The sequence below is a fragment of the Melghirimyces profundicolus genome (assembly GCF_003054245.1).
Taxonomy (GTDB): Bacteria; Bacillota; Bacilli; order Thermoactinomycetales; family DSM-45169; genus Melghirimyces; species Melghirimyces profundicolus.
The window spans coordinates 1-57,671 of sequence record NZ_QBKR01000018.1 but is presented as its reverse complement, the minus strand read 5'-3'; the positions used below and the strand labels follow the sequence as shown (position 1 = coordinate 57,671).

At 55.5% G+C, this 57,671-nt stretch carries 59 protein-coding genes, 1 tRNA gene and 1 other annotated feature (1 of these 61 running past the window's edge); of the genes, 4 read left to right on the top strand and 56 right to left on the bottom strand.

Annotated elements, in window-relative coordinates; all coding sequences use genetic code 11:
• The 10 genes from rplP to C8P63_RS12835 all read right to left on the bottom strand — a co-directional run.
• Nucleotides 1–418, bottom strand: partial view of a 50S ribosomal protein L16 gene (gene rplP, locus C8P63_RS12880; protein ID WP_108024838.1) — the 5' portion only. It extends 14 nt beyond the left edge of the window; 418 of the gene's 432 nt are visible here — the first part of the coding sequence; it begins with the start codon at nucleotides 416–418; its stop codon lies beyond the left edge, outside the window.
• Nucleotides 419–420: 2 nt separating this feature from the next.
• Complete coding sequence (rpsC, locus tag C8P63_RS12875; RefSeq protein WP_108024836.1) at nucleotides 421–1,080, bottom strand: 30S ribosomal protein S3; 660 nt, start codon at nucleotides 1,078–1,080, stop codon at nucleotides 421–423.
• 13 nt (nucleotides 1,081–1,093) lie between these two features.
• Complete coding sequence (rplV, locus tag C8P63_RS12870) at nucleotides 1,094–1,441, bottom strand: 50S ribosomal protein L22 (protein ID WP_108024834.1); 348 nt, start codon at nucleotides 1,439–1,441, stop codon at nucleotides 1,094–1,096.
• A gap of 43 nt (nucleotides 1,442–1,484) precedes the next feature.
• On the bottom strand, nucleotides 1,485–1,766 hold the full coding sequence (gene rpsS / locus C8P63_RS12865) for a 30S ribosomal protein S19 (RefSeq protein ID WP_108024832.1): 282 nt from the start codon (nucleotides 1,764–1,766) through the stop codon (nucleotides 1,485–1,487).
• Between the two features lie 42 nt (nucleotides 1,767–1,808).
• The gene (rplB, locus tag C8P63_RS12860; protein WP_108024830.1) at nucleotides 1,809–2,645 is read right to left on the bottom strand and encodes a 50S ribosomal protein L2; all 837 of its coding nucleotides are present in this window, start codon (nucleotides 2,643–2,645) and stop codon (nucleotides 1,809–1,811) included.
• A 30-nt stretch (nucleotides 2,646–2,675) separates the two neighbouring features.
• Nucleotides 2,676–2,963 (bottom strand): 50S ribosomal protein L23, encoded by a 288-nt coding sequence (gene rplW, locus C8P63_RS12855; RefSeq protein WP_108024828.1) that lies wholly within the window; start codon nucleotides 2,961–2,963, stop codon nucleotides 2,676–2,678.
• Nucleotides 2,960–3,586, bottom strand: coding sequence for a 50S ribosomal protein L4 (rplD, locus tag C8P63_RS12850; RefSeq protein WP_108024825.1), 627 nt, complete (start codon nucleotides 3,584–3,586; stop codon nucleotides 2,960–2,962). The genes rplW and rplD overlap by 4 nt, the downstream gene beginning before the upstream one ends.
• Nucleotides 3,587–3,611: 25 nt before the next feature.
• Complete coding sequence (rplC, locus tag C8P63_RS12845) at nucleotides 3,612–4,241, bottom strand: 50S ribosomal protein L3 (RefSeq protein WP_108024823.1); 630 nt, start codon at nucleotides 4,239–4,241, stop codon at nucleotides 3,612–3,614.
• 35 nt (nucleotides 4,242–4,276) lie between these two features.
• Nucleotides 4,277–4,585, bottom strand: a complete 309-nt coding sequence (rpsJ, locus tag C8P63_RS12840) for a 30S ribosomal protein S10 (protein ID WP_108024820.1) — start codon at nucleotides 4,583–4,585, stop codon at nucleotides 4,277–4,279.
• A 357-nt stretch (nucleotides 4,586–4,942) separates the two neighbouring features.
• Nucleotides 4,943–5,314, bottom strand: a complete 372-nt coding sequence (locus tag C8P63_RS12835; protein ID WP_108024818.1) for a cupin domain-containing protein — start codon at nucleotides 5,312–5,314, stop codon at nucleotides 4,943–4,945.
• 235 nt (nucleotides 5,315–5,549) lie between these two features.
• Between C8P63_RS12835 and C8P63_RS12830 the strand changes: the two genes are divergently transcribed.
• On the top strand, nucleotides 5,550–5,963 hold the full coding sequence (locus tag C8P63_RS12830; RefSeq protein ID WP_108024815.1) for a PepSY domain-containing protein: 414 nt from the start codon (nucleotides 5,550–5,552) through the stop codon (nucleotides 5,961–5,963).
• A 58-nt stretch (nucleotides 5,964–6,021) separates the two neighbouring features.
• Here C8P63_RS12830 and C8P63_RS12825 read toward each other — a convergent pair whose 3' ends face one another.
• The 29 genes from C8P63_RS12825 to C8P63_RS12685 form a co-directional block, all read right to left on the bottom strand.
• A complete protein-coding gene (locus C8P63_RS12825) occupies nucleotides 6,022–6,444 on the bottom strand; it encodes a hypothetical protein (RefSeq protein WP_108024813.1) in 423 nt (140 codons plus the stop codon).
• 57 nt (nucleotides 6,445–6,501) lie between these two features.
• On the bottom strand, nucleotides 6,502–8,193 hold the full coding sequence (locus C8P63_RS12820) for a carbon starvation CstA family protein (protein WP_108024811.1): 1,692 nt from the start codon (nucleotides 8,191–8,193) through the stop codon (nucleotides 6,502–6,504).
• 167 nt (nucleotides 8,194–8,360) lie between these two features.
• On the bottom strand, nucleotides 8,361–8,597 hold the full coding sequence (locus C8P63_RS12815) for an LVIVD repeat-containing protein (RefSeq protein WP_245920879.1): 237 nt from the start codon (nucleotides 8,595–8,597) through the stop codon (nucleotides 8,361–8,363).
• 229 nt (nucleotides 8,598–8,826) lie between these two features.
• The gene (gene tuf / locus C8P63_RS12810) at nucleotides 8,827–10,017 is read right to left on the bottom strand and encodes an elongation factor Tu (protein ID WP_108024807.1); all 1,191 of its coding nucleotides are present in this window, start codon (nucleotides 10,015–10,017) and stop codon (nucleotides 8,827–8,829) included.
• 112 nt (nucleotides 10,018–10,129) lie between these two features.
• The gene (gene fusA / locus C8P63_RS12805) at nucleotides 10,130–12,205 is read right to left on the bottom strand and encodes an elongation factor G (protein WP_108024805.1); all 2,076 of its coding nucleotides are present in this window, start codon (nucleotides 12,203–12,205) and stop codon (nucleotides 10,130–10,132) included.
• 51 nt (nucleotides 12,206–12,256) lie between these two features.
• Nucleotides 12,257–12,727, bottom strand: coding sequence for a 30S ribosomal protein S7 (gene rpsG, locus C8P63_RS12800; protein WP_108024803.1), 471 nt, complete (start codon nucleotides 12,725–12,727; stop codon nucleotides 12,257–12,259).
• A 44-nt stretch (nucleotides 12,728–12,771) separates the two neighbouring features.
• Entirely contained in the window at nucleotides 12,772–13,185 is a 414-nt protein-coding gene (rpsL, locus tag C8P63_RS12795; RefSeq protein WP_108024801.1) for a 30S ribosomal protein S12, read from the bottom strand.
• 141 nt (nucleotides 13,186–13,326) lie between these two features.
• The gene (locus tag C8P63_RS12790) at nucleotides 13,327–13,575 is read right to left on the bottom strand and encodes a 50S ribosomal protein L7ae-like protein (RefSeq protein WP_108024798.1); all 249 of its coding nucleotides are present in this window, start codon (nucleotides 13,573–13,575) and stop codon (nucleotides 13,327–13,329) included.
• 126 nt (nucleotides 13,576–13,701) lie between these two features.
• Nucleotides 13,702–17,322, bottom strand: coding sequence for a DNA-directed RNA polymerase subunit beta' (rpoC, locus tag C8P63_RS12785; protein WP_108024796.1), 3,621 nt, complete (start codon nucleotides 17,320–17,322; stop codon nucleotides 13,702–13,704).
• A 98-nt stretch (nucleotides 17,323–17,420) separates the two neighbouring features.
• Nucleotides 17,421–20,957 (bottom strand): DNA-directed RNA polymerase subunit beta, encoded by a 3,537-nt coding sequence (gene rpoB, locus C8P63_RS12780; RefSeq protein WP_108024794.1) that lies wholly within the window; start codon nucleotides 20,955–20,957, stop codon nucleotides 17,421–17,423.
• Between the two features lie 330 nt (nucleotides 20,958–21,287).
• Nucleotides 21,288–21,899 (bottom strand): class I SAM-dependent methyltransferase, encoded by a 612-nt coding sequence (locus C8P63_RS12775; protein ID WP_108024792.1) that lies wholly within the window; start codon nucleotides 21,897–21,899, stop codon nucleotides 21,288–21,290.
• Between the two features lie 69 nt (nucleotides 21,900–21,968).
• A complete protein-coding gene (rplL, locus tag C8P63_RS12770; RefSeq protein ID WP_108024790.1) occupies nucleotides 21,969–22,334 on the bottom strand; it encodes a 50S ribosomal protein L7/L12 in 366 nt (121 codons plus the stop codon).
• Nucleotides 22,335–22,412: 78 nt separating this feature from the next.
• The gene (rplJ, locus tag C8P63_RS12765; RefSeq protein WP_108024788.1) at nucleotides 22,413–22,922 is read right to left on the bottom strand and encodes a 50S ribosomal protein L10; all 510 of its coding nucleotides are present in this window, start codon (nucleotides 22,920–22,922) and stop codon (nucleotides 22,413–22,415) included.
• 26 nt (nucleotides 22,923–22,948) lie between these two features.
• Nucleotides 22,949–23,099, bottom strand: a sequence feature (ribosomal protein L10 leader region).
• Between the two features lie 43 nt (nucleotides 23,100–23,142).
• Nucleotides 23,143–23,841: a 50S ribosomal protein L1 gene (gene rplA, locus C8P63_RS12760; RefSeq protein ID WP_108024786.1), complete on the bottom strand. Its 699-nt coding sequence runs from the start codon at nucleotides 23,839–23,841 to the stop codon at nucleotides 23,143–23,145.
• 87 nt (nucleotides 23,842–23,928) lie between these two features.
• Nucleotides 23,929–24,354, bottom strand: a complete 426-nt coding sequence (gene rplK / locus C8P63_RS12755; RefSeq protein ID WP_108024914.1) for a 50S ribosomal protein L11 — start codon at nucleotides 24,352–24,354, stop codon at nucleotides 23,929–23,931.
• A 163-nt stretch (nucleotides 24,355–24,517) separates the two neighbouring features.
• The gene (nusG, locus tag C8P63_RS12750) at nucleotides 24,518–25,051 is read right to left on the bottom strand and encodes a transcription termination/antitermination protein NusG (protein WP_108024784.1); all 534 of its coding nucleotides are present in this window, start codon (nucleotides 25,049–25,051) and stop codon (nucleotides 24,518–24,520) included.
• A 52-nt stretch (nucleotides 25,052–25,103) separates the two neighbouring features.
• Nucleotides 25,104–25,325, bottom strand: coding sequence for a preprotein translocase subunit SecE (gene secE, locus C8P63_RS12745; RefSeq protein ID WP_108024782.1), 222 nt, complete (start codon nucleotides 25,323–25,325; stop codon nucleotides 25,104–25,106).
• A 30-nt stretch (nucleotides 25,326–25,355) separates the two neighbouring features.
• Nucleotides 25,356–25,505, bottom strand: a complete 150-nt coding sequence (gene rpmG, locus C8P63_RS12740; protein WP_108024780.1) for a 50S ribosomal protein L33 — start codon at nucleotides 25,503–25,505, stop codon at nucleotides 25,356–25,358.
• A gap of 280 nt (nucleotides 25,506–25,785) precedes the next feature.
• Entirely contained in the window at nucleotides 25,786–26,439 is a 654-nt protein-coding gene (sigH, locus tag C8P63_RS12735; RefSeq protein ID WP_211308285.1) for an RNA polymerase sporulation sigma factor SigH, read from the bottom strand.
• A gap of 74 nt (nucleotides 26,440–26,513) precedes the next feature.
• A complete protein-coding gene (locus C8P63_RS12730) occupies nucleotides 26,514–27,023 on the bottom strand; it encodes an NYN domain-containing protein (protein ID WP_108024778.1) in 510 nt (169 codons plus the stop codon).
• Between the two features lie 3 nt (nucleotides 27,024–27,026).
• Nucleotides 27,027–27,770 (bottom strand): 23S rRNA (guanosine(2251)-2'-O)-methyltransferase RlmB, encoded by a 744-nt coding sequence (gene rlmB / locus C8P63_RS12725; RefSeq protein ID WP_108024776.1) that lies wholly within the window; start codon nucleotides 27,768–27,770, stop codon nucleotides 27,027–27,029.
• Nucleotides 27,760–28,197 (bottom strand): Mini-ribonuclease 3, encoded by a 438-nt coding sequence (locus C8P63_RS12720; RefSeq protein WP_108024774.1) that lies wholly within the window; start codon nucleotides 28,195–28,197, stop codon nucleotides 27,760–27,762. The genes rlmB and C8P63_RS12720 overlap by 11 nt, the downstream gene beginning before the upstream one ends.
• A 1-nt stretch (nucleotide 28,198) precedes the next feature.
• Nucleotides 28,199–29,599, bottom strand: coding sequence for a cysteine--tRNA ligase (cysS, locus tag C8P63_RS12715; protein WP_108024772.1), 1,401 nt, complete (start codon nucleotides 29,597–29,599; stop codon nucleotides 28,199–28,201).
• A complete protein-coding gene (cysE, locus tag C8P63_RS12710; RefSeq protein WP_170109647.1) occupies nucleotides 29,559–30,266 on the bottom strand; it encodes a serine O-acetyltransferase in 708 nt (235 codons plus the stop codon). Before cysE ends, cysS begins: the two co-directional genes overlap by 41 nt.
• 429 nt (nucleotides 30,267–30,695) lie before the next feature.
• Nucleotides 30,696–32,183: a glutamate--tRNA ligase gene (gene gltX, locus C8P63_RS12705; protein ID WP_108024770.1), complete on the bottom strand. Its 1,488-nt coding sequence runs from the start codon at nucleotides 32,181–32,183 to the stop codon at nucleotides 30,696–30,698.
• A gap of 26 nt (nucleotides 32,184–32,209) precedes the next feature.
• A complete protein-coding gene (ispF, locus tag C8P63_RS12700; RefSeq protein ID WP_108024768.1) occupies nucleotides 32,210–32,692 on the bottom strand; it encodes a 2-C-methyl-D-erythritol 2,4-cyclodiphosphate synthase in 483 nt (160 codons plus the stop codon).
• A complete protein-coding gene (gene ispD / locus C8P63_RS12695) occupies nucleotides 32,667–33,380 on the bottom strand; it encodes a 2-C-methyl-D-erythritol 4-phosphate cytidylyltransferase (RefSeq protein WP_108024766.1) in 714 nt (237 codons plus the stop codon). Before ispD ends, ispF begins: the two co-directional genes overlap by 26 nt.
• A gap of 79 nt (nucleotides 33,381–33,459) precedes the next feature.
• Entirely contained in the window at nucleotides 33,460–34,557 is a 1,098-nt protein-coding gene (locus C8P63_RS12690; protein ID WP_108024765.1) for a PIN/TRAM domain-containing protein, read from the bottom strand.
• Nucleotides 34,558–34,660: 103 nt separating this feature from the next.
• Nucleotides 34,661–35,158 (bottom strand): CarD family transcriptional regulator, encoded by a 498-nt coding sequence (locus C8P63_RS12685; protein WP_108024908.1) that lies wholly within the window; start codon nucleotides 35,156–35,158, stop codon nucleotides 34,661–34,663.
• Nucleotides 35,159–35,436: 278 nt separating this feature from the next.
• On the opposite strand from C8P63_RS12685, the gene C8P63_RS12680 reads away from it, so the two are divergent.
• Nucleotides 35,437–35,832: a nucleoside triphosphate pyrophosphohydrolase family protein gene (locus C8P63_RS12680; RefSeq protein ID WP_108024763.1), complete on the top strand. Its 396-nt coding sequence runs from the start codon at nucleotides 35,437–35,439 to the stop codon at nucleotides 35,830–35,832.
• Between the two features lie 195 nt (nucleotides 35,833–36,027).
• On the opposite strand, the gene pssA is transcribed toward C8P63_RS12680, so the two are convergent.
• The 9 genes from pssA to C8P63_RS12635 all read right to left on the bottom strand — a co-directional run bounded on the left by pssA (nucleotide 36,028) and on the right by C8P63_RS12635 (nucleotide 45,623).
• A complete protein-coding gene (gene pssA, locus C8P63_RS12675; protein ID WP_108024760.1) occupies nucleotides 36,028–36,741 on the bottom strand; it encodes a CDP-diacylglycerol--serine O-phosphatidyltransferase in 714 nt (237 codons plus the stop codon).
• Nucleotides 36,742–36,838: 97 nt separating this feature from the next.
• A complete protein-coding gene (gene disA / locus C8P63_RS12670; protein WP_108024758.1) occupies nucleotides 36,839–37,915 on the bottom strand; it encodes a DNA integrity scanning diadenylate cyclase DisA in 1,077 nt (358 codons plus the stop codon).
• A 5-nt stretch (nucleotides 37,916–37,920) separates the two neighbouring features.
• A complete protein-coding gene (gene radA / locus C8P63_RS12665; RefSeq protein WP_108024756.1) occupies nucleotides 37,921–39,294 on the bottom strand; it encodes a DNA repair protein RadA in 1,374 nt (457 codons plus the stop codon).
• A gap of 100 nt (nucleotides 39,295–39,394) precedes the next feature.
• Nucleotides 39,395–41,839, bottom strand: a complete 2,445-nt coding sequence (gene clpC, locus C8P63_RS12660) for an ATP-dependent protease ATP-binding subunit ClpC (protein WP_108024754.1) — start codon at nucleotides 41,837–41,839, stop codon at nucleotides 39,395–39,397.
• Between the two features lie 55 nt (nucleotides 41,840–41,894).
• Nucleotides 41,895–42,971, bottom strand: coding sequence for a protein-arginine kinase McsB (gene mcsB / locus C8P63_RS12655; RefSeq protein WP_108024753.1), 1,077 nt, complete (start codon nucleotides 42,969–42,971; stop codon nucleotides 41,895–41,897).
• Nucleotides 42,972–42,984: 13 nt separating this feature from the next.
• Nucleotides 42,985–43,512, bottom strand: coding sequence for a protein-arginine kinase activator protein McsA (mcsA, locus tag C8P63_RS12650; protein WP_108024752.1), 528 nt, complete (start codon nucleotides 43,510–43,512; stop codon nucleotides 42,985–42,987).
• 7 nt (nucleotides 43,513–43,519) lie between these two features.
• Complete coding sequence (locus C8P63_RS12645) at nucleotides 43,520–43,990, bottom strand: CtsR family transcriptional regulator (RefSeq protein WP_108024751.1); 471 nt, start codon at nucleotides 43,988–43,990, stop codon at nucleotides 43,520–43,522.
• Nucleotides 43,991–44,141: 151 nt separating this feature from the next.
• Nucleotides 44,142–44,837, bottom strand: coding sequence for an MgtC/SapB family protein (locus tag C8P63_RS12640; protein ID WP_108024750.1), 696 nt, complete (start codon nucleotides 44,835–44,837; stop codon nucleotides 44,142–44,144).
• 81 nt (nucleotides 44,838–44,918) lie between these two features.
• Nucleotides 44,919–45,623, bottom strand: coding sequence for an HAD family hydrolase (locus tag C8P63_RS12635; RefSeq protein ID WP_108024749.1), 705 nt, complete (start codon nucleotides 45,621–45,623; stop codon nucleotides 44,919–44,921).
• A gap of 718 nt (nucleotides 45,624–46,341) precedes the next feature.
• On the opposite strand from C8P63_RS12635, the gene C8P63_RS12625 reads away from it, so the two are divergent.
• Nucleotides 46,342–46,623, top strand: a complete 282-nt coding sequence (locus C8P63_RS12625; protein ID WP_108024746.1) for a hypothetical protein — start codon at nucleotides 46,342–46,344, stop codon at nucleotides 46,621–46,623.
• A 144-nt stretch (nucleotides 46,624–46,767) separates the two neighbouring features.
• Here the strand turns inward: C8P63_RS12625 and C8P63_RS12620 are convergent, their stop codons facing one another.
• From C8P63_RS12620 to C8P63_RS12600, 4 genes are all read right to left on the bottom strand, one after another.
• The gene (locus C8P63_RS12620) at nucleotides 46,768–47,868 is read right to left on the bottom strand and encodes a site-2 protease family protein (RefSeq protein WP_108024744.1); all 1,101 of its coding nucleotides are present in this window, start codon (nucleotides 47,866–47,868) and stop codon (nucleotides 46,768–46,770) included.
• 306 nt (nucleotides 47,869–48,174) lie between these two features.
• Nucleotides 48,175–48,250: transfer RNA gene (locus C8P63_RS12615), tRNA-Ala, on the bottom strand.
• Nucleotides 48,251–48,977: 727 nt separating this feature from the next.
• Nucleotides 48,978–50,261 (bottom strand): glycosyltransferase, encoded by a 1,284-nt coding sequence (locus tag C8P63_RS12605; RefSeq protein ID WP_108024740.1) that lies wholly within the window; start codon nucleotides 50,259–50,261, stop codon nucleotides 48,978–48,980.
• Nucleotides 50,262–50,524: 263 nt separating this feature from the next.
• On the bottom strand, nucleotides 50,525–51,424 hold the full coding sequence (locus C8P63_RS12600) for a serine/threonine-protein kinase (protein WP_108024738.1): 900 nt from the start codon (nucleotides 51,422–51,424) through the stop codon (nucleotides 50,525–50,527).
• A gap of 291 nt (nucleotides 51,425–51,715) precedes the next feature.
• Here C8P63_RS12600 and C8P63_RS12595 point away from each other — a divergent pair, with 291 nt between their 5' ends.
• Nucleotides 51,716–53,047, top strand: a complete 1,332-nt coding sequence (locus C8P63_RS12595) for an MFS transporter (protein ID WP_108024735.1) — start codon at nucleotides 51,716–51,718, stop codon at nucleotides 53,045–53,047.
• A 402-nt stretch (nucleotides 53,048–53,449) separates the two neighbouring features.
• Here C8P63_RS12595 and C8P63_RS12590 read toward each other — a convergent pair whose 3' ends face one another.
• The 4 genes from C8P63_RS12590 to C8P63_RS12575 form a co-directional block, all read right to left on the bottom strand.
• Entirely contained in the window at nucleotides 53,450–53,917 is a 468-nt protein-coding gene (locus C8P63_RS12590) for a hypothetical protein (protein ID WP_108024733.1), read from the bottom strand.
• Between the two features lie 29 nt (nucleotides 53,918–53,946).
• Nucleotides 53,947–55,296, bottom strand: a complete 1,350-nt coding sequence (locus tag C8P63_RS12585) for a vWA domain-containing protein (RefSeq protein WP_108024731.1) — start codon at nucleotides 55,294–55,296, stop codon at nucleotides 53,947–53,949.
• 203 nt (nucleotides 55,297–55,499) lie between these two features.
• Nucleotides 55,500–56,405 (bottom strand): DUF6612 family protein, encoded by a 906-nt coding sequence (locus C8P63_RS12580; protein ID WP_108024729.1) that lies wholly within the window; start codon nucleotides 56,403–56,405, stop codon nucleotides 55,500–55,502.
• A gap of 191 nt (nucleotides 56,406–56,596) precedes the next feature.
• Nucleotides 56,597–57,412: a sporulation protein gene (locus tag C8P63_RS12575; protein WP_245920880.1), complete on the bottom strand. Its 816-nt coding sequence runs from the start codon at nucleotides 57,410–57,412 to the stop codon at nucleotides 56,597–56,599.
• Nucleotides 57,413–57,671: the final 259 nt, after the last annotated feature.

The window sequence follows — 57,671 nt, the reverse complement described above, 5'->3', positions numbered from 1 at the left end:
TACCACCCGCTTCATCTCGAATTACGAATTTGGTCTTGATCGGAAGTTTCATGGCAGCCAGGCGCATGGCTTCGCGGGCCACGTGTTCCGGGACACCCGCCAGTTCAAACATGATCTTTCCGGGCTTCACGACGGCCACCCACTTTTCGGGAGACCCTTTCCCACTACCCATCCGCACCTCCAAAGGCTTCTGGGTGATCGGTTTGTCCGGAAAAATCTTGATCCATACTTTACCGCCACGCTTGATATAACGGGTCATCGCGATCCGGGCCGCTTCGATCTGCCGGTTGGTGATCCAGGAAGGTTCCAACGCCTGCAGACCGTATTCGCCGAAGGTCACTTCCGTTCCGCCCTTGGCCCGGCCTTTCATCCGACCGCGATGTTCTTTACGAAACTTCGTGCGTTTCGGCATTAACATCGTCACTTACCTCCTTCCGCGTCTCCCTTTTTCTTGGAGGGGAGCACCTCACCGCGGTAAATCCACACTTTCACTCCAATCCGTCCGTAGGTCGTGTGGGCTTCCGCGACACCGTAATCAATGTCTGCACGCAGGGTGTGCAGCGGGACCGTGCCTTCGTTGTAGCCTTCGGTCCGGGCGATGTCGGCACCGCCCAAACGGCCGCTCACCTGCGTCCGAACCCCTTTGGCGCCGGCGCGCAGCGTCCGCTGAATGGTCTGTTTCATCGCGCGGCGGAAAGAAACCCGACGCTCCAGTTGTTGCGCGATGTTCTCCGCCACCAGACGGGCATCCAGTTCAGGAGTTTTGATTTCGTTGATATTGATGTGCACTTTCTTTCCGGTCAGTTTGGTCAATTCCTTGCGCAGGGCTTCCACTTCGGATCCGCCTTTGCCGATCACCATCCCCGGCTTGGCGGTGTTGATGGTCAAGTTGACGCGGTTGGCCGCCCGCTCGATTTCCACGCTGGAGACGGCCGCGTCTTTCAGGCGCTTGGCCAGAAATTCACGGATCTCGATGTCTTCGTGCAGCATGTCGGCATAATCCTTGCCGCCGTACCATTTGGACTCCCAGTCACGGATGACGCCGACCCTGAGCCCTACCGGGTTCACTTTTTGACCCAAACTCTATCCCTCCTTATTTTTCAGATACAACCACCGTAATATGGCTGGTGCGCTTGTTGATGCGGCTGGCGCGCCCCATGGCGCGGGGGCGGAACCGTTTCATCGTCGGCCCTTCGTCCACCGTCGCCTTTTCCACCACCAGGTTTTGCGGATCCATATCATAATTGTGTTCCGCATTGGCCACCGCCGAACGGAGCACTTTCTCGATAATCGGCGACGCGGCCCGGGGGGTGAACCGCAGGATGGCCAGCGCTTCCTCCACGGATTTGCCGCGGATCAGATCGATGACCAGACGCGCCTTGCGGGGCGCGATTCGGACATAGCGCGCTACAGCTTTGGCTTTGGGTTTCGTCGCTTCCATCACCTGACCTCCTCTCTGGCTGACCTGTCAGAAATCCGTCCGTTTACCGTTTCCGGGTCTTCTTGTCGTCACCGGCATGCCCTCTGAAGGTCCGGGTGGTCACGAATTCGCCCAGTTTGTGGCCCACCATGTCTTCGGTGATATAGACCGGGACATGCTTGCGGCCGTCGTGAACCGCAATGGTATGACCCACGAATTCGGGGAAAATCGTAGAACGGCGAGACCACGTTTTAATGACCTTCTTGCTGTTCTTCTCGTTCAGTTCCCGTACCTTTTTCATCAGATGGTCGTCTGCGAAAGGTCCTTTTTTCAGGCTGCGACCCATGCATCAAACCCCCTTTCGGTCAATGGCCTTGTATCGGGTCCGTCACTTCTTGTTGCGACGACGGCGCACAATGTACTTATCCGACGGTTTGTTTTTCTTCCGGGTCTTGTATCCGATGGTCGGTTTGCCCCAAGGCGTAACCGGGGAAACGCGTCCGATCGGGGCACGGCCTTCACCGCCGCCGTGGGGGTGGTCAGCCGGGTTCATGACGGAACCGCGGACCGTCGGCCGCTTCCCTTTCCAACGGGACCGACCGGCTTTCCCGATGTTGATCAGCTCATGGTCCAGATTGCCAACCTGACCGATGGTGGCGCGGCACTCACGATGCACCATGCGGGTTTCCCCGGAGGCAAGACGGATGATCGCATACTTCCCTTCTTTACCCAGGAGTTGTGCCTGAGTGCCCGCGGAACGGACCATTTGCCCGCCGGCACCCGGTTTCAATTCGATATTGTGAATCACGGTGCCCACGGGGATCTGAGCCAGCGGCAGTGCGTTCCCCACCTTGATGTCGGCATCGGGTCCGGACTGGATCGTGTCGCCCACCTTCAGGCCTTTGGGGTGCAGGATATAGCGCTTCTCCCCGTCCGCATAATGGATCAGGGCGATATTGGCGGAGCGGTTCGGATCGTATTCCACCGTGGCAACTTTGCCGGGAACGCCGTCTTTGTTCCGCTTGAAATCAATGATCCGGTATTTACGCTTATGACCCCCGCCCTGATGCCGGGTGGTGATCCGGCCCTGGTTGTTCCTTCCCGCTTTTTTGACCAAGTTGGTGGTCAGGGATTTCTCCGGCTTGTCGGTGGTGATTTCGTCGAAAGTGGAGACCGTCATTTGCCGGCGGCCGGGGGAGGTCGGTTTAAAGTGTTTGATACCCATGGTTTGATTCCCTCCTTTTCCGTTGGGTTATCAGGCTTCAAAGAGTTCGATGCTCTTGCTGTCGTCCGTCAGTTTGACAATGGCCTTTTTGCGATCCGAAGTACGGCCCGCGTAACGGCCGAAACGCTTCGGTTTCCCTTTGACCCGCATGGTGTTGACCTGGGCCACTTTGACGCCGAAGATTTTTTCAACGGCATTTTTGATCTCCGTCTTGTTGGCCTTCAAGTCCACTTCAAAGACGTACTTGTTCTCTTCCATGAGGTCGGTGGATTTCTCCGTCACCACCGGGCGCCGGATGATATCGCGGGGGTCTTTCATTTCCCGAGCACCTCCTCTACGCGAGACACCGCATCCCGGGTGATGATCAATTTATCATGGTTCAGCACGTCCAGGACATTCAGACCCTGGGCATCGATAAATTTCACACCGGGGATGTTCCGCGCGGAAAGAGCCACATTTTCGTCGAACTCGCCACCAACGACCAGCGCTTTCCGATCGGCGTTCAGGTTGGAAAGAACCCTCACCATTTCTTTGGTTTTCGGCTGGTCCAGAGTCAGTTTGTCGAGCACGATCAGTTCGTTGGCTTTCACTTTGGCACTGAGCGCGGAGCGCATCGCCAGGCGGCGCACTTTTTTCGGCAATTTGTAGGCATAGCTGCGGGGCGTGGGACCGAACGCCACACCGCCACCAACCCAGATCGGGGAACGGATGCTTCCGTGGCGGGCACGACCCGTCCCTTTTTGTTTCCAGGGCTTCCGTCCACCGCCCCGGACGGCAGCACGGTTCTTCACGGCATGGGTCCCGCGGCGAAGCGATGCCTGTTGCATCACGACCGCGTCATGCAGAACCGTTTCGTTGGGTTCAATTCCGAATACGGAATCGGATAATTCCAACTCGCCCACCGGGCTGCCGTTTTGGTCCAGTACGTTCACTTTCGGCATGTCGTCTCCTCCTTCCCGTCAACAGTTATTGCGCGGCTTTCACCGCGGATTTGATGACAACATAGCTGTTTTTCGGACCCGGGATGGAACCTTTGATCAAGATCAGGTTCTTCTCAGGATCCACTTTGACGATTTCCAGGTTCTGAACCGTCACTTTTTCGCCGCCCATGCGTCCCGGGAGGGTCTGGCCCTTGAACACGCGCATCGGGTCGATGGCACCCAAGGAACCGGGTCCGCGATGGTAGCGGGAACCGTGGCTCATCGGACCGCGGGCTTGGTTATGCCGTTTGATCGCGCCGGCAAAACCTTTCCCTTTCGACGTGGCGGTGACATCCACCTTTTCCCCTTCACTGAACAGGTCCGCTTTCAAAACTTGCCCCAGTTCATACTCGGCCGGGTTCATGCCGCGGACCTCACGGATGAACTTCTTGGGAGTGGTTCCCGCTTTTTTGGCGTGGCCCGTCTCCGGACGGTTGGCCCGGTGCTCTTTCTTGTCACCGTATCCGAGCTGCACGGATTCATAGCCGTCGGTTTCCACTTCTTTTTTCTGAAGCACAGAGCACGGACCGGCCTCGATGACCGTTACGGGGATGGAGGTACCATCTTCAGTGAATACCTGGGTCATCCCCAGCTTTTTACCGAGAATCCCTTTCACGTCGCACACCTCCTGACGGCTGGTTTGCTTTTGATTCAAAGTTTGATTTCAATGTCAACGCCGGACGGCAAGTCGAGTCGCATCAGCGCATCCACGGTTTGCGGCGTGGGATTGACGATGTCGATCAGCCGCTTGTGGGTCCGCATCTCGAACTGCTCCCGCGAATCCTTGTATTTGTGAACCGCACGAAGAATCGTGTACACAGACCGCTCCGTCGGCAGCGGGATCGGTCCGGATACATCCGCGCCCGTACGGTTCGCCGTATCGACGATTTTTTCCGCAGATTGATCCAATACACGGTGATCGTACGCCTTCAAGCGAATGCGAATCTTTTGCTTTGCCATGCATGCCCCTCCTTTTCGCTCATTTTTTAAATGAACTTGCTCCGCGGAAATTTCCCCACACACCCCATGGCAAAGGGGCCGGGTGTGTCGGCAACCTTCCACATCATCGCCGTTCAAAACCAACATTCCCTATTATACGGAAATGACCGGGCCAATGCAAGGAAAAGCGGGACCTGCCCCTTGTTTTTTCAAGGTCCGGTCCCTTCTCCCTTCCCATCTATACCGGCCTGACTGCCATTCTAACCAAGGATTTCTCCAGGAACAACATATTTTTATAGATTCATCCAGGCTTCATGGTCCGGGTAAACGCTTCCCCTTTTCTCGCAGCGAACTTAAATCACAACGCTTTTAGCTTTATCATGTTGATTTCCGTCCCACCTCCTCCATCCATTCCCCGGGCCGCATCTTTCCCCCTTCCACAATGATGACGGTCATGCCGGCATCGGTGCCGGATTCATGGTCTTCTCCTTCCTCCCAGAAGGCGGCTTGGCCGGCCCGGATGGGCACCTTGCCGTCGGCTTCGGTCCGGACCCACCCCTCTCCTCCGACGACGAGGAACAGCTGGGGTCCCGCCGCCGGGTGACAGCCCAGCACCGATCCCGGATCCAGGTGCAGGCAACCGATCTGGGTGAATCCGTCCCTGCGGAGGACCGGTGTGATCCGGACCCCGTGACTCTGGAACTTGCGGATGATTTTCCCCTTTTCCCGGTCAAAACGGAACAGCCGCACCCTCTCTCCTCCCCAACGGCCTGGTTGGCCGGGTTTATCCTATCAGAAGGTCTCTCTTCAAAACAGTCTGCCTTTTTTGAGCAGCGAATGATAAAATGGAAATAAAAGAGATCATTTCCTGCAATGCAAACCGCCGGGGCGAATTCCGGCGCTTTTTTAAACCTTCGGAGGAGTCCAAAAGAGATTGATTCCGATCAGGAGAAATCGTATCCTGAGGAAGAAAAGGAGGACCCCTATGAACGCGACAAAATTTTTTTTGATCATCGCCCTCACCGCTGTCACGGTCGGTGCCTCCGCAGGGGTGGCGTTGGGAGTGTACCAGTACATGCAGGAAAAGGACGGGGGAAAGGAGGCAACAGCCTCTCCCAACCCCGATGAGGGAAATAAAACGAAGGAGACCGGTGAAGACACGGGCCCCTCTGACACACAAGCTCCGCCTCTGCGGGGAGAAGACGGGCAAATCACCGCGGAAGCGGCCGCCCGCATCGCCCGGGAACAAGCCGGTGGCACCATCCAAAAAATCGAACTGGAGGAACAGGGAAAAAAATCGGTATTCAAGGTGGAGATACGGCTGGAGAACGATAAGAAAGCCAAACTGGAAATCAACGCCCGCACCGGCGAGATCGTGTTTGCCGAACTGGACGATTGAACCCCGGCACAAAACCCCCGGCCTCCATCAGGCCGGGGGTTTCTCACCACTCGAGGGGTCAGGCGACCGGTTCTTCCGACAGCCGGGCCTGAATCGCCCGAATCACTTTTTCTGTTTCGGGGACGCTTCCTGCGGCCACCGGGCTTCCATCGACCAGGACGGCAGTCGATGTGAATCCCTTCATCCAGTTCCGTCCCAGACGCACCGGGGAGAGTCCCGCCCGGCGACCGGCCTGCCACATCAGAGCGGTGTAGGAAAAGAGGTTGCGGGGATCCACCGCATCCACCCGGACCCGGTCTCCGAATCGGTCCCGGATGGCCCGGTAAAGGGTGCCCATCTCCTCCATAATCCGCCTCCGCTGGGGAAAGACACAGCCCTGATCCGACCACCGGCTGGCATCCCCTTCGATCCGGCCGCAACATCCCGAAGAAGACATCTGCATGTCGGCCTCCCGGACCAACAGAACATGGACCGGTTTCATTCTGTCCCCTCCTCCCTCATTCCTCCATTTGCTCCATTTTACCACGCATGCGAAGGGTTACGCTTCCGACTCCAATCCCCGAACGCTCTCCTTCCCCCGACTGAAAATCACGAACGCCTCCAGGATCAGCCAGATTTCAAAAATGAAGAGAATGGAACCGAGAATCAACAGCAAATACTGCCCGCTGGAAAAATAAGATACGAGGTTCAGGAACATGGCCCAGGAAGTCATGGTCAACAGGAAAATCATCGGGAACAGGGTGTAGACCATGTTCCGGGAGAGGCGCCAGAGCCAAATGGAGAGGACCAGCAAGGTCAACCCGCCCACCAGCTGATTGGTGGTTCCAAAAAGGGGCCAGATCAGGTAGCCGCCTTTTCCGTTTTCCTGGGAAAAGATCAAGAAGAAGCTGACCGCCATTCCCGACAGGGCGGCCACGTGTTTGTTGGTGAACGCCTTCACTCCGTAAGATTCGCCCAGCTCACTGATGATGTAACGCATCAGGCGGATCGACGTGTCCAAGGAGGTGGCGGCGAAACTGATCACGATCACGGCGACGAAAATCTCTGCGATCCCTTTGGGAATCCCCAGACCGGATGCAAACAGGGCGGCCCCGCTGACAAAAGCACTCAGCGCCCCGTCTCCCGCCTGGGCAAAGGTGGCGTAGTGGGCTTTCCACTCTCCGAGGTTGGAAAAAGCCGCCACACAGGCAATGATGGACAACAGCGCCAGCGTTCCTTCCCCGATGGCACCGAAGTAACCGATGTACCGGGCATCGGTCTCCTTATCCAGCTGTTTCGATGTCGTGCCCGAGCCGATCAACCCGTGGAATCCGGATATCGCTCCGCAGGCGATGGTGATAAACAGCACCGGAAACCAGGGAGGCGATCCCTCGGGAATGTCCGGATTGACCGCCGGTGCCACCACTTCCGGATTCATGATAAACATCCCGATATACAGGATGAACAACCCGAGGAAGAGCTGGTGAGAGTTAATGTAATCCCGGGGTTGCAACAGAGTCCAGACCGGGAGGATGGAGGCGATGTAGCCGTACACCATCAGGATGATGATCCAGAAGATGAAGGGATTGATCGCCATTCCCCCGATGGACCATCCGGTCACATCGACCGGAACATAATACCCCACCACCACAAAGGCGTACATCACGATGAGAGCGGCGATCGATGGAAACAGGATCCCCTTTTTCCATCGGTACACCATGTAACCGACGGCGACGGCCAGAGGAATTTCGATAAAGATCGGCAGCACACTACCCGGAAAATGGATGAAGAGGTTTGCGATCGCCCAGGCAAACACCGCATTCACCATAATGATCAGAAACAGGATGATCAGGAGGAACAGTGTCTTGGCCCGGGGACCGATGATCTGGTGGGTCAACGTCCCGATTGATTTTCCCTTGTGGCGGTTGGCCACGACAATCGATCCGAAATCATGCACCCCCGCGATGAAAACAGTCCCCAGAATCACCCACAAAAGAGCTGGCAGCCACCCCCAGAATACGGCGATGGCCGGCCCCAGGATGGGAGCCGCTCCCGCGACGGAGGAAAAATGGTGTCCCCACAACACATGTTTGTTGGCAGGCACATAATCCACCCCGTCGTTGTACCGGTGTGCCGGTGTCACATAATCCGGATCCAGACGATACACTTTCTCCGCGATGAACTTGGAATAAAAACGATAGCCGAGGAAGAAGGCCACAAACCCCAACAATGCCAACAAAACAGCGTTCACCCAAACTCCCCCTCGAAAAAGATACAGGAATGATTTGATTTTTCAATTTCTATTCGGGAAACAAAGGTGAAACTCCTCTTCCTCTTCTCTTGCGGCAGCGAAACCTTCTCCCTTTAATCAAATGATAAAAGCCGGCCCGAAGACCGGCTTTTCCTTTTTTACCATGTTTATCGGACCGGTTCCTTGTAGCCGCTCCGGCTCAACCGGACCACCTTCAGACCGGATCGCATGTCCGAGGCCAGAATTTCGTTCCGGTGCAAAAAGACCCCCCAGACCATCGCCCGGTCCGGCACATAGGAAGCGACTTCCACGGGGTTTTTCCGGTCGGAAATGTCGACAACCCGGACACCGTCGGAATAGTGGGAGAGGTAGAGGAGGTTTCCCTGCACTTTGGGGTCGTGCACGGTGTAAGTGCCCGGGGCCCGTTCTCCTTCTTTGATCTGACGGACGGAGTTTTCCGAACGGTAATCGCTGATCAGACGGGGGGTCTTTTTGTCGGAAATGTCGTAGATCCGGACATAGCCCCATCCCCGTTCAAATTTGGGATCGGCCGGATCCGGCTCAAAGACTTCCCGGGAATGGCCATTAAAAAAAGGACCCCCTCACAGGGAGTCCTTTCTTTGCGATCGGGAATTATTCGTTGATCGCGGTGACGGCACCGGCGCCGACGGTACGGCCGCCTTCCCGGATGGCAAAGCGGGTGCCGTCTTCAATGGCGATCGGGGCGATCAGTTCCACTTCCATTTCGACGTTGTCTCCGGGCATCACCATTTCGGTGCCTTCCGGCAATTGAATGACGCCGGTCACGTCGGTGGTGCGGAAGTAGAATTGGGGACGGTATCCGTTGAAGAAGGGGGTGTGACGACCGCCTTCTTCTTTGCTCAGGATGTAGACCTGGGCTTTAAATTTGGTGTGCGGTTTCACCGTGCCGGGCTTGGCCAACACTTGACCGCGCTGGATGTCTTCGCGGTTGACACCGCGCAAGAGAGCCCCGATGTTGTCACCGGCTTCCGCTTCGTCCATCATCTTGCGGAACATTTCCACCCCGGTAACAACGGTTTTGCGGGTTTCTTCTTTGATCCCGATGATTTCCACTTCATCGGAGACCTTGATGACACCGCGTTCCACACGACCGGTGGCCACGGTACCCCGACCGGTGATGGTGAAAACGTCCTCGATCGGCATCAGGAAAGGCTTATCTTTATCCCGTTCCGGGGTGGGGACGTATTCGTCCACGCTCCGCATCAGTTCGAGGATTTTTTCACCCCACTCGCTGCTCGGGTCCTCCAGGGCTTTCAGAGCGGAACCGGCCACCACCGGAATGTCGTCCCCGGGGAAATCGTACTCGGAAAGCAGCTCGCGGACTTCCATTTCCACCAGTTCCAAGAGCTCTTCGTCGTCCACCATATCCACTTTGTTCAGGAATACGACGATGCTCGGCACGCCGACCTGACGGGAGAGCAAGATGTGCTCACGGGTTTGCGGCATCGGACCGTCAGCGGCGGACACGACCAGGATGGCACCGTCCATTTGAGCCGCACCGGTGATCATGTTCTTCACGTAGTCGGCGTGGCCCGGGCAGTCCACGTGGGCATAGTGGCGGTTTTCGGTTTCATATTCCACGTGGGCGGTGGAGATGGTGATCCCCCGCTCTTTTTCTTCCGGGGCTTTGTCGATTTGGTCATAAGCCATCGCGGTAGACCCGCCGGTTTTCGCCAGGATCGTGGTGATCGCGGCGGTCAGAGTGGTTTTGCCGTGGTCCACGTGACCGATGGTACCAATGTTCACGTGCGGTTTGGTACGTTCGAACTTTTCTTTGGCCATGACTCGAAATCCTCCTTTGGATCTTTCGATTTAAGGTTGATGTATAAGGGAGAAAGCTGCGGAGCGGGCCAACCGCCCGCGCAACCTTCTTCACCGGGATAGGGTCCAGGGATCACTCGCCGGAGTTTTTGGCGATGATCTCATCAGCGATGGACTTGGGCACTTCTTCGTAGTGGTCGAAGTGCATGGTGTACTGCCCGCGGCCTTGAGTCCGGGAACGCAGGTTGGTGGCGTAACCGAACATCTCGGCCAAGGGGACCATCGCACGGATCACCTGGGCACCGCCTCGGCTCTCCATCCCTTCCACGCGTCCGCGGCGGGAGTTGACATCACCCATAATGTCCCCCATGTATTCTTCGGGAACGGTGACCTCGACCTTCATGATGGGCTCGAGAAGCACCGGGGAACACTTGGCTTTGGCGGCTTTGACCGCCATGGACCCCGCGATCTTGAAGGCCATCTCCGAAGAGTCCACATCGTGGTAGGATCCATCGTACAGAGTGGCCCGGACGTCCACCATCGGATAACCGGCCAGCACCCCGTTTTGAAGGGCTTCCTCCACGCCGGCCTGAACCGCCGGGATGTACTCTTTCGGGACGACCCCGCCGACAATCTTGTTGACGAACTCGAAACCGCTGCCTTCTTCCATGGGTTCGAATTCAATCCAGACGTGACCGTATTGACCGCGTCCGCCGGATTGCCGGATAAACTTCCCTTCGACCTTCGCCGAACTGCGGATCGTTTCGCGGTAAGCCACCTGCGGGTTCCCCACGTTGGCCTCCACTTTGAATTCCCGCTTCAGTCGGTCAACGATGACATCCAGGTGCAGCTCGCCCATGCCGGAAATGATGGTCTGCCCGGTCTCTTCGTTGGTTTCCGTCCGGAAGGTCGGATCTTCCTCGGCCAGTTTGGCGAGGGCGACCGCCATTTTGTCCTGATCGCTCTTGCTCTTCGGCTCGATGGCGACCGAGATCACCGGCTCAGGGAAGATCATGGATTCCAGGATGATGGGGTGTTTCGGATCGCACAGGGTATCCCCGGTGCCGGTGTCCTTCAGGCCGACGGCGGCGGCGATGTCCCCGGCGTAAACCGTCTTGATCTCTTCACGGGAATTGGCGTGCATCTGCAGGATCCGTCCCACCCGCTCACGTTTGTCCTTGGTGGAGTTCAGCACGTAGGAACCGGAATCCAGCGTACCCGAGTAGACCCGGAAGAAGGTCAATTTCCCCACATAGGGATCGGTCATGATCTTGAAGGCCAGAGCGGAGAAGGGTTCGTTGTCGTCGGACTTCCGCTCGGCTTCGCTGCCGTCGGGCAGTTCCCCCTGGATCGGAGGAACGTCCAGCGGGGAAGGCATGTAGTCGACGACGGCGTCCAACATCAGCTGAACTCCTTTGTTCTTGTAGGAAGAGCCGCACAGCACGGGAATGATCTCCACGTTGCAGACGCCTTTGCGAAGCGCCTTCTTCAACTCGTCTTCGGAGATTTCTTCCCCTTCCAAGTACTTCATCATCAGCTCTTCATCCAACTCGGAGATCGCTTCGATCATCTTGGTACGGTATTCTTCCGCCTGTTCCTTGTATTCATCCGGAATCTCCCGGGCTTCCGTGCGGGTGCCCAGGTCGTCGGTGTAATAGAAAGCCACGTTTTTGATCAGATCGATGATCCCTTCAAACTCGTCTTCCTTGCCGATCGGCAGCTGGATCGGAACCGCGTTGGCCCCGAGTCGTTCGCGCATCTGCTCGACGGCTCCGAAGAAGTCCGCACCGACGATATCCATTTTATTGATATAGGCGATACGGGGTACTTGGTATTTGTCCGCCTGGTGCCAGACGGTTTCGGACTGGGGTTCCACGCCACCTTTGGCGCAGAAGACCCCCACCGCCCCATCCAGAACGCGCAGGGAACGCTCCACCTCGACGGTGAAATCCACGTGTCCGGGGGTATCGATAATGTTGATCCGGTGATCTTTCCACTGACAGGTGGTGGCAGCGGATGTGATCGTGATCCCCCGTTCCTGTTCCTGTTCCATCCAGTCCATGGTGGCGGCGCCTTCATGCACTTCACCGATCTTGTGCACGCGGCCGCTGTAGAACAGAATCCGTTCGGTCGTTGTGGTCTTACCAGCGTCGATGTGAGCCATAATCCCGATGTTGCGCGTGTCTTTCAAGGAGAATTCACGTGCCATCGGAAATGTCTCCTTTCATGTTGGCAAAAGATAATGGAGCCTGTGAACGGATTACCAACGATAGTGGGCGAATGCGCGGTTGGCTTCCGCCATACGGTGCATGTCTTCTTTCTTTTTGACAGCGGCACCCGTATTGTTGGCTGCATCCATCAGCTCATTGGCCAAGCGCTCCTGCATGGATTTTTCATTCCGCAGGCGGGCGTAGTTGACCAACCAGCGAAGCGCGAGGCTGGTGCGACGCTCCGGCTTCACTTCCACCGGAACCTGATAGTTGGCACCACCGACGCGGCGTGCTTTCACTTCCAGGACCGGCATCACATTTTTCATCGCCTGCTCAAACACTTCCATCGGATCTTTACCCGAGCGTTCACGAACGATATCGAATGCGTCATAGAGGATACGCTGGGCCTTTCCCTTTTTCCCGTCCAACATCAGCCGGTTGATCAGACGGGTCACCAGCTTGCTGTTGTAAATCGGGTCGGGCAATACTTCCCGGCGCGGTATGGGTCCTTTACGCGGCACAAGTCTTCCCTCCTTTGTCTCTTGGCTGTCTTAGTGCAGTGATGTTATTTTTTCGGCCGTTTGGCACCGTATTTGGAGCGGCCCTGCATCCGGTTTTGCACACCGGCGGTGTCAAGGGCGCCCCGGACGATGTGGTAACGGACACCAGGAAGGTCTTTGACCCGTCCGCCACGGACCAGTACCACGGAGTGCTCCTGCAGGTTGTGACCGATCCCCGGGATGTAAGCCGTCACTTCAATGCCGTTGGAAAGACGGACACGGGCGTACTTCCGGAGCGCGGAGTTCGGCTTCTTCGGCGTCATGGTCCCGACACGGGTGCACACGCCCCGTTTTTGCGGGGAGCTTTGCCGGGTGGTTTCTTTGCGATGGCTGTTGTAGCCGTATTGCAACGCCGGTGCGGTGGATTTCTCCACTTTGCGTTTCCGGCCTTTGCGGATTAATTGGTTAATTGTGGGCATAGGTGTCACCTCCTCGCAATTGTAAGTCCACAGAGCCAGGCGGTTCATTTTTTCGCGCAAAATTGGAAGCCATACCCAAACACCGACCGCGCCCATATTACTCGGCACGCGGTCAGGTCTGGGTCGGCCGTTCCAATTTATTTACTCCAATATCGCGGCCGTTGCGGCTCCGACGTCAATCCCGCAAGCTTTTCCAAGCTCTTTCATCGAATCGACGTAAAGAACGGCCACTCCATGGTTCCGGCACAGCTGGACCAAAGATTGCGTGATGTGTTCATCTGCATCTGCCGCAATCAGGACCTCACGTGCCTTCCCCTGTTGAATCGCCTTTTTGGTCTGCTTGGCTCCGATCCATAAGCTCTTAGCGCTCTTCACTTTTTCATAAGACATAAAACACGCCCTCCAAAGTGAAATGACCCAAGCACACGACGATATCTTACCACCTGCACAGGGTGTTGTCAACAAGTGGATAGAGGCCCGGTCCGGGGATTCCCGGGACCGGATCCCCCCCACCACTTACTCGACCAGGACTTTTTCTTCCGGGGTGTCGGCTTCCGATGCCGCCGTGGATTTTTCCATGTCCACGGCCAAATTGCGGTAACGGGACATCCCCGTTCCTGCGGGGACCAGTTTCCCGATGATGACGTTCTCCTTGAGCCCGAGCAATCGGTCCACTTTCCCTTTGATGGCCGCATCGGTCAGCACGCGGGTGGTTTCTTGGAAAGAGGCAGCGGAGAGGAAGGACTCGGTCTCCAGGGAAGCCTTCGTGATCCCGAGCAGGATGGGACGGGCCACGGCCGGTTCGCCTCCTTCGAGGAGAACCTTCCGGTTGGCTTCTTCGTAATCATGCAGGTCGACAAAGGAACCGGGCAACAAATCGGTCTCCCCGGCATCGGTGATGCGGACTTTGCGCATCATCTGACGGATCATCACTTCGACGTGTTTGTCGTTGATCTCCACCCCTTGCAGCCGGTACACTTTCTGCACTTCCTGCAGGATGTACTCCTGTGCGCCGCGAACCCCTTTGACCCGAAGCAGTTCCTTCGGATCGATGGAGCCTTCGGTCAGGTCGTCTCCAGCTTCCACCTGATCCCCTTCGGCCACCTTCAGACGGGATCCGTAAGGGAACTGGTAGGTCTTGGTCTCGACCTCCCCTTCGATTTCGATTTCGCGGCGATCTTTCACCTCGCGGATCTCTTTGACGACCCCCGCAATTTCGGTGATGGTGGCCTGCCCTTTCGGGTTGCGGGCTTCAAAGAGCTCCTGAATCCGGGGCAGACCCTGGGTGATGTCGTCGCCGGCGACGCCGCCGGTGTGGAAGGTCCGCATGGTCAGCTGGGTACCCGGTTCACCGATGGACTGTGCGGCGATGATCCCCACGGCTTCGCCGATCTCCACCGGTGTCCCGAGCGCCAGATTGCGGCCGTAGCACTTGCGGCACACCCCGTGATGGGTACGGCAATTGAGGACCGAACGGATAACCACTTCTTCGATCCCCGCTTCGACAATCCGCGAGGCTTTTTCCTCGTCGATCAATTCGTTCGGATGGGCCAGCACTTCTCCCGTTTCCGGGTGACGGACGGTCTGGAAAGCGACACGACCCACGATCCGGTCGAACAACTCTTCGATGACCTCTCCGCCGTCGGCAATCTTGCTCACCGGAAGCCCTTTGTCCGTACCGCAATCGTCTTCGCGGACAATCACGTCCTGGGCCACGTCGACCAGACGGCGGGTCAGATAACCGGAGTCAGCCGTGCGGAGCGCGGTGTCGGCCAGACCTTTCCGGGCCCCGTGGGTGGAGATGAAGTACTCCAACACCGTCAGTCCTTCCCGGAAGTTCGATTTAATGGGCAACTCGATGATCCGGCCGGAGGGATTGGCCATCAGACCGCGCATCCCGGCCAGCTGAGTGATCTGGGAGACGTTCCCCCGGGCGCCGGAGTTGGCCATCATGTAAATGGGGTTGAATTTGCCCAATTTCTTCATCAGGACGTCGGTGATGTCGTCCTTGGCCTGGCTCCAGATCGAGATCACCCGTTCATAGCGTTCCTCCTCGGTAATCAGGCCGCGGCGGTACTGTTTGAGCACAGCCTGGACTTTCTTTTCGGCCTCGTCGAGAATGTTCTGTTTCTCCTCCGGCACCACCACGTCGGAGACGGACATCGTAATCCCGGCTTTGGTGGAGTAGGAATAGCCGAGGGCTTTCATGTTGTCCATGAGCACCGAGGTCTCTTTGGTTCCGAAACGGCGGAAACACTCAGCGATCAGGGTGCCGAGATACCCTTTCTTAAGGGCCTCCTGTTCCGGCATTTCCTTGATCTTGGCGGGAATGTCGACCCCTTTGTCATAGACGAGGTATTTCTCCGGTATCCCGTCCACCAGGTTGGCCTTGCTGGGCTCATTGATGTAAGGAAATTCCGGCGGGAAGATTTCGTTGAAAATCAACTTTCCAACGGTGGTCAGAAGCAACGCATCCTGTTGCTTTTCGGTAAATGACGGTTTGTTGAGACTCTTCACCGGAACAGCGATCCGGGTGTGCAGGGTCACATAGTTCTGAGTATAGGCATTGATGGCCTCTCCCGGGCTGGTGAACACCTTGCCCTCCCCCCGAGCACCCGCTTTCTCCAGCGTCAGGTAGTAGCTCCCCAAAACCATGTCCTGGGAGGGGGTGACCACGGGTTTTCCGTCTTTCGGGTTGAGGATATTTTGAGCGGCCAGCATCAACAGGCGGGCTTCCGCCTGAGCCTCCGCCGACAACGGAACGTGGACGGCCATCTGGTCCCCGTCGAAGTCCGCGTTGTAAGCAGTGCAGACAAGGGGGTGCAGCCGGATGGCCCGACCTTCCACCAAGATCGGCTCAAAAGCCTGAATTCCCAGGCGGTGAAGCGTCGGAGCCCGGTTCAAAAGCACCGGATGCTCTTTAATCACTTCCTCGAGGACATCCCATACTTCGGGATGAACCCGTTCCACCTTCCGCTTGGCGCTTTTAATGTTGTGAGCCAGGCCCTTGGCCACCAGTTCTTTCATCACGAAGGGTTTGAAGAGCTCCAGCGCCATTTCCTTGGGAAGGCCGCACTGGTAAATCTTCAGGTGAGGGCCGACCACGATCACGGAACGACCGGAGTAATCCACCCGTTTCCCCAGGAGATTCTGACGGAACCGTCCCTGCTTCCCTTTCAACATATGGGAAAGGGACTTAAGGGGGCGGTTGCCCGGGCCGGTGACCGGACGCCCGCGGCGCCCGTTGTCAATCAGGGCGTCCACGGCTTCCTGGAGCATCCGCTTCTCGTTCTGAACGATAATGTCGGGAGCTCCCAGGTCCAAAAGCCGCTTCAACCGATTGTTTCGATTGATGACCCGGCGGTATAGATCGTTCAGGTCGGAGGTGGCAAAGCGGCCGCCGTCCAGTTGAACCATGGGCCGAAGTTCCGGCGGGATAACCGGCAACACATCCAGCACCATCCATTCCGGATGGTTGCCGGAAGCCCGGAAGGCCTCAATAACCTCCAGCCGTTTGATCGCCCGGTTGCGGCGCTGTCCCTGGGCGGTCTGCATCTCTTCCTTCAGCATCTGGACTTCTTTATCCAAGTCGATTTCGGAAAGCAGACGCTTGATGGCCTCCGCCCCCATCATGGCCGTGAAGGCTTGCCCGTATTTCTCCCGGTAGTTGCGGTACTCTTTTTCGGACAGGAGCTGCTTTTTCTCCAGCGGAGTCTCTCCCGGGTCGACAACCACGTAGGAGGCGAAGTAGATCACTTCCTCCAGAGACCGGGGAGACATATCGAGCACCAGCCCCATGCGGCTGGGGATCCCTTTGAAGTACCAGATGTGGGAGACGGGAGCCGCCAGTTCGATGTGACCCATGCGCTCCCGCCGGACCTTGGATCGGGTCACTTCCACGCCGCAACGGTCACAGACGACACCCTTGTAACGGACCCGTTTGTATTTCCCGCAATGGCATTCCCAGTCCTTGGTGGGGCCGAAGATTTTTTCACAGAAAAGACCTTCTTTTTCCGGCTTCAGGGTCCGGTAATTGATCGTCTCCGGCTTTTTGACTTCACCCCGTGACCAAGAGCGGATTTTATTGGGTGAGGCTAGGCCGATTTTCATGAACTCAAAGTTGTTGACGTCCAGCACAGGGCATTCCTCCCTCAGGATCCTCCCGATTGACTCGTCAGTTCCGGGCGATGACCCTTTGTTGGCAAACGCCTCCTTGATCGAGGCCCGGCAAACCGTTATTTCGCTTGTTCCCTGTCCATGTCCAAGCCTGATCTCTCGGCGGCCGGTTCATCATCTTCGTCCAGTTCCCGAATCTCGATCTCCTCTTCATCCTCGGCAAGGATCTTGACGTCCATACCCAGGCTCTGGAGCTCTTTGATCAGCACCTTGAAGGATTCGGGAACGCCGGGCTCAGGGACGTTCTCTCCTTTGACGATGGATTCGTAGGTTTTCACGCGTCCCACGACATCGTCGGACTTGACGGTGAGAATCTCCTGAAGGGTGTAGGCGGCGCCATAGGCTTCCAGGGCCCACACCTCCATCTCGCCGAACCGCTGGCCTCCGAACTGGGCCTTCCCGCCAAGGGGCTGCTGTGTCACCAGGGAGTACGGTCCGGTGGACCGGGCGTGGATCTTGTCGTCCACCATGTGGGCCAGTTTGATCATATACATCACACCCACCGTCACCCGATTTTCGAAGGCTTCCCCGGTCCGTCCATCGTAGAGTTTGGTTTTGCCGTCGGGGTCCAGCCCCGCTTCCTCCAGGGCTTCGAAAACATCCTTCTCCGATGCCCCGTCGAAAACCGGGGTGGCCATATGAAGACCCATCGTCCGGGCGGCCATCCCGAGGTGGACTTCCAGCACCTGTCCGATGTTCATGCGGGAGGGCACGCCGAGGGGGTTGAGAACGACCTCCACCGGAGTCCCGTCGGGAAGGAAAGGCATATCCTCCTCGGGGAGAACCCGGGCAATCACCCCTTTGTTCCCGTGTCTTCCGGCCATTTTATCGCCTTCGGAAATCTTCCGCTTCTGGGCGATATAGACGCGAACCAACTGGTTGACCCCCGGCGGGAGTTCGTCTCCGTTTTCCCGTTCGAAAACCTTCACGTCGACGACGATTCCGTCGGTCCCGTGAGGCACGCGCAGGGAGGTGTCCCGCACTTCCCGGGCTTTCTCACCGAAAATGGCGTGCAACAGGCGTTCTTCCGCCGTCAGTTCGGTGACTCCTTTCGGAGTGACTTTCCCCACCAGGATGTCCCCGGCTTTGATCTCCGCACCGATCCGGATGATTCCGCGTTCATCCAGGTTTTTCAGGGCTTCTTCCCCTACGTTGGGGATGTCCCGGGTAATTTCTTCCGGTCCCAATTTGGTGTCCCGGGCCTCGGATTCGTATTCTTCGATATGAACGGAAGTGTAGACATCCTCTTTCACCAGCTTTTCGGAAAGGAGGATGGCGTCTTCGTAGTTGTACCCTTCCCAAGTCATAAACGCGACCAGGACGTTCCTTCCCAAGGCCAGTTCACCGGTGTCGGTGGAGGGACCGTCAGCGAGAATATCTCCTTTCTCCACCCGTTCCCCCGCCTGGACGATCGGTCGTTGGTTGATGCTGGTTCCCTGGTTGGAACGGATGTACTTATGCAACTTGTATTTATCCAAGTCACCCCGGACCAGTTGGCCGTCCACCTCTTCCTCGTGGCGCACCCAGACCTCGTCGGCCGTCACCCGTTCCACGACACCGGGCCGTTTGGCCAAGACCATGACACCGGAATCCCGGGCGGCTTTATATTCCATGCCGGTCCCGATGTACGGCGCTTCCGGTTTCAGAAGCGGTACCGCTTGCCGTTGCATGTTGGAACCCATGAGCGCCCGGTTGGAGTCGTCGTTCTCCAAAAAGGGGATACAGGCCGTCGCCACGGAAACCACCTGTTTCGGGGAGACGTCCATATAGTCGATCCGCTCCCTCGGGACAGGAATGATCTCTTCCTTGTAGCGGGCCACCACCTGTTCGTTGGCGAACTGTCCGTCCTCCTGCAGCGGGGCGTTCGCTTGCGCCACGTAGTAGTTATCCTCTTCATCCGCCGTCAGGTAGACGATCTCATCCATCACCCGATTGGTCTCCGGATCCACCTTCCGGTACGGTGTTTCAATGAAACCGTACTCGTTGATCCGGGCATAGGTGGAAAGCGAGTTGATCAGCCCGATGTTCGGACCTTCCGGCGTCTCGATCGGGCACATCCGTCCATAGTGGGAGTGGTGGACGTCCCGAACCTCGAAGCCGGCCCGCTCCCGGGTCAGACCGCCGGGTCCCAAGGCCGAAAGACGGCGCTTGTGGGTCAGTTCCGCCAAGGGATTGGTCTGGTCCATGAACTGGGATAACTGACTGGAGCCGAAAAACTCCTTGATCGACGCAATCACCGGACGGATATTGATCAGTGCCTGCGGTGTGATCGCGTTGGCATCCTGAATCGACATCCGTTCCCGAACCACCCGCTCCATACGGGAAAGACCGATGCGGAACTGGTTTTGCAGAAGTTCCCCGACGGAGCGGAGCCGCCGGTTCCCCAAGTGATCGATGTCGTCCGTGCTGCCCACGCCGTGGAGAAGGTTGATGAAATAGTTGATGGAAGCGACGATGTCCTCCGGCGTGATATGTTTGACACTCTTGTCGATCTGGCCATTGGAGATGACCCGGATCACCTTTCCGTCCTCGACAGGAGAGAAGATCTTGATCGATTGCAGACGGAGCAGACCGTCTTCCGGCACGCCCCCGCGGACGGAGTGTTCGGTCCAGCCGATTCCGCCTTCCTGTTCGAGGAACGGCAGCAGGCGGTTCATTATGCGGCGGTCCACCACCTGGCCGGCCTCCGCGATGATCTCCCCGGTCTCGGGGTCAACGACGGTTTCGGCCAGCTTCTGGTTCAAGAGGCGGTTTTTGATGTGAAGCTTTTTGTTCATCTTGTAACGGCCCACGTTAGCCAGGTCATACCGCTTCGGATCGAAAAAGCGGGAGTACAAGAGGCTCCGTGCGTTATCCGCCGTCGGCGGTTCTCCCGGACGCAGGCGCTCGTAGATTTCAATCAGCGCTTTTTCGGTATTGCCGGTATTGTCTTTGTCCAGCGTGTTCCTTACGTATTCGTCATCCCCGAGCAGATCCAGGATTTCGGCATCGCTGGAAAATCCGAGCGCACGCAAAAGGACCGTCACCGGAATCTTCCTTGTACGATCGATGCGTACAAAAAGAATATCCTTGGCGTCGGTTTCAAACTCCAGCCATGCCCCGCGGTTGGGGATCACGGTAGCTGTATATGTGGGTTTCCCGTTCTTGTCGACTTTGCTATTATAGTAGACACTGGGCGAGCGGACCAACTGGCTGACGATGACCCGTTCAGCCCCGTTGATAATGAAGGTCCCCGTGTCCGTCATCAACGGGAAGTCCCCCATAAAGACTTCCTGTTCTTTTACTTCGCCGGTTTCCTTGTTGATCAGCCGGACCTTGACACGGAGAGGTGCGGCATAGGTTACGTCCCGTTCCTTCGATTCATCGACGGAATACTTCGGTTCTTCCAGTGTATAATCGATGAACTCCAGAACCAAGTTACCGGTAAAGTCTTCAATCGGTGAGATATCCTGGAACATCTCTTTCAAGCCCTGTTCCAGGAACCACTGGTAAGATCGCTGCTGGATTTCGATCAGGTTGGGCAGTTCGAGCACCTCGGTGATTCTCGCGTAACTGCGCCGCTTACGCCGACCGTATTGGACAAGTTTACCTGCCAAACGAGCTCCCCCCTCGAACCCAGTCGATTGGTGCGTCACCCCCGCAAGGGCTCCTTCCATGCTTTCCTGACTCTGCAGTAAGCCAAACTGGATGTTCGCTGATGTTTCGGCCTTGACCGGCCGATGAAGCCTCTTAAACAAGTAATTATATAAATAACCCTAGGGTTCCTGTTTTTTCCAACCATGACGGTCTATTTACATAGCGTAACCAAAAAACGGGTTACTTATTCACAACAAAAAACACCCTTATGCTGTCGGATCCCAGATTCCCAGCAGTGGGTTTAGCATTCTAAAACGATACCACACCGCGGAACCAGTGTCAATGCCTGATCAATCTCCGCTCTCCTTCCGGGAGCGGAGAATCCAGAAGCCTTTTTTCTTTTCCACGATACCCACTTCGGGAAACAAGGTTTCCAGCTCTTTTTTTGCAGAAGCGCCCCCCTGCTGTTTTCGAATGACCACCCACAACGATCCCCCTGGCTCCAGTTGGTCACGGCATTCCCGGAACAACCGGTAAACGGTCTTCTTTCCGGTGCGGATCGGGGGATTCGTCAAAATCCCCGCAAAACGCCGTTGCCGGACAGCCTGAAGACCATCGCTCTCCAGCACTTCCACCCGGTCCTTTACCCCGTTGATACCGGCATTCCGCTCCGCCAGTTCCAGAGCCCTCCGGTTCACGTCCACCATGGTCACCCGGCACGCAGGCGCAAAGAAAGCACAGGCGATCCCGACGGGACCGTAGCCGCAGCCGAGATCCAGGATCTCCCCCGTTTCCGGAAGCTCCGCTGTTTCGATCAGGAGCCTCGTTCCAAAATCGATGCCCTTTTTGGAGAAAACACCGGCATCGGCTCGAAAGCGAAAAGCTTTTCCCCTCAAAATCGCTTGGATTTCCCGTTCATCCCTGGCGACGTCGGGATCGCCGGAATAATAGTGGTCCGCCATGCAATCACCTCAGCATGAAAAAAGACCTGCCGGCTGCATCGGCCGGCAGGTCCGGCTATCCGGCGGATGTTACTTCAATTCCACCGAGGCACCGGCTTCTTCCAGTTTGGATTTGATTTCTTCGGCTTCTTCTTTGGATGCCCCTTCTTTGACCGGGCTCGGAGCCCCGTCCACCAGGGCTTTGGCTTCCTTCAGACCCAAGCCGGTGATACCGCGAACCGCTTTGATGACGTTGATCTTGGAAGACCCGGCATCGGTCAGAACGACGTCGAATTCGGTTTGTTCCTCGGCAGCTGCCTCGCCAGCGCCTCCGCCGGCAACGGCCACCGGTGCGGCGGCGGTTACGCCGAACTCCTCTTCGATGGCTTTGACCAGATCGTTCAGTTCGAGCACACTCATGCCTTTAATGGCTTCGATGATTTGTTCTTTGCTCATGATAATACCTCCCATAAGCTTTTTCAAAACGGCGTTCCCGTCAGGAGCGACCGTCGGTTCAGTAAGCGTAATGAAGCTTTAAGCGCCTTCCCCTTCGCCTTCGCCCTCTTTGTCGGCCACTGCTTGAACGGCCAAGGCAAAATTGCGTATCGGGGCCTGCAGAACGGAGAGCAGCATGGACACGAGACCCTCATAGGAGGGAAGGTTAGCCAGCTCCTTGATTTCGTCGATGCTGATAACGCGACCTTCGAGGACCCCGCCTTTGATCTCCAGATCCTGATTCTCCTTGGCGAACTGGTTCAGCACTTTGGCCGGTGCGACTACATCTTCCTCGGAGAAGGCGACGGCCGTGGGACCCACCAAATGTTCGTCCAGTTCGCTCAGGTTGGTTTCGGCGGTGGCGCGCCGGATCATAGTGTTTTTCAGCACTTGGAAATCCACTCCGGCTTCACGGAGCTGCTTCCGCAGTTCCGTCATCTGTGCCACGTTGAGCCCGCGGTAATCCGTCAGAATCGTCGCCTTGCTGTTGGAGAGCTTTTCAACGATTTCAGCCACGATTTGCTTCTTCTTTTCGATTGCCGTGGACATGGACACACCTCCTTAAGATCGGAATCCGAGCAAATGAAAAAGCCTTCGCAGACAGACGAAGGCCGGGAACAATCTCCCATCCAAACAACAAATGGGGATGATCTCCGATACCTCGGCTGGGATGCTTTAAGCACCGACAGGTGCCCCGGCTGTCTGCGGTATCACTTTGATTCATTTGTCGGTGAGAAACGGGTTGGATTTATTCAACCAACCGCCGGATTCAGCGGCCGGTGAAACGCGATGTGTTGACCGGCACACCCGGTCCCATGGTGGAAGAGACCGTTGCGCTCTTCATGTATTGCCCTTTGGCGGCAGCCGGCTTGGCTTTGATCAGGGTTTCAGCCAAAACCCGGAAGTTTTCGGCCAGTTTCTCCTTGTCGAAGGAGACTTTTCCGATGGGGGCATGCACATTCCCGTTCCGGTCGGCACGGTACTCGATTTTACCCGCTTTCGCTTCCTCGACGGCTTTGGCCACATCAAAAGTCACGGTGCCGGTTTTCGGGTTCGGCATCAGGCCACGGGGACCGAGGATCCGGCCCAGTTTGCCGACCTGTCCCATCATGTCGGGAGTGGCGATGACCACGTCAAAGTCCAGCCAACCCTGGCTCACTTTGGAGACGAGGTCCTCTTCGCCGACATAATCAGCGCCAGCCTGTTCCGCTTCCTTCGCCTTTTCTCCCTTGGCGAAGACCAGAACCCGCTTGGTTTTCCCGGTCCCATGGGGCAGCACCACCGCGCCGCGGACCTGTTGATCGGCCCGTTTGGTATCGACGCCCAAACGGAAAGCCGCTTCAACGGTTTCGTCGAACTTGGCGGGAGCCACCTCTTTCACCAACTGGAGCGCCTCTTCGATCTCGTAGGATTGTTCCCGGTCGATCTTCTTCAGTGCTTCCTGATATTTCTTGCCATGTTTAGCCACGGTATTTCCTCCCTTCGTGGTAATAACGGATGATCCTCCCACTCACGCGGTCAGCCCGTGGCGGCTGACGACGCGTTGGAACGCCTGTCAGTCTTCGACGGCGATCCCCATGCTACGGGCGGTTCCTTCCACCATCCGCATGGCGGCCTCGACATTGGCGGCGTTCAGGTCAGGCATTTTCAGTTCCGCGATTTCGCGGATTTTATCCCGTTTAATGGTCGCCACTTTATTGCGGTTGGGCTCCCCCGAGGCTTTGTCGATGCCGGCTGCTTTTTTCAGGAGAACGGCAGCCGGAGGGGTTTTCGTTACAAAGGTGAACGAGCGATCTTCATAAACGGTGATTTCCACCGGAATGATCATACCCGCCTGATCGGCAGTGCGGGCGTTAAATTCCTTGCAGAAGCCCATGATGTTGACACCGGCTTGCCCCAGCGCGGGACCGACCGGCGGCGCCGGGTTGGCTTTACCGGCTGGAATCTGCAGCTTGACAACTTTGATCACTTTTTTGGCCACATCATCCAACTCCCTTCAAAAATGTGGTTCCCTCGGGTCAAGCCCTCCCACGGTCAAACAAACAGCGGGTGCGTCCGGGATGTGGCGCCGGTCCCGAATTCGCTGAACCCAAACATGGTAATTTTATCACGAATTAAGTCAAAACGGAAGGAAAACCATCCAATCAAATTTTTTCCACTTGGTTGAAGTCGAGCTCCACCGGGGTTTCCCGGCCGAACATGTTGACAAGCACCTTCAGCTTCCGGCGATGAGGATCCACTTCTTCGATGTTTCCGACGAAGTTGGCGAAGGGACCTTCCTTCACCTTCACGCTCTCGGACACGTTGAAATCGACCTTTGGCCGGGCTTCTTCCATCCCCATCTGGTTCAGGATGCGTTGGACTTCATCGGGCATAAGGGGGGTGGGTTTGGCTCCTCCCCCGGGAGATCCGACGAAACCCGTCACCCCCGGAGTATTGCGCACCACATACCACGAATCATCGGTCATCACCATCTCGACCAGAACATACCCCGGGAAAACCTTCCGCTGGACCGTCTTCCGTTTTCCGTCCTTGTGCTCGATCTCATCTTCCGTCGGCACCAGAACGCGAAAGATCTTGTCCTGCATATCCATTGAATGGACGCGTTTTTCCAGGTTGGTTTTCACCTTGTTCTCGTAGCCCGAGTAGGTGTGTACAACATACCAATTCTTCTCCATGAAAATCAGGGCGCGGGCCCTGTCCCCCCTTAAGACATATTTCCCCGTCCGATCATGTGATCCGCTCGACCAGGTTGGCAATCCCCAAATCAATGATGACGGTGAAGAGCGTCACAAAGATGACGGTAATGAGCACGACCAGGGTGTATTTAAAAAGCTCCTGTCGCGAGGGCCACCGGACCTTTTTCAGCTCTGCCACACCCGTACTGATAAAATTGGCAGTTCCGGTGACGCTCCTTTTGATACCGCTCCCGATTCGGCCGAGAAAACCCATGCGTGTTCCCCCCTGAGACATCTCAATTGATTATTTGGTTTCCCGGTGCAGTGTGTGCCCGTTGCAACGGGGGCAGTATTTACGGAATTCCATCCGGTCGGGATGCTTACGTTTATTTTTAGTGGACGAATAGTTACGCTCTTTGCATTCCGTACATGCCATCGTGATCAATACGCGCACGTTCAACACCTCCTCGATCCGCGCCCACAGTTTTTGACAGGCGTCTTACAAATACCCAAACAACATTATCATATGGAAATAAGCATGTCAACGAAATACAATACCCTTTCCATTATATCCGGGTAAAGTCGGGCTTTAAACTGCAAATAAAATCTTTCAACTTTTTTGGTTAAAGGGAGGATTTTGTAACTTGTTGTCGAACCATACTTTAAGAGAAGAAAAAACCGGGGGAACCCCGGTCATCGCCTTCAACTTTTAACAGAAATACTTCATTTGATGCTCAGAACGAGACTTCACGCACTTCCAGGTAGCGCTCCAGCTTTCGCTTCACACGTTGCAGGGCATTGTCAATCGATTTGACATGCCGGTTCAGGTCGACGGCAATCTCCTGATAGGAACGTCCATCCAGATACAACATCAGCACCTTCCGCTCCAAATCGCTCAAAATTTGCGACATTTTATCTTCGATGTCATCAAATTCTTCCTGATTGATGTAAAGTTCCTCCGGGTCCGAAACCCTCCCCCCCGTCAGGATATCCATCAAGGTTCGGTCGGAATCTTCATCGTAAATGGGCTTGTCCAAGGAAACGTAGGAATTGAGCGGAATGTGTTTCTGCCTCGTGGCCGTCTTGATCGCCGTGATAATCTGACGTGTAATGCACAACTCGGCAAAGGCTTTGAACGATGCCAACTTGTCCCCGCGGAAATCGCGGATCGCCTTGTAGAGGCCGATCATCCCCTCCTGAACGATATCTTCATGATCGGCCCCGATCAGGAAGTAAGACCGGGCTTTGGCGCGGACGAAATTTTTGTACTTATTGATCAACTGTTCCAAGGCGGCTCCGTCACCCATGCGGACATACTCCACCAGCTCTTCGTCGGCCCTCACATCGAAGTCCGTCGTCGTGCATTGGAGATTGACGCTCACCTTCATCCCTCCGACCCGTTGGCTGGAAACCATGATAGGTTCATTATAGCCGAGTTGCAACAAAAACGTCAAATTTTCACCTATTTTTTCCGCCTCCAATTTTCGAATGTTCTGAGTATATCTCCCTTCAACCCTTGACCCAAGGTTCGTCTGCCGCTCTTTGATTCCTCGATTTTGCGGGAGATGGCGGCTTTCATGAACCGGAGCTCCTCCAGAAGCTCGCGGGAGGACAGGCGATAAGCCCCCTGGCCGAAGACCATGCGCTGTTCCAGATAGTCGGAAGTGGCGACATAAATCCTTCGTCCGGGAGCTTTGTTTTGTTTGACCAGCCGTTCAATCGCCTGATCCGCCGTTTCCTGTTCTTTGGTGTAAATCACATGGATCCGCTGTTCGTTCAGACGGGTCGCGCCGCCCGGCACACGGTGAGCGTCAAAAACCAGGAACACCCGGCGCCCCGTGGTGGACTGATATTCCGATAGAAGGGTCGTCAGGCGGTGGCGCGCCTCTTCCAGCGAAAGAGCGGACCAGTCCTCGCGGGCCCCGATCACGTTGTATCCGTCGACGATGAGCCACTCTTCCGTATGCTTCACCGGTCATCTCCCCCGGTCTCGGACCACTTCGTACATCAGAAGAGCTCCCGCGACGGAAGCATTGAGGGAGGATACGCTCCCTTTCATGGGAAGCCGCACCAAAAAGTCGCATTTCTGCTTCAGAAGCCGGCTGATCCCTTTCCCTTCGTTGCCGATCACCAGGGCGGTCGGTCCGGAATAATCGACTGTATCATACATCCCGGAAGCGTCGGCATCGCTTCCCACCAACCACACACCCCGCTCCTTCATTTCATCGGCCACCCGGTTCAGGTTGGTGACACGGGCCACGAGGACATGTTCAACGGCGCCGGCGGACGTTTTGGCCACCGTCCGGGTGAGTCCAGCCGCCCGCCTCTTGGGGATCACCACACCGTGAACCCCCGCGGCGTCCGCGGTCCGGAGAATGGATCCGAGGTTATGGGGATCTTCCATTCCGTCCAACAAAAGAAAGAACGGGGGCTCCCCTCGGCTTTCCGCCCTCCGGAAAAGATCTTCCAACTCCGCGTATCGATAGGCTTCCACCCGGGCGATCACTCCCTGATGATTGCCGCCCTCAGCCAGCCCGTCCAGCTTTTTTCTGGGCACGTGTTGCACGGGGATTCCCATCTTGCGAGCCTCTTCCAAAAGGGGAGCCAATCCCCCTCTCCCTCTGCCGGCCCCTTCGGCCACCAGGAGTTTTTCCATGTTTCGTCCCGCCCTGATCGCTTCCCGGATTGCTTGTCGGCCGATCAGCCATTCATTCTCCATGGTCGACGTCTCCTTCCAGTGTCTCAATGACCCTCGTCATCGCCTCCGTCAATCGCTCGGTCTGTCCGGTCAGATACCAGTAACCGACCAGAGTCTCCAGGCCCGTGCTATAACGGTAGTCCACCATTTTGACGTTCTTCGGCACGCTTCCCGATTTGGTGTTCCGTCCGCGCCGCAACACGTCCTTTTCCTCCTCTGTCAGCCAGAGCTCGACCCTGCGGACCACTTCCGCCTGCGCCCGTGCGGAGACGAAACGGACCGCCTCTTGGTGGATCGCGTTGGGACGGCTTTCCCCCCTGGCCAGGAGGTGATAGCGGACAAACAGTTCATATACGGCATCCCCCAGGTAGGCGAGAAGGAGGGGGTTGATCTCCGCAGGCTTCTTCTGTAACGTGACCCGTCCGGTTTGGCCCAAGATGTTTTCCATTTCATTTCCTCCGCCAACGTACACCCTGAGGGGTGTCTTCCAGGATGATTCCCCGTTCGGCCAGCCGATCACGGATGGCATCCGCCCGTTTAAAGTCCCGGGCGGCACGGGCTTGTTGCCGCTCTTCGATCAAAGCCTCGATCTCGGCCTCCAGGCTCTCTTCTTCTCCATCCACCACCAACCCGAGGATTTCGCCTCCGAACTGCCGGAGCCAGCCGAGAATGGCCGCGAGCGTCCCCCGGGGGACAACGGAACGGGCCACGGTTTCATTGGCAAACCGGACCGCATCGTACAACACGCTGATCGCATTGGCTGTGTTCAGATCATCGTCCATCGCCGCTTCAAACTCCCGCGTCAGTTCCGACAGCCGTTTGTTCACGGTCGGTTCGGCGTTCCCCGCTTCCGCCGTCTTCATCCGGTGGTGCAAGTTGGTGACCGCCGTATCGAAGCGTTCCAGGCCCCTTTCGATCTGGTGGATCGTCTCAAAGCTGAAGGAAACCGGGTTGCGGTAATGGGCGGAAAGAAGGAAGTATCGGAGCGCCCGGGGCTCATACTTCTCGCGCAACTCCACCACCCGGACGATGTTGCCCAGGGACTTGGACATCTTTTCGTTTCCCATCTTGATGTAGCCGTTATGAAGCCAGTAACGGGCGAAGGGTTTGCCCGTCCAGGCTTCACTTTGGGCAATCTCGTTCTCGTGGTGCGGAAAACACAGATCCATCCCGCCGGCATGGATATCCAGGGTGTCCCCAAGGTATTTCTTCGACATGGCCGAACATTCGATGTGCCATCCGGGGCGCCCTTTCCCCCAGGGACTGTCCCAGCTGATTTCACCGGGTTTCGATTTCTTCCACAAAGCAAAATCCAGCGGACTTTCCTTTTTCTCGTTCACTTCCACCCGTGCCCCCGCTTTCAGCTCCTCCAAGGTCTGGTGAGACAGTTTTCCGTAATCCTCTTTTTTCAGCGCCCGGTAATAGACATCCCCGTCCCGTTCATAAGCGTATCCTTTTTCCAGGAGAATCCGGATCCCTTCCACCATCTCTCCGATGTGTTCCGTCGCCTTGGGATGGACATCAGCCCGTTTCACCCCCAGGGCGTCCATGTCTTCAAAATAGGCACGGATATAACGTTCCGCCAGTTCTTTCACCGTCGTCCCTTCCTGTTGGGCTGTTTCGATCAGCCGGTCGTCCACATCGGTGAAGTTCTGGACATACGTCACCTCGTAGCCCTTGTATTCGAGATAGCGGCGAACCACATCAAAAAAGACGAAAACCCGGGCGTTTCCGATGTGGATGTAGTTGTAAACAGTGGGCCCGCAAACATACATGTTGACTTTCTTGTCCCTCAGCGGCCGAAAGGATTCACGCTTTTTGGTTTGTGTGTTGTACACGTGCAAGGTCATCTCGTTCCTTCTCCTCTCGGATGGTGTCCAGTTCTTTCCTTATCCGCTCAAGCTGACACCTGAGCCGGTCGATTTCGTTTTCCATTTCTCTGCAGGTCTCCTCGACCGGGTCGGGCAGGTTGACGTGATCGAGATCCTGATCGGCGGCGCTGCCGACCCGGACCCCGTTTTGAACCACCACGCGTCCGGGGACTCCCACCACCGTGGAATGGGGGGGAACCTCACGCAGCACCACGGACCCCGCACCGATCTTGGAATTCCGTCCGATCCGCATCGATCCGAGAACTTTGGCCCCGGAAGCGATCAGCACACCGTCTTCCACGGTGGGATGCCGTTTGCCTTTCTCCTTGCCGGTTCCACCCAGGGTCACCCCCTGGTAGAGGGTCACATTGTCTCCGATTTCACAAGTTTCCCCGATGACAACCCCCATGCCGTGGTCGATGAAAAACCCCCGGCCGATTTTGGCTCCGGGATGGATTTCAATTCCGGTCAGGAAGCGGGCGACCTGTGAGATGATCCGGGCAATGAGAAACCTCTTCCGGTTGAAAAACCAGTGGGCGATCCGATACATCCAGATCGCGTGCAGCCCGGAGTAAGTCAATACCACCTCAAAGGTGCTCCGGGCGGCCGGGTCCCGGTCAAAGACAGCCCGGACGTCCGATTTCATAATGCCGATAAATGCTTTCCAGCGTTGAAGGAAACTCACAGATTTCCCCCCCTTTGCTCGATAAAAAAAGCCTCCGCAGCCTTCGGCTGCAGAGACGGATTGTTCCGCGGTTCCACTCTGCTTGACCGGACGATCTTCCGGCCCGCTCTTCCCTGTAACGGCAGGGCACCGGCCCTTCCCTACCACCGACACCGGGTTCGGGAGGGCATGCTCGCGGGTGCACTTCCACACGGTCCGGAAACAGGGCTTTCGCAGCCAGTGAAGCCCCTCTCTGCCGAATCCGGAACCGGTGTACTCTCCCGGTCATCGCTTCGGTCATTCTTTTATTCCACTTGTCGCTTCATGCTATAGTTTCATTCTTTATTCCCCATTATATTACCGGTACTTGAAATCGGCAACTCGATGGATCTTCCCGTCGGAGGACGGCCTTCAGGCCAGGATTTGATCGCGCCGTTCCAAAAACCCTTTCAGGCGCGCCAGCACTTTCTCTTTCCCCAGGAGGCAAATCGTTTCCCGAAGATCGGGACCGTGCACTTCCCCGGTGACCGCTGCGCGGATCGGCATAAACAGCTTTTTCCCTTTGTGGCCGGTCTCCTTCTGCACCGTTTTGAGAAGCGCCTTCACCTCACCGGGGGTAAGGGCTCCTTCGAAGGTCTCCAGCTGCTTGATGAAACCCTCCACTACTTCAGGCACCTGCTCCCCGGAAAGGACCTCTTTGGCTTCCCCGGAGTATCTCGCTTCTTCCCTGAAAAACATCTCCGTCAGTTCGACGATCTGGGCCACATAATCCAGCTGTTCCTTGTACAAACCCACCAACCGGCTCACCCATTCCAGCTCTTCACCGGTGGGATTTTCGGAAATCCGGCCTGCCCGGGCCAGATGGGGAATCGCCAGATCGGTGATCCGTTCCGTGGAAGATTCTTTGATGTAATGGTTGTTCATCCATTTCAGCTTCCCGGTGTCAAAAACCGCCGGAGCTTTGGAAACCCGTTTCAGCGAAAAGAGGTCGATCAGCTCCTCTTTGGAGAAGATCTCCTCTTCCGCTTTTTCCCCTTCCGGGGCCCACCCTAAAAGGACCAAAAAGTTGATGATCGACTCAGGCAGGTACCCGAGCTCCCGGTACTGGTCAATGAACTGAATGACGGATTCGTCCCGTTTGCTCATTTTTTTCCCGTCAGGGTTGAGAATGAGCGAGGCATGGGCGAAAACGGGGGGTTCAAACCCAAGCGCCTCATACAGGAGAATCTGCCGGGGCGTGTTGGACAGGTGTTCCTCCGCCCGGACCACGTGGGTGATCTCCATCAGCGCGTCATCCACCACCACCGCGAAATTGTAGGTGGGCCGTCCGTCGGGACGCTGGATAATGAAATCCCCGACCCCGTCGGAGTCAAACCGCACTTCTCCGCGGACTTCATCCCGGACGGTGATGGTCCTTCCCTCGGGAACGCGAAAGCGAATGGAGGGAACTCTCCCTTCCTTTTCGAAGGCTTCCCGTTCCTCTTCCGAAAGATGGCGGCAACGACCGCTGTATTTTGGGGCCACTCCTTCAGCCAACTGCTTTTCCCGCTCCCTGTCCAGTTCTTCCTGGGTGCAGTAGCAGGGATAGGCCTGCCCCCCCTCAAGCAATTTGTCCAGGTGGGTTTGATACAGATCGAGCCGTTCCATGGAGCGGTACGGGGCATGGGGACCCCCCACATCGACGCTTTCGTCCCAATCGATCCCCAGCCACTTCAATGCCTCCATCTGCTTCTTCTCCGCGTCCGCTACATTCCGTTCCACGTCGGTATCTTCGATCCGAACGACAAACGATCCGCCGTTTTTACGGGCCCAGAGGTAACTGAAAAGCGCGGTCCGCGCCCCCCCGATGTGCAGATGACCGGTAGGGCTGGGCGCGTAGCGCGTGCGCACTTTCGCCATGGATTCTCCACCTCTCGCATACGGTTTCAGGACTGTGACGTTACCAAACAAACCACCGCCATTGCGGCGATCCCTTCCTCCCGCCCGGTAAACCCGAGGCGTTCAGTGGTCGTGGCCTTTATGTTGATATCCGATAAATCCGCTTTCAAAAGGTCGGCCACACGCTCACGAATCCTCGGAATGTGGGGAGCCATTTTGGGACGTTGAGCGATCACCGTGGCATCCAAATTGCCGAGGGCATACCCTTTTTCCTCAGCCATCTTCCATACCCGTTGAAGCAGTACCGCACTGTCGGCCCCTTCATAAGATGGATCCGTGTCGGGAAAATGGGTCCCGATGTCCCCCTTGGCCAAGGCCCCCAGCACGGCATCCGTAATGGCATGCAACAGGACGTCCGCATCGGAATGACCGGCCAGACCCCGGGGGTGCGGAATGTTGATCCCTCCCAGGATCAGCGGGCGTCCTTCCGCGAATTGGTGCACATCAAACCCTTGTCCCACTCTGATCATATCCATGGCTCCTCATCTTCCATATTGCTTCAGCCAACACCAGATCCTCCGGCGTCGTCAGCTTCAGGTTACTGTAATCGCCTTCCACTACCCGGACCTCCACGCCCATGGCCTCCACCAACATCGCATCGTCGGTTGCGGCGATGCCCCGTTTTTTCCCTTCCCGATGGGCTTGTACCAACAGAGTCCGGCGGAAAGCCTGAGGGGTCTGGACTGCCCACAGGCGACTTCGTTCCAGTGTACCGGCCACGGTCTTCGAGGAGGTGACTTCCTTGATGGTGTCTTTCACGGGGACGGCCAGGACCGCGGCATCATGGATTTGAACCTGTTCCACCAACGATGTGATTTGGTCCCGGGTGACGAAAGGACGGACCGCATCGTGGACCAGCACCCATTCTTCCTCCAGTTGGTCGAGGCCGTTGCGGACACTGTCCTGGCGTTCCTTCCCGCCGGCCGTCACCGTCACCCGTTCGGCCGGGACACGGAACCGGTCCAGAAGGCACCGGACCTCCTCCTCCGTACCGGGACTGACGGCCAACACCGCGCGGCTGATGAGAGGGTGGTCAAGAAAAACGCGGAGCGTGCGGATCAACACCGGTTCTCCGCACAGATCGAGAAACTGCTTGGCCACCGATCCACCCATCCTCCTCCCCTGGCCGGCTGCCGGGATCACCACACTAACCTTCACCTTGGTTATCTCCTTTCAAACACAAGAGGGCCCGGCGTCGGGTGGAATCTCGCCGCCGGGCGTAAGGTCAAACGCTTTCTCAGAGTGCCTTTTCCAATAACTTCGGTTTGGCGAAAATCATTCTCCCTGCAGATGTTTGTAACACACTGGTAACCAATACGTCAATCCGTTCGCCGATATATTCGCGACCGCCTTCGATCACGATCATGGTGCCGTCATCCAGATAGGCGACTCCCTGGCCGTGCTCTTTCCCGTCTTTAATCACCTGCACGTTGATCTCTTCACCGGGCAGCACCACCGGCTTGACGGCATTGGCCAGGTCGTTGATGTTGAGAACCTTGACGCCCTGCAACTCGCAAACCTTGTTCAGGTTGAAGTCGTTGGTTACCACTTTTCCGGACAACACTTTGGCGAGTTTCACCAGTTTGCTGTCCACCTCGGATACTTCTTCGAAATCACCCTCGTAAATCAGGACACGCATATTGAGTTCTTTTTGAATTTTATTCAGGATATCGAGGCCCCGACGACCCCGGTTCCGTTTCAACACATCGGAAGAATCGGCGATGTGTTGCAACTCCTCCAGAACAAAACTCGGTATGACGAGCGTTCCTTCCAGGAATCCCGTCCGGCAGATGTCGGCGATCCGGCCGTCGATGATCACACTGGTGTCGAGGATTTTATGTTCCACATTGTCGCGGTCTTCTTTGTCCTTTTTACCCCGGTCCTTGGCTTGACGGCCCATGGTGAAAACAGCGATCAGTTCATCCCGCTTTTTGTAACCGACCCGGAATCCCAGATAACCCAAGAGAGCGGACACCAATATGGGAAGAACGGAAGAGATCCCCGGCAAAGGCAGTTCGGACAGGGGTGGTTCGATCAGAAATGCTACAATAAGACCGAAGATCAAACCCATGGCACCAAACAACGTATCTGCCGCGGGGATTTTCACCAACCGTTCTTCGCTCCACTGGATCCACCGGACGACGTTGCCGGTAAACCAGAAAGTAAGAAGGTACAGAAAAAACGTTCCCAGTACGGCTCCGATGTATTGAGGCGCTGGTATATCGCCCAGTTGTAAAGGGGATCTGCTTAACATTCGAAACAGTGCCGGTCCCGTATAATAACCGAGTGTCGCTCCGATCAATGCAAAGGCCAATTGGACAGACCTTTTCAGCACGGGGCTTCACCTCCTCATTAGCATTATTGACAAACTCTAGAAATGAAAACCCTGTTTTTTGCATGTCAGAGGAAAAATCCCCGTCCTCCCCAGTCGTATCCTTTTAACCCGAGGCTTTGCTTTCGGAAAAAATGATTTCATCCAGCAGTCCGAAGGCTTGAGACTCTTCCATCTCCTTTGCCAGGACGAGTTCGCTGATCAAAATCTGGCGGGCATTGTCCAACATCTTGCGTTCCCCGGTGGATAACCCTTTTTCCTTTTCCCGCAACATGAGGCAACGAACCACGTCGGCCATGTCATGGATGTCTCCGCTTTTCATCTTATCGAGGTTGGCCCGGTAACGGCGATTCCAATTGTTGGATGAATCAGGGCTCCCGTTGGCCAGGCGGTCGATCACTTCGGAAATGGTATCTTCGTCGACCACTTCCCGGAGTCCGATGTTCTTCACTTTCGCCATGGGGATCATCACCTTCATATCGCCAACGGGCATCCGCATCACATAATATTTCTGCGATTCACCGAGGATTTCTTTTTCCTCGATCGCCTCGATGATGCCTGCACCGTGCATGGGGTAGACCACTTTGTCGCCGACATTGAACAAAAAACCCACCTCCAAGGGCAATATCCATTTCCAAGATATCACAACCCCGGAGGGAAGTCAATAAATTTGAAACGAATATCTTAGCATATACAACACATAAGCGTCAACACCTTTTTTAAAAAAGGAATGGTCCACGAGCCTGAATCCTGCGGTATAAATTGACACTTTCTTGTAGATCCGGCTATAATGGATCTGCATGGAATATTCAGTTGCTTCGGACATTTCGCCCATGCCCCGATCCGGTGCGGATGTTCGGAATGGGAAGAGGTGTTTGACAGATGGAAACCAACCGCCTGCAAACCTTTCAACAACAAGTGTCCGATCTGCTTTTGAGGCACAGAAGTGTGCTGGACGTCTCCTCCAAATTCCAGGAATCCAACAGCCGGGTGAACCGGGCCCTGATGAAGGCAGTCACGGATTGCGGTTGCATCAATATCCGGGCCGGACGCCAACCGTTCCAGGGGGAGGTTCCCCTTAATGAGATCAAAGGTTCCGTCAAAAGCCACCTGACCGGCCATCTGTGCGACCATTGCATGGATGTGCTTAAAGCCGAGATGGGTAAAAACCTCTTTTATCTCACCGCGATGTGCAACCTTCTTGACATTGAACTGGATGATGTGGTGCAACAGGAATCCGATAAACTTTCCACCCTCGGGGTATTCAACCTCAGGTAGGAAACTCAGGGTAATGAGGAAATGGACAAAAGGGCGTATATCACCATTCTATAATACCCGATTTGTCCCCTTCTCTTTTTAGATCATGTGGAATCAGGAGTAAAATGAAAATCGGACGCCCATGATTTTTTTCAATTTTCATCTACTGTTAAGAACGGTAAAAAAACACCCCTGGGTTTCAGGGGTGTTACCCGTTCAAGGTTTAAATTCTTCAATCGGTTCATCCCCGTTCTCTCTTCTTCTTCGGGAGACCGAACGCTTGACCCCGTAAAAAGCGTAGAGGACCAGCGGAACAAACACGAGCTTGGGGAATTCCTCCGGAAAACGGGCCGCCATCCAGCCCATCAAGATGATCAGGACGGGCGCCACCCAATAGGCGCTCCGGGGGATCCCCAACTTTTTGAAGTTGGGGTATTTGATCTGACTGATCATCAGATAGGAGAGAAACAGCATTCCCAGCACCATGAAGGCCGGTCCCGCAACCATCTCGCTGTACAGGGCCAACGTGGCGAGGACACCGCCCGCAGCGGTGATGGGCAATCCGATAAAATAGCCGGGAATGCCGGGTTTCACATTAAATCGGGCCAGACGGAGTGCTCCGCAGATCGGGAAGATGGCGGTGATAATCCAACCCATGATACCCAGTTGATAAAGAAAAGAAGTATACATAATCAGTGCAGGTGCCATCCCGAAGGAGATCACGTCGGACAGGGAGTCCAGCTCTTTTCCGAATTCACTTTGTGTGTTCAGCATTCTGGCGACACGGCCATCCAGCCCATCCAGGAACATCCCGATGATCACCATGATCGCCCCATGTTTCCATTCGCCGTGAAAGGCCAGGATGATGGCCATGATTCCCAAAAACAAGTTCCCGACGGTAAAGATACTCGGCAACGCTCTAGCTAACATGACAGGGAACCTCCTAAAAGTTGAAGATGCCGCCGGTTTGACGGTCACACCTCCCCTCCCAAGGATCAGGATTTACAGTGTATTCATTCTATGGAATTTAGATATGTCTGTCAATAAAGACCTGTTCCTGGATCCGCTTCAGCCCTTCTTTGATGGTGCGGGCCCGTACATCCCCGATTCCTTCCACCTCATCCAATTCTTCGATGGTGGCCATCATGACGCGGGGCAGGGACTCAAAACGGTCCACCAGTTTTTGGATGATCGGGGCCGGCAGCCGGGGAATTTTGTTCAGGATCCGGTAACCCCGGGGAGCGACTGCTTCTTCCTGAAGGTTGTTGTGAGAAGTGTAGCCCAGGATGCGAACGATGTTGGCATGCTCCAACAGCTCATCGGCGGAGAATTTGTTCAGGCGTTCCAGTACCTCTTCAGGCGGTTTGCAATGGGGATCCGCGCAATAATCCCGGATCACCAGGTGGGCCTCCTCTTCCACATGGACCACCAGTTCCTCCAGCTGCATGCTGATGAGCCGCCCCTCGGTACCCAGCTCATTGATATACCGTTCAATTTCGCTCTTGATACGCAGAACCATCTCGATCCGTTGAATCACCATGGATACTTCACTCAGGGTAACCAATTCCTCGAACTCCAACGCGCTCAGGTTGGTCATGGACTGATCCAGGACCGACTTGTATTTTTCCAGGGTCTGTATCGCCTGGTTTGCCTTAGTCAATATCACACCGATATCTTTCAGCGCGTATCGGTAATTTCCCTGATACAAGGTGATGACGTTGCGGCGCTGGGAGATGGAAATGACCAGTTTGCCCGTCTGTCTGGCGGTGCGCTGGGCGGTCCGGTGCCGGATCCCCGTCTCCGTCGACGGAATGGAGGAGCTGGGGACCAGCTGGGCGTTGGCGTACAGAATTCTTCGGCCATCATTGGAGAGGATGATGGCACCGTCCATTTTGGCCAACTCGTAAAGGTAAGCCGGAGCAAAGGGGCAATCGATGTGAAACCCCCCATCCACGATTTCCCGAACCGAGTCATCATAGCCCACGACGATCAACGCTCCCGTCTTGGCCCCAAGGACGTTGTCCAGGCCTTCCCGGAAGAGGGTGCCGGGCGCCACCAGACGAAGGATGTTGTTCTGAGCATGGTTTCTCTTCTCTTCTTTCAACTCATTTACCCTCCCAGCACCGCTTCCAAGGCTTCTTCCACCGATTCGACCCAAACGATCTCCAGATTTTTCGGGGGGGTCCAACCTTTTCGGTTCTTGGCCGGGACCACCACCCTCCGGAACCCCATGTTGGCCGCTTCCGCAACGCGGTTTTCCAGACGCGTGACACCCCGCACTTCCCCGGTCAATCCCACCTCTCCGATCACCACGTCCTTCGGGCGGGTGGGACGGTCCCGGAAACTGGAGGCGAGGCTCACGGCAACAGCGAGATCAACCGCGGGTTCATCCAGACGAACTCCCCCGACCACGTTGACATATGCATCCTGGTTCTGCAAAAACATCCCGAGGCGTTTCTCCAGCACGGCCATGATCATGGTGACCCGGTTGGGATCCAGTCCGGAAGCCATTCTTTTTGGCGTGGCGAAGCTGGTCGGGGACACCAAGGCCTGAAGCTCGATCAGAACCGGTCGTGTCCCTTCCATGCTGGCGGTGACAGCCGAGCCCGCCACTCCCGCCGGACGCTCGGAGAGGAACATTTCGGAGGGATTATCCACTTCCGACAGGCCTTCGGATTTCATTTCGAACAAACCGATCTCGTTGGTGGAACCGAAACGGTTCTTGACCGCCCGCAGCACCCGGTATGTATGGTGACGTTCCCCTTCGAAATACAGGACGCAGTCCACCATGTGCTCCAACATCCGCGGACCGGCGATCGCCCCCTCTTTGGTGACATGACCCACGATGATAACCGCCACCCCTTTCTCCTTGGCAAGCCTCATGAGTCGCCCGGTGCATTCCCTAACTTGGGCCACACTGCCGGGAGCGGAAGTGACGTCGGGAAGATAAATCGTCTGAATGGAGTCGATCACCAGCAGTCGGGGACTCACTTCTTCCACCAGAGCTTCCACGGCATCCAGGTCCGTCTCCGAGGCGACATACAGACGGGAGTCCAGGGCTTTCAGCCGGTCGGCCCGAAGTCGTGTCTGCTCGGCGGACTCTTCACCCGAGACATAGAGGATCGGCATCCCCCGAAGGGCCAGGCGGTGGGATGCCTGCAACAGGAGAGTGGACTTTCCGATGCCGGGATCGCCTCCCACCAGGATGAGGGATCCGGGAACCAATCCTCCTCCGAGGACCCGGTTCAACTCCCGGATCCCAATGTCGGACCGGGGTTCTTCCACTCCGCCCACTTCGGTGATCGGCACAGCGGGACGGTTTTCCCCGGTTCCCCTCCGCCCCCGAACCGCCGGTCTCCCCCCTTTGATGTCCCGTTCCTCCACCAGGGTGTTCCAACTTCCGCACCCCGGGCATTTGCCCATCCACTTGGGCGATTCGTAGCCACATTCTTGACACGCGAACTTTAACTTATACTTTGCCAAACGGGCTCTCCTTATCATCTATATGGTTTCTATAACCATTATATCAAAATCCTACACAAAAACGCACCTCCCGAAGCTTCGGGAGGTGTCAGGATTTGAACTATTGGGCAGAGGGGCTCATTTCGCTCCGGCGGACGGTCAGTTCACCGTCTTTCTCATCGATTTCCACCGTGTCCCCGTGTTTGATGTTCCCTTTGAGAAGCTCTTCGGACAAGCGATCCTCGATGTTCTTCTGGATGGCGCGGCGCAGCGGTCGGGCGCCGTAAGTGGGATCGAACCCGGCTTTGGCCAGGTATTTCGCCGCCGCATCGCTCAGCACGAAGTCGATCTCCTGTTCCTTGAGGCGTTTCCGGAGCTGATCGGACATCAGGCTGACGATTTCCTGCAAATGCTCCTCCTTCAGGGAGTGGAAAACGATGACATCGTCGATCCGGTTGAGGAATTCGGGACGGAATGCCTTTTTCAGTTCCTCCATCACATTGTCCTTCATCGCTTCGTATTCGTCTTGCGCCTGATCTCCGACGCTGAAACCGAGGCGTTTGTTCGACTTGATCAGGTCGGCCCCGACATTGGAGGTCATGATGATCACGGTGTTGCGGAAGTCCACCGTCCGTCCTTTGCCGTCGGTCAGCCGTCCGTCCTCCAGCACCTGAAGCAAGACGTTGAACACTTCGGGGTGGGCCTTTTCCACTTCGTCAAAGAGGACGACGGAATAGGGCTTGCGGCGGACTTTTTCCGTCAGCTGACCCCCTTCTTCATAGCCCACATATCCCGGAGGCGCCCCGACCAAACGGGCGGTGGAATGTTTCTCCATGTATTCGGACATATCCACCCGGATGATGGCCTCCTCATCCCCGAACATCGCCTCCGCCAGCGCACGGGCCAGCTCCGTCTTCCCAACGCCCGTGGGACCGAGAAAGATGAACGAACCGATCGGACGCTTGGGATCCTTCAACCCGGCACGGGCCCGGCGAATGGCCCGGGAGACGGAGCGGACCGCTTCGTCCTGTCCAATGACCCGTTTGTGAAGGATGTTTTCCATGTTGAGCAACCGTTCGGATTCCTCTTCGGCCAGTTTTTTCACCGGAATTCCGGTCCAGTTGGCCACCACTTCGGCGATGTCCTCGGGCCCCACTTCCGAATCCGTTTTGCCCTGGTCCTCTTTCCAACGGTTGCGGGTGGATTCCAGCTCCTCACGCAGCTTTTGTTCTTTGTCCCGGAGGGAAGCCGCCTTCTCGAATTCCTGGCTCTGCACCGCCGCATCCTTTTCTTTGCGGACTTCCTCCAGCTTCTGCTCCATCTCCTTCAGATCCGGGGGCACGATGAAGGAGGAAAGGCGCACTTTGGAAGCTGCTTCATCGATCAGGTCGATGGCTTTGTCCGGCAGGTAGCGGTCGGTGATGTAACGATCGGACAGTTTCACCGCCGCCTCGATCGCATCATCGGTGATCTTGACGCGATGGTGGGCCTCGTAGCGATCACGGAGACCTTCCAGGATCTGAACCGCTTCTTCCACAGAGGGCTCATCAACGGTAATCGGCTGGAAACGCCGTTCCAGCGCCGCGTCCTTCTCGATGTATTTCCGATATTCGTCCAGGGTGGTCGCCCCGATGCACTGGAGATCGCCCCGGGCCAGCGCCGGTTTCAGGATGTTGGAGGCGTCGATGGCGCCTTCCGCTCCCCCGGCGCCGATCAGCGTGTGCAACTCATCGATGAACAGAATCACGTTGCCCGCCTGCCGGATTTCGTCCATGATCTTTTTCAGCCGATCTTCGAATTCGCCCCGGTACTTGGTTCCGGCGACCACGGTGCCCATATCGAGGGTCATCACCCGTTTGCCGCGGAGCGTTTCCGGGGTTTCCCCGTCCACAATTCTCTGGGCCAAGCCCTCTGCGACCGCCGTTTTCCCCACCCCGGGTTCCCCGATGAGCACCGGGTTGTTTTTGGTCCGACGGGAAAGAACCTGGATCACCCGCTCAATTTCTTTTTCCCGTCCGATCACCGGATCCAGGTTATCTTCCTTGGCATCCGCCGTCAGATCCCGGGCCAGGCTGTCCAGTGTGGGTGTATTGGCATTGCTGGTCGAACCCTGGTGGGAAGAGACCGCCTCGGAGCTTCCGAGAAGCTGAAGTACCTGTTGACGGGCCTTGTTCAGGCTGACCCCCAGATTGTTGAGAACCCGGGCGGCCACTCCTTCGCCTTCCCGGATCAAACCCAGCAGAATATGTTCGGTGCCGACATAAGTATGCCCCAGCTTGCGGGCTTCGTCCATGGACAGCTCAATCACTTTCTTCGCCCTCGGAGTGTAAGCGATATTGGTCGGCTGACCCTGGCCCCTTCCGATCAGCGTTTCCACCTCTTTCTGGACCTTCTCAAGTCCAAGCCCCAAACCCATCAGGGCTTTGGCGGCAATTCCTTCTCCTTCCCGAACCAGCCCCAGCAGGATGTGTTCAGTGCCGATATTGCTGTGGCCCAATCGGACCGCTTCTTCCTGGGCCAGTGCGAGCACTTTTTGTGCCCGCTCCGTAAATCGTCCAAACATCATGGTCGAAACACCTCTCTCTTTGGGTAGTCACATGGAATGGTTCCCAATCCTCCGGTCACTGCCCTTCCCGTTTCATCGACAGATACTCGCGGATCATGCCGGCTCGCCGGATGTCCCTCTCTTCGGCATCCAGCCGCTGTTTGGCCCGGGTCTGCAGAAAGCCCGGCTGAGTCAAAACCATCAGTTCATTCATTACGTTGGCCGAAACCCCGGAAATCAATCCCATGTCTATTCCCAGGCGCACATCGGAGAGGCGTTCCATTGCTTCCTTTGAACTGAGAACCCGGGCGTGGGATAAAATACCGTAGGAACGATGGACACGATCTTCCAGTTTGGTGAGCGATATTTCCCGAAGACGGCTTCTCGCGCTGTGTTCGTGCTGAATCATCTGACGGACCACCCCCGTCAGTTTCTCGATGATATCCTCTTCCCGTTGGCCCAAGGTGACTTGGTTGGAGACCTGGTACAGATTTCCCAAGGCTTCGGATCCTTCTCCGTAAATTCCCCGTACGGCCAATCCGACTTGGGTGATGGCGGGGAACAGGCGGTTGATCTGCTGGGTCATGGCCAAAGCCGGAAGATGAACCATCACCGATGCCCGGATCCCGGTTCCCACGTTGGTGGGGCAACTGGTGAGGTATCCCGTGGTCTCGCTGAAGGCATAGGTGAGCCGGCGTTCAAACCAATCATCCAGCTCATCGGCCAGTTTCCAAGCTTCCTGGGGCTGAAGCCCGGGAAAAAGACACTGAATCCGGATATGATCCTCTTCGTTGATCATAATGCTGACCGCTTCATTGGGGCTGAGGACGACGGCCCCGTGCCGGGATTCTTCCGCCAGATGGGGGCTGATCAGATGTTTTTCCACCAACACGCGTTTTTCCAGATCACTCAGATCATCCATCCGGATCAGCTCCGCTTTGTCGAGAGCAGCGGGCCGGTTGTCACTGCGGAGGGCTTCCTCCACCCGACGGACAATATCCGAAGACTGGGAAGAGGTCGCCAGCATGGGAAACGGCAATCCGGACAGGTTGCGCGCAAGCCTCACCCGGCTGCTGATCACGATGTCCGAACGTGGTCCTTTCCCCCGCATCCATTCACTGAGTGCATCCTGTGTAAAACGTTGGAGCGACATACCAGTCCCCTCCCTAGCTGTCCAGTTTCGCCTGAAGTTCCCGGATGCGGTCTCGCAAGCGGGCCGCCTCCTCGAACTCTTCCTTTTGAATGCGTGCAGACAACTCCTGCTTCAATCGTTCAATTTCCCTTCTGATCCGGAGTTTTCCGCCGGTTCTTTCCGGGACTTTCCCCCGGTGGGTGGTATGACCGTGAACCCGGCGGAAGAGAGGGTCCAGACGTTCGGCAAAGGCCTTGTAGCAATCACTGCAACCAAAGCGACCAATCTTGCTGAACTGACTGTATGTCAGACCGCAAGTCTTGCAACGCAGCCCCTCCGATGACGACGCGGAGCGGGCGGGTTGCCCCTCCGCAAACTGTCCGTCAAGATTCAACAGGCCGGACAGGAGATTGTGAATGGAAAAGCCGGCTTCCATCCCGGCCATCTGCTCCCCCTTCTCCTTGGCACAAACCTCGCACAGATGGAATTCCATCTTTTCACCGTTGATGATCTTGGTGTAATGAAGAGTTGCCGGACGCTTGCCGCACTCCTGACACTGCATTCGGGGGTCACTCTCCTTTGTTTGCGAATAGCGTCGTCACCACGCTGCGCATGATCCGGGCACGGACGGAATCCCGAAGTGAAACCGGCAGATCCAGCACTTCCCGGGAAATCAGTTTTTTGATCATGCGCCCTTCCCTCTCGGTCATCCATTCCTCTTCCGTGAGACGAGCGATCAAATCCTCGGCGGCCTGTTGCGTCATCCGATTCCCGATCATCTTGAGCAGGACATCATAATAGTTTTTCTGTTTGGAGAAGCGGAGTTTTCGGATTCGGATGTAACCGCCTCCCCCCCGCTTGCTCTCCACCATATAGCCTTTTTCCACCGTAAACCGGGTACTGATCACGTAGTTGATCTGGGACGGAACGCACTGGAACAGCTCCGCCAATTCGCTCCGTTTCACCTGGATGGTACCGGAAGGAGTTTCTTTCAATATTTTGATCAAATACTGCTCGATGATGTCCGAAACACTTGACATGGCATCGGACTACCTCCTGTTGACTTTGACTGACTTTGACCTTGTGTGGTTATTATAATGGATGGTGGAGTCTTTTGCCAAGAGGAAAAGGCCACGGTACCATTTTTCCGCTTGGACCGGCATCTCATACGTGGCCGCCCGCTTCCGTTCCTCAATCCAGGTGAACCTCCCGAACCCCTTCCACCTTGCGCACCCGATCAATCATTTCCGTGGAATCGATTTCGGTGGGAATCCGAACGGCCAACATGATTTCCATCTCCTGATCCGACGGTTCTCCTTCATCCACTTTCACCTTCCGGATATGGATGCCAAGATCCCCGATCAGGGTGGCCAGTTCGCCCAATTTTCCGGGGCGGTTGAGAGCGCGGATTCGAAGGAGTTTCTGCGGGCTGCTCCGGAACAACCAATCTTCCACCTTGTTCAGAAGTTCCAGGCTGACCAGGGCCAGCACCGTGGTCAGCACCGCGGGAAAGTGAAATCCCGCTCCCACTGCCAAGCCGATCGCCGCCACGACCCAGAGGGAGGCGGCGGTGGTCAGACCGCTGACCGTCAAACCCTGTCGCAGGATGGTGCCCGCCCCCAGGAAACCGATGCCGCTGACCACTTGCGCTGCGATCCGGCCGGGGTCAAAGCGGACTTTGTCCTCATCCATGAACTGAGGAAAGCCATAAATGGACAACAGCATGATCAGGGCGGATCCCACACAAACGAGGATATGGGTACGGAAACCCGCGGGATGGTTGTTCCGTTCCCGTTCCCAACCGATCAATCCGCCCAGTGCAGTGGCCGCCAAGAGACGCACCACGGTTTCCCCCTGTGATATTACCCATACGCTGTCCGCTTCCATTCAGACACTCCCTTCTTCCGCTGGAAGGATGGTGAAAAAGTGAGCGCGGCGGCATTTACCCAAAGCCGCTCCGGCTGCACCTCACAGATCCAGGGATGATTCGTTCCGACAGGGGTTTTTCAACAGCGGGAGCAGTTGATCGAAGGAACGGATCACGGCATCCGCCCCCTCCAGTTCGTCTTCGTTGCTGAACTGAGGGAAATGGGCATATCGGCAGCCAATGACAACCAACCCGTTCGCTTTTCCCGCCCGGACATCGGAACTGCGGTCTCCCACCATATATCCCGAGGAGACCCCCTGTTCCTCCTTCAACAAAGCCACCAACCGCTCCTTTTGACGGATGTTTTTTTCCCCTGCAGAATAAATGCCCTCCATCAAGAAGGTTAAACCGAATGTATCCAGCACCCCCCGAACATAGGGTCCCAGACCGTTGCTGGCCACGAAAAGGCGCCACCCTCTCTCCTTCAACTCCCGCAATCCTTTGGTGACACCGGGATACAGCCCGCCCATCCCTTCTTGCAGGCAATCCAGCTCATCCCGGAGCCACATGGCGTCCGCCTCCCTTTTCACTTCCTCCGCCGCCCCCGGCAGCAACCGCTCCCAGATGTCAGCCTGCGTCATCCCGAACACCGACTGAATCCGTTCATCGGAGGGAATGGTTCCCTGGTAGAGACCCCGATCCCGCAACCTGCGAAATGTGCGGTGAAACGCGGGTACCGCCACTTTCTCCGTCTGAAAAAGGGTGCCGTCCAAGTCGAAAATAATCCCCTCATCGTCGCTCTTCATTGGAACATCTCCTCTGTTGAAAACTATATTTCGTTCCCGCCGGTTAACCTATTCCGTTGAATCCCGGACTCTATTCAGAAAGATTCCCCTGCTTTCTCCGTTCATCAGTCCGCTCCTTTTCCCGAGCGCAGAACCCCCCAACAAGGAAAAAGGGATCCATCTGAGCGGCGGCATTACCCGAAGCCCCCTTCTCCGGGCAGGACAGCAACGTCGTTATTTCGGGTCGATCCTGACAATCCGTCCAACGTTTCCAGGTGTCTCCCACTTCGATTCCCCCTCCCTTCCTCCTTCCATCACACCCAAGAAAATTGTGAAAAATGAGCATTGACAGCCGGTTCGACCGCTGGTAAAATCAAGTTGCTTAAAATGTTACGATTTTGTGAAAGGAGGTCGTCCACATGATGAAATCATGGACTGTATGCACCATGCACGGGACCCGTATGCCCATCGGGGGGTTCTCCGGTGAAACTCCCTTCAGCCGGACACTTGCACTCGGCACCGCTGAAGCAGGGATTTGTGTGCCCAAAAATGCACATCCAGACGACCTCCGGAACGGGGAGCCACCCTTCCCCTGATCGTGGCTGAACTCATTTTAAAACCACGCCGCAGGTCGTGTCGGCCTGCGGCTTTTTCGATGCTTCCTTCTTTCCCGGGAAAGAAGGGGATTTGCCGCAGACGTCAGGTTTGTGGCGTTTTTTCTTTCAAGGAGGGATTAGACATGTATTTTCATCCATATCTGTTGCAATTGGAACACCATCGGATTCACCGGGAGATGACCGATGACCGGTCCATTCCCAAAAAGGCCAGGCCCTCTCTCTACCACCGAATACGATGGTGGTTCTTGGAGGAGCGCCTCTCCAAAACCAAGGGTCTCCGTCGGCCCCCGGAAGTGGTCCCCTATCGCCCCACGGAGAGCAATCTCGTTTTTTTGCAAATGTACCGGGGGTACCGGGGGCACCGGAAACACCGACATCGTCGGCCCTCTCCCATGAAAAAATAAACAAAGCGAGGAGAGAAAGCCATGACGCAACTTGAAACAAACGGAGTTCGGGAAAGTCCACCCTATGCCCTGCCCACGGGAAAACGGAAACGCAACGGATAAGACGAAGAAAAACCCGCGGTAAAATCGGTGCCGCGGGCTTTTTCAGCTCACCGAATGGCCCATGAGGGACAGATTGCCGGCAGTCCATAACATATAAACCAGAAAGGATGCCAATCCGATATAAACAAAACCGTACCCGAGGCGTGTCCAGAGGGAAACGGCGTAATACTCCCGATCGGTACGGAGCATCCGTTCTTCCGCTCCCCGGATGTAATCGGCTTCCAGCGTCATCCGGATCCGGGGGCCGCCTTTGGCCATCTTTACCTCCGTCCCAATCAGGCGGACTTCCCGAAACCCTCCTCTGAATCCTTCGTAACGGTGGATCTCTCCCGCTTGGGGGAAATAAACGACACACCGATGCTCCCGGTCGTTGATGTCACAATACTGGACAAAAGGGAGCACCCTTCGTTCTTCTTTCTCCGGGAGGGAGACGCCGATAAATTTGGACGGGTCCACTTCCACCGTCGTTTTCAATCGGCGTTCATTGTTCCGGCGCCGGGACAGGTAGCTTGTCCAAAGTTGAAACGCAAACAGAAGCCAGATCAACAGAAGGAGCGGACTCCAAAGAACCAGGATCAAAACCAACCCCAGGATCAAACCCACCACCCACAGCCACCTGGAGATGGCAGTCACGATGCGGCCTCCGTCCAGCGGATGCATGGGAAGCAGGTTGAGGAGATTGAGAAAAAATCCGATATAAGCAATGGGATACAACACCTGGTAACCGGTCCATCCGGCGAGCAACCAAGCGGCCAAAGCTCCCAGTGTGCCGAGGATCGGACCGCCAAACGCCACATACGCTTCGGTGACCGCATCCCGGGGTTGACGCTTCAACGTGATCAGTGCCCCCACGAAGGGGATGAAAGCCGGTGCCGATACAGGAAGTCCCTTCCGCTTCGCCGCCCAAATATGACCCATTTCGTGGATGAAGATCATGATCACCAGACCGATGGAAAACGACCACGGGAATCGCAACACCGCGGTGTAAGCTCCTACGGATAACACCATACTGAGGAGCGTTCCGCCGAATTTCCCCAGTTTCAGAAAGGAAGGAACCAGCTTCAGTCCACTCGCGATCAAGGCTCCGAGTCCGCCGATCCACCTCCAGACTCCTTTTCGGTTTCGATTTCCCCTGTCACCCAAGAAGGGCCCTCCTCCTGTTTATTGCGTTTCCACCCACTATATTTCCCTCCAGCTCTCCGTCTACACTTTTTAAATCAGGAAAACAAAAAACCGTGGGGGACACGGGTGGAAAGCACTTTCAGTGGTCGGTCATTTCAGAAGGATCTCCTCTTTCCGCGGATATTCGATGAAGTGATTTCACAGGCTGGTTGCGATTCATTCCAGCTGCCACTTCGTCTTCAGGAACCGAAAAGCGTACATAAGCCTCCTATGGAACAATAAGTCAAAAACTCCCGCACCTTGTATGGGTGCGGGAGTTTTGGCGTTTGGTGGAGCTGAGCGGGCTCGAACCGCCGACCTCCTCGTTGCGAACGAGGCGCTCTCCCAGCTGAGCTACAGCCCCCCGGGTCATGGACACAATCCTTATCTTAACCTCCATTCCCCGGATTGTCAAGAGCGGTTCAGAAGGGGGAAAGGAAGCCCGAAGCTTACCCGAATCAACCTTTCCATCTCCCGGCACATTTCAATCAGGTAACGGTTCATCTCGATGTCGTATCCCTCTTGAACACAATTGAACTCCCTCTAGAAGCGTTGTGAAAAAGTGAGCAGCAGCATTTACCCAAAGCCGCTCCGGCTGCACTCACAGAGCACAAGTCTCGCCTGGGTCGCTTGCGCTCCCCGGTCTCGCTATGCTGTCCTGCAGAGATGGTTGCACTGTCCGCTCCGAATCATCCTGCTGCGGGCAGGGGCAAACGCCTTCGGATGCAACACTCCTGAACGGCCCTTGCAGGCTGATTCTCCGCTGGGCAGGACAGCAAAGTCGCTATTTTGGGTAAACACCTCCCCTTTTCTCGAAACGAACATTAAATCATAATACTTCTAGCGTGAAGCAATATGTAAGTCATCCTGTTTCGCTCCAGGAATGTCAGATTGGCACGGTCCAACCGCCACCGCAGGCAGGCTCCCTTACCGGACCGGCGACGGGGCCCCGGGGAACTTATCGGGCGACCGGCCGGAATCCCTTCTATGAAAAAGGGCCGTCCCTCCCTCTTCCTGACCAAAAGAACGGAAAACCGACATCTTGGCGGGCTGCCCTTTCCCCTCATCCTTCGGCGGATTTTGGCCGGTTTTCACAGTTGTCTCAGATGGGGTTGAATGGAAACCGCGTCTTCGGACTCTCGATCTTCTTTTTTCCTTTGTTCCGCCTGCGTGAGGTTGATTTGCCGGTAAAGCTCCACCAGTCGTTCCCGCTCTTTCTCCCAGTTGAGCAGCTTTCGTGCTTTGTGGGTGCTGATCCGCCAGGGATCGGGATCGGGCAGGATTTCGTGGATCGCCGAGGCGATCTCCCCTACATTCAGCGGGTCCACCAGGCGGCCGGTTTTGTATGCGCCCACGACATGAGCGATTCCCGGCTGATCACTGGTAACCGCGGGGATTCCGGCCTGGATGTATTCGAACACTTGGTTGGGTGTGGACAAGGGGTGAATCCCCTCCTTGCCCCCGTACAACACGGTTCCCAGATCGGCGTGGCTGGTGACCCGGAGCAATTCCCGGGGACACAGGGGAGGATGGAAAAAGACCTTGTCCCCCACCTTCTTTTCCCTCACCAGCCTCCTTAAGCGCTCCTCCCATTCCCCGAACCCGAGCAAGACCAACTTGTAATGATCGGGAAGGCGGGTGAAAGCGTGGATCAATTCTTCCAACCCCCGATTCCGCAAAAAGCCACCCTGGTAAAGAACGACCCGATCCCCGGGAGCCAGGCCAAACTTCCCGTGGAAATAGTTTTTTTCCTCCGGAAGTTGGGACAGGGACTCAGGGATGTTCCGGAGCACAGTGATCGAAAGGTCGGGATAGTGATGCTGAAACTTCGCTTCCAACAATTCGTTTTCGGTGATGAGGTGGTCGACTGATTCCATCCACCAGGATTCCATCCGGTGGCTGACCAGACGTCCCCACCGGGTTTTCCCGTTCCCTTCATCGAAAGGTTGATGGGAGTCATAGACCAGGGTGCACCCTTTTTTCCTTTTCAGGTGAACCCCGATGCTCAGAGTGTGCAGATCGTGACAATGAACGGCCTCGTAAGAGGCGTTCTCACAAAGTTCCCAGATCCGAAACGCAAAGTTCCGCTGGGCCACCACATCTTTGGCCATTCGGACCATGGGGCTTCGGACGACCCGGTAGACTCCCCGCTTCACCCTGACGGCCGCTTTCTTGTCCACAAACCGTTTGATCCGTTTTGTATTGATCCGAAACCGGAGGAATCTCACCCTCTCATGGAGTTCAGGCGGCGGCTCGGAAGCACTCTGTACACAGGCAATATCCACATACCAGCCCGCATTGGCCAATGCGACAGCTTCCCTCTGGACCCGGGCATCGTAGTGGATATCCTTAAACAAAATCATCAAAACGCGCATTATCGCCTACCTCCCTTCGGGGATTGGAAATTTCTCACCACATCCCTGCCTGATCTCTCTGTCAGGGGAATGCCTCCCGTCTCCTCCAACTGACGGGATTCACAGGAGGCGCATGCGCAGTTCATCAAAGACGGCACCTAGTCCAAGGGGAGGTCGCGGAATCCCGCCCTCCGTCTTTTCCACTCATCTGCTTCCGTGGATTCGGCATCGGTTGTTGTCCGGTCCCAATCGGACAGCCGGCCGGAAGGACTTCCCGGCCCTGTTCAAGGGGAATCATCGGGTCTTGAAACAACCGGGACGCCTCTTCCGGAGCGCTGCAGCCGGTTGACTTGCCCCGGGGTCCGGGGGGATCTTTTCCGATCCGCACTCGGGTGGCAGATGGGATGTTCTTTTTTTAATTCCCGGTCAACGGGAATCCTCCTGAGGGTTTCCCACAGATCTTCAACCCGGGGACGGGATTCGGGCTCCGCCAGAAGAGATTGCATGATCAAATGTTCCAGGGAGGGCGGCACGTCCCTCCGGCAGGTTCGGATGGGCAACAGGTTTCCCGGGGGAGAGGGGCTGGTTCCGGTCAGCATAATATAGGCCAGCGCCCCCAGGGAATAGGCGTCCATCATCTGTTCCTGTCGTTTCCGTTCCTCCGGGACCGCCCTCCCGCCGCCGGGAGGGCCTCCTTTCAATTTGGGGAGAAGTCCGGAGGGGCCCCCGTACAAAAACCGGACGGAACCCCCTGTGATCAACATGTTTTGAGGGTGGACGACGGTAAACAGGTCTTTCCGGTAAATCCGTACCAAATGGCCGGAAACGCATTGCAGGATATGTATGGCTTCATTTGCGGTGAGGGGGACGGAACGGTAAAGATGATGGGCCAGAAGTTGACCGTCCAGCTTTCCGAGCACCTGGTACAGGATTCCTTCTTCCACGAACAGTCCCTGGAGGGGAAAAAAGACACCGGTATCCCGTTTGAGAAGCTTTTTGAGATCGACTCTTTTCCGGATTGACCGGATATCCAGCCCGTGCAGGAACCGCGTTGGAAGGGGAGTGGATGGTTTCCCGTCCCGGGAATCGGGTTCCACCTCGGTGTAGTACAGAACCCCCTGGACGAAAGGGAATGCCTGAAGCACCCGGTACGTACCCCGGATTCGATCACCCTTTTTCTTCATTGTTCATGCACCCTCTTTCTCCCTGGGCCGATTCAAGGCAACCGAATGTTCCGACACGTTTCCCCATCCGTTGGGAACAACTTCCGATTGCATTCAACACATTTCAACACGGGCTTCATTGCGTTTATTTTACCATGAAGCGGAAATGCTGGACACCCTTTTCCCGGGAAAAACGGCGGTTTTGCCCGGTTTCCGGGAAAGCCGCCCCCTTCTCGGCCGACTGTGATATACTGTCAATGACGATCATTTTTCCGAATTGTGCGATGAATATCCGAGAGGAATGATGTCCCCATGAACCGCAAAGCGGTCCGAGCGTGGGTCCTGTATGACTGGGCCAATTCCGCTTTCGCCACCACCGTCATGGCGGCCGTTATGCCCATCTTTTACGCCGATGTCGCTGCCGCCGGACTGGACGGAACCACCAAGACCGCCTACTGGGGCTATACCCAGTCCATTGCCCTCATCTTTGTGGTGCTCCTCTCCCCGGTTCTGGGTGCCATCGCCGATTATTCCCGCTCCAAGCGGACCTTTCTCCGATTTTTCACCTACATGGGTGCGCTGGCCTCCTCTCTTCTCTTTTTTACCGGAGAAGGAGACTGGGTGTCGGCGTCCCTTCTCGTCATCCTGGGGACCTTGGCTTACTCGGGCGGAAATGTCTTTTACGACGCTTTTCTTACCGACCTGGTCCCGGAAAGGGAAAGGGACCGGGTCTCTTCCCGGGGTTACGCCTTCGGCTACATCGGAGGCGGAGTGTTGCTCGCCGTCAACCTGGCCGCCATCCAATTCCCCAAGGCCTTCTTCCTTCCGGACTCCCTGGTCGCCACCCAACTCGCCTTCCTGTCCGTGGGCATCTGGTGGTGGGTCTTTTCGATCCCTCTTTTCCGCCATGTGCGGGAGCAAAAGGGCGGGAACGCACCCGGGGCCCGAATCCGGCCCACGGCCATGGCCGCTGTCGGGTTCCGTTCCGTCGGGAACACCCTCCGCCGTTTAAAACGGTATCCGGAGGTGTTGAAGTTTCTTGTCGCTTTTTGGTTTTTCTCCGACGGCATCAACACCATTATCAAGATGGCCACCATTTACGGCCGGGAGATCGGCATCGGCCAAACCGACCTGATCGCCGCCCTGTTGATCACCCAATTTGTGGGGATTCCTTTCACCCTCCTGTTCGGCCGCATCGCCGACCGTTTCGGTGCCATGCGCACCCTGATCGCCACCCTGGGAGTCTACCTCATCATTGTCATCCTGGGCTACTTCATGCAGACGGCTTCCCATTTCTACGCCCTGGCCATTCTGGTGGGCACCGTTCAGGGAGGAAGCCAGGCCCTCTCCCGATCCATCTTCACCCGCCTGATCCCCGCCCACCGAAACGCCGAGTTCTTCGGCTTCTACAGCCTCTCCGGCAAGTTCGCCTCCATTTTCGGTCCCTTCCTCTTCGGTCTGGTCGGCCAATTCACCGGCTCCAGCCGTTTCGGAATCACCTCCCTGGCTTTCTTCTTCCTGGCGGGCATCGTCCTATTGCTGACCGTCAACCTGCAGAAAGGCAAACAAGAAGCGGAACAGGTCTGGCTGGAAGAAGTGGGAGGCCCCTACGAAGCCTTGAAAGGGGAATCCGGCGGGGGATGAGAAGGAACTTTTCCGGGGAAATAATGTAACCCTTCGCTGGCACTGCTTTGAGATTTATAGCTAAGTCGCAAATAGTTGTCGAAGAAAGTCGGAAGAACCGGTGAGGACCAAGATCACCATTCGCTGAACCCGTTGCAACCGCCCAGCGCCAAGCCGATCGCAATAAAAGATCTTGGAAATGATGCCAACCCCTTGCCGTTTAAAGAAGGTCCCTCATCCAGGATCTTCTCCTGCGCCCGCAGGTGCAACAACCAGGTGAAGCCAGGTTGACCACGACCCGATGTCGGAGCAACCCTTGCTTCTCGAAACGAACATTCAATCATAACGCTTCCAGTGGGGGGCGGAGCAAATGATAAGGGAGCAAGGGGGTAGTCCCCTGCTCCCTCATGGAATTCATATTTATTATTCCGTGATGATGAAATCTCCTTCCGCAAGCAAATCCTTCCCGCGCCAAACCTTGATCTGATAGTCGCCGGTCTCGTAGAAACCATGGAAATCAAAATCGCTGCTGAACTCCCATTTGTACTTGCTGGAATCCGGCTCCACTTCCTGAATGATTTCCTGCAACACCCGATCTCCCTTTTTGTTGATGATTTGGAACTTCAACCGGGTGGTATCGAACTGTTTCCCTTTCGGCAAACGGAAAACCAAAGCGAAGTTCTCATCTTTGCCGAAGTGTTTTCTTTTGTTCAAAACTTTAAAATTACCTTCATCCTGAGGATAATCACCGAATTCAATTTTAGCAACCTTGGGCCCCTTCGCTTCCTTGGCGGCGTCCGCCTCCGTACTCTCCTTGTTCGTCAGAAGACCGCAGCCGGATCCCGTTATCAACAGCACAGCACACACACCCAAAATCCAAACCTTTTTCACGAAAACACCCTCCTTCTTTGGCGGAAAAACTAATTGTTGAGTTTTTCTTGTTCTTCATCCCGCTTATTTCGGACATGATCCTGTAGATTGTCCCGGTTGTTCTGAACTTCCGTTTGAAGCTGTTCTTTTGTCTCATAAGAATAATCGCTCAATGCTTCCTTGCGCTCGTAGATACGGGATTCCACTTCGGAAATAAGTTCATACTCAAATTTGCGCTCTTCTTTTAAATAGGTGAGAGCATCTTTGAAATGGTTGTATTCCCATTCGACCAACCGCTTCATGTCCTCATGATTGATATCCAGGTGGTCCAGCTTGTGGGCAGCGATGATGCTTGCTTTCTCTTCATGGACTTCCGCCCATTTTTGCCATTCATCATAGAGACGTTTGAATTCCCCTTCAAAATAGGCCTCCAGATCCACCTTGGATTTGACTGTCTGGTATTCGCCACCTCCGGCATTGGCTACCTCCAGCAATGCTTGTTGGCCCTCATTGTCCACATCAAAACCGATGATGTTAACCACGGCTTGGATATTGGAGTGATGGAGCTTGTCGGCGGCGGCCACCGGATCCCCGTCACAAGTTTCGATCCCGTCGCTCACCACATAGACGACATTTTGTGTATTGTCACCCGTGTGGCCGGCAAGTGTCTTTTCAGCCTTTTGAATGGCACCGGCCAACGGGGTCCACCCGGCGGGTTTGAGAGATTTTAAAGATGATTGAAATCGTGTCTGGTCATACGCACCCAGCGGGTAAATTTCTTCGATGCTGTTACAAGAAATCTGCTTGTCGCTTTTGCTGTTGCTCCCTTTGTGACCGTACACCTGAAGGGAAATATGGGCCCCTTCGGGCATGTTGGAGACGAAATCCTGAACCGAAGACTTGGCAAGGTCCATTTTCACTCCGCCATCCACCTTGTCCGCCATGCTTCCGCTGGCATCCAATAAGATGACGATATTGACTTCCTGCCCTTCCGGCACCTGAATGTTCTTTACACTGCCGGGTCCCGCTTCAATGTCGATGACGGAAGTATCAAAGTCCTGATATTTTTTGATGTGGCGACGGTAATCCTCTCCCATCATTTGGATGAGCCGGGCTTCCAATTGATCGGGGGAGATGGCAGCAGAGATTTTGTCCAATTGAGGTCTGATTTTCTTCAAATCATACGAAGTACCGCCATACTCTCCGGGTCCCTTCATGATGTCCAAGCTTTTCAGTTGCTCGGGAATCTTCAGGCCCGAATAGTCGGGCTTCTTTTGCTCTGCGGATGGATCCGCTTCCGCCTTTTTAACCGATTGGGAACCCGACTCCGTCAACAGGCCACATCCTGTGGTGAAGGCCAACAGCATGGCCAGGATCCCCGTTCCGATTCGTTTCCACATGGGTTTTGTTTATGAGCCTCCTCCCGTCAGAATGAAACGACTGAGCCAATCGTTCCAGGCAAAAACAGGCTTTTCACTACCATTGGTTTTGAGGCGAGAGAAAACGAGTCATTATCGTATTTTTTCATATGAATTAAAGGGCACGTCTCCCACAGGAAAGGGCCATCCAAACGAGATCCCCGTCACGAAACGGGGATCTCCGGTCATTGCATTTGAGCATTCCGGGCACTTTCTTTTACTTCCTGAGGAACCTCGATCGTGCCCGTGAACTCCCCTTGCAACGAAAGGGTCATAGACTGATCTGCCTTGATGACACCGGAGGTGGTTCCGTCGTTTACCGGAATCTCCACTTCCATCTCCTGCTCCATCTTTTCTTGTTCAAAGGTGCTCTTGTTGATATGGTACACCTGTTTCAGCTTGTTCAGCTTGATCGCACTCTCATTGACCGACACTCCCGCTTGTTTCATGGTGGGAACCATCGAACCCGTCATTTGCTTCAGAAACAGCTCTTTCACTTCCGGTTGATCTTCCATCACATTGACGGTGATCACATATTGGTCCCTCGTTTCTTTCATTTGCAATGCTTGGTCTTTCTTGTTCCCCTGAATTTGGGACAGAAGCTCCTGCAGTTTTTGCAACGCTTGGGAAGGATCCTGTCCTTGATTTCCCCCAAATTGGTTCAGATCCGCTCCCGTCCCTTTCACCCAAGTCGACCCATCCACGGTTTGATAGATTTCATTGCCAACTTGATATCCTTCCACTGTCCCGGATTGACCTCCCCCTTGGATGGTTCCGGAAAAGTGAACGGCGCGGGGGTTTTGGGTGATGTCCATTTTCAGATCGAACTCTTGGGTGATTCCCTGGCTTTGACCTTCCACCTCCATGCTGATCTCTTGCTTGCCCCCGGATTTGACGGTATACCCCTTCGCTTTTTGAGACGCTTTCTGCGTCTTTTGAACCACCTGGGTCATTGACAACTTCTCCGGTTTCGGCTCGGCAGCTTCCTCTTTCGGTGAATCCCCTTCCACCGCTTTCTGCTGAAGGCCACACCCCGAAACCATCACCAATACAAAGGTGAGCATGAAACTAATGAATGCTTTGCATTTCAATGATTCAACCTCCAATGAAAAGGGGAAGATCCGATTAGGAGCCCTCCCCAGAAACTTACTTTCAATTCCATTTTAGAGTGGCTGAACCATATTGGCTATTCATCATTGGAACTATTCAAATTTAGTTCTGTAGTACAAATTTTATTAAACAAGACGAGAGGGTTTCCCCTGCGTGATAGTTAAAGGACCGTTTAATACAGGTTGACCCCTTTAAGTTTCTTTGCTTTCTCAAGGATAAAATATTTGATCGTCTCCTCGGCTTTCTCCACTGTCGCCAAATCTTCTTTAGAAAAAATATGCCCTCCCTTTACTTCATCCATGTCCAGCTTATCGTACAATACGCCTTTAATCCCGGTCGTGGATCGATCGACTTCAAAACCCACTTCCATTTCGCTTTTGGTACGACTCGGAATATAGACGAATTTTATTTCATCAAACTTTCCTCGCATCCAGCCTCTCGGTACAAGATGAAAGGATTGGGCCTTTCCGTATCGTTCACCCCAGTAACTTTCTCCTCGAAGGAAAAATCCGAGACGCCAGCAAGCCTCCAGAAAATTTTTTACTATCCCTGCAGGCAGAACGTTTATGGTATCGCGATCTTTAACATCTTTGGCTAATGCAATATCCAAATTGGTTTTAAAGTAAAACTTCGTATTGGTTACTTGCTGTTGTGTATCATCAAACGACCAAATTCCACCCTTGTCCAGGTTATAGGAGAACGGAAGAAATTCAGGACATGTAAATGAAAACGGATAGGTCCGTTCTTCGCCGGCCTTTAATGTGATTGCCTCATCCGTGACCGGAATACTGCAAACACATTCCTTAATTTCGATTCCTGCTAGCTGGGACTCCACACAGAAATCAACCGAAAATCCTCGGATGCTTTGATCGACATCGCCCCCTTTGAGATGAATTTCCCCCGTTATCGTCTCCCCCATCCTTACTTCCTCCTGTTCCAACACCAAGTCAATTTTAGCTCCCCCCACACCCAATGAAGCCAATAACATTTTAATCAATATACTTCCCTCCTCGATTGATTTTTCTAGTGGAACAGTCAATTTATATCTCGGAAATTATCCTCCACTTGTGCCGGTGGCAAATGATAGCAATGGCGTAACCCTTAAGAAAACACAGTATATCTTAATGTCGCTTTGTTTTCTTGTTGTGAAATACCAGGCCTGTTGATTAGGGAAAATAAACCAAAATCATCGGTATCTGTCTAATAATTCATATACCGACCACTTAACTTCTGTCGGTAATTGCCGC

Coding starts and splice junctions, on each gene's coding strand:
- rplV (WP_108024834.1), bottom strand. CDS start 1,441: ATGGAAGCGACGAAACCCAAAGCCAAAGCTGTAGCGCGCTATGTCCGA.
- rpsS (WP_108024832.1), bottom strand. CDS start 1,766: ATGGGTCGCAGCCTGAAAAAAGGACCTTTCGCAGACGACCATCTGATG.
- rplB (WP_108024830.1), bottom strand. CDS start 2,645: ATGGGTATCAAACACTTTAAACCGACCTCCCCCGGCCGCCGGCAAATG.
- rplW (WP_108024828.1), bottom strand. CDS start 2,963: ATGAAAGACCCCCGCGATATCATCCGGCGCCCGGTGGTGACGGAGAAA.
- rplD (WP_108024825.1), bottom strand. CDS start 3,586: ATGCCGAAAGTGAACGTACTGGACCAAAACGGCAGCCCGGTGGGCGAG.
- rpsJ (WP_108024820.1), bottom strand. CDS start 4,585: ATGGCAAAGCAAAAGATTCGCATTCGCTTGAAGGCGTACGATCACCGT.
- C8P63_RS12830 (WP_108024815.1), top strand. CDS start 5,550: ATGAACGCGACAAAATTTTTTTTGATCATCGCCCTCACCGCTGTCACG.
- C8P63_RS12825 (WP_108024813.1), bottom strand. CDS start 6,444: ATGAAACCGGTCCATGTTCTGTTGGTCCGGGAGGCCGACATGCAGATG.
- tuf (WP_108024807.1), bottom strand. CDS start 10,017: ATGGCCAAAGAAAAGTTCGAACGTACCAAACCGCACGTGAACATTGGT.
- fusA (WP_108024805.1), bottom strand. CDS start 12,205: ATGGCACGTGAATTCTCCTTGAAAGACACGCGCAACATCGGGATTATG.
- rpsL (WP_108024801.1), bottom strand. CDS start 13,185: ATGCCCACAATTAACCAATTAATCCGCAAAGGCCGGAAACGCAAAGTG.
- C8P63_RS12790 (WP_108024798.1), bottom strand. CDS start 13,575: ATGTCTTATGAAAAAGTGAAGAGCGCTAAGAGCTTATGGATCGGAGCC.
- C8P63_RS12775 (WP_108024792.1), bottom strand. CDS start 21,899: ATGGCGGACCACTATTATTCCGGCGATCCCGACGTCGCCAGGGATGAA.
- rplL (WP_108024790.1), bottom strand. CDS start 22,334: ATGAGCAAAGAACAAATCATCGAAGCCATTAAAGGCATGAGTGTGCTC.
- rplJ (WP_108024788.1), bottom strand. CDS start 22,922: ATGTCCACGGCAATCGAAAAGAAGAAGCAAATCGTGGCTGAAATCGTT.
- nusG (WP_108024784.1), bottom strand. CDS start 25,051: ATGGAGAAGAATTGGTATGTTGTACACACCTACTCGGGCTACGAGAAC.
- secE (WP_108024782.1), bottom strand. CDS start 25,325: ATGGGTTTTCTCGGCCGAATCGGGAGCGGTATCAAAAGGAGCGTCACC.
- sigH (WP_211308285.1), bottom strand. CDS start 26,439: ATGAAGGTGAGCGTCAATCTCCAATGCACGACGACGGACTTCGATGTG.
- rlmB (WP_108024776.1), bottom strand. CDS start 27,770: ATGGAGAATGAATGGCTGATCGGCCGACAAGCAATCCGGGAAGCGATC.
- C8P63_RS12720 (WP_108024774.1), bottom strand. CDS start 28,197: ATGGAAAACATCTTGGGCCAAACCGGACGGGTCACGTTACAGAAGAAG.
- cysS (WP_108024772.1), bottom strand. CDS start 29,599: ATGACCTTGCACGTGTACAACACACAAACCAAAAAGCGTGAATCCTTT.
- cysE (WP_170109647.1), bottom strand. CDS start 30,266: ATGAAATCGGACGTCCGGGCTGTCTTTGACCGGGACCCGGCCGCCCGG.
- gltX (WP_108024770.1), bottom strand. CDS start 32,183: ATGGCGAAAGTGCGCACGCGCTACGCGCCCAGCCCTACCGGTCATCTG.
- ispF (WP_108024768.1), bottom strand. CDS start 32,692: ATGATCAGAGTGGGACAAGGGTTTGATGTGCACCAATTCGCGGAAGGA.
- C8P63_RS12680 (WP_108024763.1), top strand. CDS start 35,437: ATGGAAACCAACCGCCTGCAAACCTTTCAACAACAAGTGTCCGATCTG.
- pssA (WP_108024760.1), bottom strand. CDS start 36,741: ATGTTAGCTAGAGCGTTGCCGAGTATCTTTACCGTCGGGAACTTGTTT.
- clpC (WP_108024754.1), bottom strand. CDS start 41,839: ATGATGTTTGGACGATTTACGGAGCGGGCACAAAAAGTGCTCGCACTG.
- mcsB (WP_108024753.1), bottom strand. CDS start 42,971: ATGTCGCTCCAACGTTTTACACAGGATGCACTCAGTGAATGGATGCGG.
- mcsA (WP_108024752.1), bottom strand. CDS start 43,512: ATGCAGTGTCAGGAGTGCGGCAAGCGTCCGGCAACTCTTCATTACACC.
- C8P63_RS12645 (WP_108024751.1), bottom strand. CDS start 43,990: ATGTCAAGTGTTTCGGACATCATCGAGCAGTATTTGATCAAAATATTG.
- C8P63_RS12640 (WP_108024750.1), bottom strand. CDS start 44,837: ATGGAAGCGGACAGCGTATGGGTAATATCACAGGGGGAAACCGTGGTG.
- C8P63_RS12635 (WP_108024749.1), bottom strand. CDS start 45,623: ATGAAGAGCGACGATGAGGGGATTATTTTCGACTTGGACGGCACCCTT.
- C8P63_RS12625 (WP_108024746.1), top strand. CDS start 46,342: ATGTATTTTCATCCATATCTGTTGCAATTGGAACACCATCGGATTCAC.
- C8P63_RS12605 (WP_108024740.1), bottom strand. CDS start 50,261: ATGCGCGTTTTGATGATTTTGTTTAAGGATATCCACTACGATGCCCGG.
- C8P63_RS12600 (WP_108024738.1), bottom strand. CDS start 51,424: ATGAAGAAAAAGGGTGATCGAATCCGGGGTACGTACCGGGTGCTTCAG.
- C8P63_RS12595 (WP_108024735.1), top strand. CDS start 51,716: ATGAACCGCAAAGCGGTCCGAGCGTGGGTCCTGTATGACTGGGCCAAT.
- C8P63_RS12585 (WP_108024731.1), bottom strand. CDS start 55,296: ATGTGGAAACGAATCGGAACGGGGATCCTGGCCATGCTGTTGGCCTTC.
- C8P63_RS12575 (WP_245920880.1), bottom strand. CDS start 57,412: ATGTTATTGGCTTCATTGGGTGTGGGGGGAGCTAAAATTGACTTGGTG.